General features: G+C 62.0%; 57 protein-coding genes and 1 tRNA gene (2 of these 58 only partly in view). 32 read left to right on the forward strand and 26 right to left on the reverse strand.

Annotated elements, in window-relative coordinates; all coding sequences use genetic code 11:
• On the reverse strand, positions 1–420 hold the 5' portion of the coding sequence (locus I6F37_RS04420) for a hypothetical protein (RefSeq protein WP_036010846.1). It extends 63 nt beyond the left edge of the window; only the first 420 of its 483 coding nucleotides appear in the window; its start codon is at positions 418–420; its stop codon lies off the left edge, out of view.
• A 283-nt stretch (positions 421–703) separates the two neighbouring features.
• Between I6F37_RS04420 and I6F37_RS04425 the strand changes: the two genes are divergently transcribed.
• Together I6F37_RS04425 and I6F37_RS04430 are read left to right on the forward strand one after the other, a co-directional pair.
• Positions 704–1198 carry a hypothetical protein gene (locus tag I6F37_RS04425; protein ID WP_057029593.1) on the forward strand — a complete coding sequence of 165 codons (495 nt, stop codon included), beginning with the start codon at positions 704–706 and terminating at the stop codon, positions 1196–1198.
• A 171-nt stretch (positions 1199–1369) separates the two neighbouring features.
• A tRNA-Thr gene (locus I6F37_RS04430) sits at positions 1370–1444 on the forward strand.
• Here I6F37_RS04430 and I6F37_RS04435 read toward each other — a convergent pair.
• A complete protein-coding gene (locus tag I6F37_RS04435) occupies positions 1432–2151 on the reverse strand; it encodes a class I SAM-dependent methyltransferase (RefSeq protein ID WP_036010559.1) in 720 nt (239 codons plus the stop codon). The genes I6F37_RS04430 and I6F37_RS04435 overlap by 13 nt on opposite strands.
• A 235-nt stretch (positions 2152–2386) precedes the next feature.
• On the opposite strand from I6F37_RS04435, the gene I6F37_RS04440 reads away from it, so the two are divergent.
• The gene (locus I6F37_RS04440; RefSeq protein ID WP_050991987.1) at positions 2387–2590 is read left to right on the forward strand and encodes a hypothetical protein; all 204 of its coding nucleotides are present in this window, start codon (positions 2387–2389) and stop codon (positions 2588–2590) included.
• A gap of 23 nt (positions 2591–2613) precedes the next feature.
• On the opposite strand, the gene I6F37_RS04445 is transcribed toward I6F37_RS04440, so the two are convergent.
• Positions 2614–2778 (reverse strand): hypothetical protein, encoded by a 165-nt coding sequence (locus I6F37_RS04445; RefSeq protein WP_167361680.1) that lies wholly within the window; start codon positions 2776–2778, stop codon positions 2614–2616.
• Between the two features lie 99 nt (positions 2779–2877).
• Between I6F37_RS04445 and I6F37_RS04450 the strand changes: the two genes are divergently transcribed.
• Both I6F37_RS04450 and I6F37_RS04455 read left to right on the forward strand, forming a co-directional pair.
• Entirely contained in the window at positions 2878–3246 is a 369-nt protein-coding gene (locus I6F37_RS04450; RefSeq protein WP_036010583.1) for a hypothetical protein, read from the forward strand.
• A 312-nt stretch (positions 3247–3558) separates the two neighbouring features.
• Positions 3559–3813 carry a hypothetical protein gene (locus I6F37_RS04455; protein WP_036010552.1) on the forward strand — a complete coding sequence of 85 codons (255 nt, stop codon included), beginning with the start codon at positions 3559–3561 and terminating at the stop codon, positions 3811–3813.
• A gap of 27 nt (positions 3814–3840) precedes the next feature.
• Here I6F37_RS04455 and I6F37_RS45750 read toward each other — a convergent pair whose 3' ends face one another.
• From I6F37_RS45750 to I6F37_RS04475, 4 genes are all read right to left on the reverse strand, one after another.
• A complete protein-coding gene (locus I6F37_RS45750; RefSeq protein ID WP_036010549.1) occupies positions 3841–4083 on the reverse strand; it encodes a DUF6719 family protein in 243 nt (80 codons plus the stop codon).
• A gap of 283 nt (positions 4084–4366) precedes the next feature.
• The gene (locus I6F37_RS04465; protein ID WP_036010580.1) at positions 4367–5071 is read right to left on the reverse strand and encodes an outer membrane protein; all 705 of its coding nucleotides are present in this window, start codon (positions 5069–5071) and stop codon (positions 4367–4369) included.
• Positions 5072–5332: 261 nt separating this feature from the next.
• Positions 5333–5728 carry a hypothetical protein gene (locus tag I6F37_RS04470; RefSeq protein ID WP_036010577.1) on the reverse strand — a complete coding sequence of 132 codons (396 nt, stop codon included), beginning with the start codon at positions 5726–5728 and terminating at the stop codon, positions 5333–5335.
• A gap of 230 nt (positions 5729–5958) precedes the next feature.
• The gene (locus tag I6F37_RS04475) at positions 5959–6366 is read right to left on the reverse strand and encodes a hypothetical protein (RefSeq protein WP_225150435.1); all 408 of its coding nucleotides are present in this window, start codon (positions 6364–6366) and stop codon (positions 5959–5961) included.
• 248 nt (positions 6367–6614) lie between these two features.
• Here I6F37_RS04475 and I6F37_RS04480 point away from each other — a divergent pair, with 248 nt between their 5' ends.
• Positions 6615–7157 carry a lipopolysaccharide assembly protein LapB gene (locus I6F37_RS04480; RefSeq protein WP_036010542.1) on the forward strand — a complete coding sequence of 181 codons (543 nt, stop codon included), beginning with the start codon at positions 6615–6617 and terminating at the stop codon, positions 7155–7157.
• 108 nt (positions 7158–7265) lie between these two features.
• Complete coding sequence (locus tag I6F37_RS04485) at positions 7266–8654, forward strand: serine hydrolase (RefSeq protein WP_036010539.1); 1389 nt, start codon at positions 7266–7268, stop codon at positions 8652–8654.
• Here the strand turns inward: I6F37_RS04485 and I6F37_RS04490 are convergent.
• On the reverse strand, positions 8641–10209 hold the full coding sequence (locus I6F37_RS04490; protein ID WP_036010574.1) for a S10 family peptidase: 1569 nt from the start codon (positions 10207–10209) through the stop codon (positions 8641–8643). The genes I6F37_RS04485 and I6F37_RS04490 overlap by 14 nt on opposite strands.
• 253 nt (positions 10210–10462) lie before the next feature.
• Here I6F37_RS04490 and I6F37_RS04495 point away from each other — a divergent pair, with 253 nt between their 5' ends.
• From I6F37_RS04495 to I6F37_RS04505, 3 genes are all read left to right on the forward strand, one after another.
• A complete protein-coding gene (locus tag I6F37_RS04495) occupies positions 10463–11242 on the forward strand; it encodes an NAD kinase (protein ID WP_036010536.1) in 780 nt (259 codons plus the stop codon).
• A 92-nt stretch (positions 11243–11334) separates the two neighbouring features.
• A complete protein-coding gene (locus I6F37_RS04500; RefSeq protein WP_011088265.1) occupies positions 11335–11880 on the forward strand; it encodes a response regulator in 546 nt (181 codons plus the stop codon).
• Positions 11881–11908: 28 nt separating this feature from the next.
• On the forward strand, positions 11909–12487 hold the full coding sequence (locus tag I6F37_RS04505; RefSeq protein ID WP_036010531.1) for an Hpt domain-containing protein: 579 nt from the start codon (positions 11909–11911) through the stop codon (positions 12485–12487).
• 140 nt (positions 12488–12627) lie between these two features.
• Here the strand turns inward: I6F37_RS04505 and I6F37_RS04510 are convergent, their stop codons facing one another.
• The 4 genes from I6F37_RS04510 to folE form a co-directional block, all read right to left on the reverse strand.
• The gene (locus I6F37_RS04510; RefSeq protein WP_036010529.1) at positions 12628–13803 is read right to left on the reverse strand and encodes a DUF2336 domain-containing protein; all 1176 of its coding nucleotides are present in this window, start codon (positions 13801–13803) and stop codon (positions 12628–12630) included.
• Positions 13804–14074: 271 nt separating this feature from the next.
• Positions 14075–15094: a transglycosylase SLT domain-containing protein gene (locus I6F37_RS04515; protein WP_109143316.1), complete on the reverse strand. Its 1020-nt coding sequence runs from the start codon at positions 15092–15094 to the stop codon at positions 14075–14077.
• Between the two features lie 214 nt (positions 15095–15308).
• Complete coding sequence (gene hisI / locus I6F37_RS04520; protein ID WP_036010523.1) at positions 15309–15731, reverse strand: phosphoribosyl-AMP cyclohydrolase; 423 nt, start codon at positions 15729–15731, stop codon at positions 15309–15311.
• 27 nt (positions 15732–15758) lie between these two features.
• Positions 15759–16451: a GTP cyclohydrolase I FolE gene (gene folE / locus I6F37_RS04525; RefSeq protein ID WP_036010520.1), complete on the reverse strand. Its 693-nt coding sequence runs from the start codon at positions 16449–16451 to the stop codon at positions 15759–15761.
• Between the two features lie 253 nt (positions 16452–16704).
• Here folE and I6F37_RS04530 point away from each other — a divergent pair, with 253 nt between their 5' ends.
• Positions 16705–17160 carry an iron-sulfur cluster assembly scaffold protein gene (locus I6F37_RS04530; RefSeq protein WP_036044037.1) on the forward strand — a complete coding sequence of 152 codons (456 nt, stop codon included), beginning with the start codon at positions 16705–16707 and terminating at the stop codon, positions 17158–17160.
• Between the two features lie 105 nt (positions 17161–17265).
• Here the strand turns inward: I6F37_RS04530 and I6F37_RS04535 are convergent, their stop codons facing one another.
• Entirely contained in the window at positions 17266–18162 is an 897-nt protein-coding gene (locus I6F37_RS04535; protein WP_036027720.1) for a hypothetical protein, read from the reverse strand.
• A gap of 255 nt (positions 18163–18417) precedes the next feature.
• On the opposite strand from I6F37_RS04535, the gene yidD reads away from it, so the two are divergent.
• Both yidD and I6F37_RS04545 read left to right on the forward strand, forming a co-directional pair.
• Positions 18418–18756 (forward strand): membrane protein insertion efficiency factor YidD, encoded by a 339-nt coding sequence (yidD, locus tag I6F37_RS04540; protein WP_225132638.1) that lies wholly within the window; start codon positions 18418–18420, stop codon positions 18754–18756.
• An 89-nt stretch (positions 18757–18845) separates the two neighbouring features.
• Positions 18846–19052, forward strand: coding sequence for a hypothetical protein (locus I6F37_RS04545; RefSeq protein WP_036044035.1), 207 nt, complete (start codon positions 18846–18848; stop codon positions 19050–19052).
• On the opposite strand, the gene I6F37_RS04550 is transcribed toward I6F37_RS04545, so the two are convergent.
• On the reverse strand, positions 19053–20267 hold the full coding sequence (locus I6F37_RS04550) for a hypothetical protein (protein ID WP_225139838.1): 1215 nt from the start codon (positions 20265–20267) through the stop codon (positions 19053–19055).
• 2 nt (positions 20268–20269) lie between these two features.
• Positions 20270–21637: an APC family permease gene (locus I6F37_RS04555; protein ID WP_109143312.1), complete on the reverse strand. Its 1368-nt coding sequence runs from the start codon at positions 21635–21637 to the stop codon at positions 20270–20272.
• A gap of 360 nt (positions 21638–21997) precedes the next feature.
• On the opposite strand from I6F37_RS04555, the gene I6F37_RS04560 reads away from it, so the two are divergent.
• Positions 21998–23317 (forward strand): alpha/beta hydrolase, encoded by a 1320-nt coding sequence (locus I6F37_RS04560; protein ID WP_225147499.1) that lies wholly within the window; start codon positions 21998–22000, stop codon positions 23315–23317.
• Between the two features lie 21 nt (positions 23318–23338).
• Here I6F37_RS04560 and I6F37_RS04565 read toward each other — a convergent pair whose 3' ends face one another.
• Positions 23339–23704 carry a hypothetical protein gene (locus tag I6F37_RS04565; protein WP_036044032.1) on the reverse strand — a complete coding sequence of 122 codons (366 nt, stop codon included), beginning with the start codon at positions 23702–23704 and terminating at the stop codon, positions 23339–23341.
• An 89-nt stretch (positions 23705–23793) separates the two neighbouring features.
• Entirely contained in the window at positions 23794–24969 is a 1176-nt protein-coding gene (locus I6F37_RS04570; protein ID WP_225150437.1) for an MFS transporter, read from the reverse strand.
• 187 nt (positions 24970–25156) lie between these two features.
• Here I6F37_RS04570 and thrS point away from each other — a divergent pair, with 187 nt between their 5' ends.
• The 3 genes from thrS to I6F37_RS04585 all read left to right on the forward strand — a co-directional run bounded on the left by thrS (position 25157) and on the right by I6F37_RS04585 (position 29188).
• Positions 25157–27199: a threonine--tRNA ligase gene (gene thrS / locus I6F37_RS04575; RefSeq protein WP_225142712.1), complete on the forward strand. Its 2043-nt coding sequence runs from the start codon at positions 25157–25159 to the stop codon at positions 27197–27199.
• 93 nt (positions 27200–27292) lie between these two features.
• Entirely contained in the window at positions 27293–27856 is a 564-nt protein-coding gene (locus tag I6F37_RS04580) for a nitroreductase (RefSeq protein ID WP_036010490.1), read from the forward strand.
• Between the two features lie 63 nt (positions 27857–27919).
• On the forward strand, positions 27920–29188 hold the full coding sequence (locus tag I6F37_RS04585; RefSeq protein ID WP_036010489.1) for a serine hydrolase: 1269 nt from the start codon (positions 27920–27922) through the stop codon (positions 29186–29188).
• On the opposite strand, the gene I6F37_RS04590 is transcribed toward I6F37_RS04585, so the two are convergent.
• The gene (locus I6F37_RS04590) at positions 29174–31636 is read right to left on the reverse strand and encodes a bifunctional diguanylate cyclase/phosphodiesterase (protein WP_225150439.1); all 2463 of its coding nucleotides are present in this window, start codon (positions 31634–31636) and stop codon (positions 29174–29176) included. The two genes, I6F37_RS04585 and I6F37_RS04590, sit on opposite strands and share 15 nt — an antisense overlap.
• A 706-nt stretch (positions 31637–32342) precedes the next feature.
• Here I6F37_RS04590 and I6F37_RS04595 point away from each other — a divergent pair.
• The 14 genes from I6F37_RS04595 to I6F37_RS04660 all read left to right on the forward strand — a co-directional run bounded on the left by I6F37_RS04595 (position 32343) and on the right by I6F37_RS04660 (position 44400).
• Positions 32343–33590 carry a site-specific integrase gene (locus tag I6F37_RS04595; protein WP_225150441.1) on the forward strand — a complete coding sequence of 416 codons (1248 nt, stop codon included), beginning with the start codon at positions 32343–32345 and terminating at the stop codon, positions 33588–33590.
• A gap of 253 nt (positions 33591–33843) precedes the next feature.
• Positions 33844–34086: a hypothetical protein gene (locus I6F37_RS04600; RefSeq protein WP_225140524.1), complete on the forward strand. Its 243-nt coding sequence runs from the start codon at positions 33844–33846 to the stop codon at positions 34084–34086.
• 113 nt (positions 34087–34199) lie between these two features.
• Positions 34200–34481, forward strand: coding sequence for a hypothetical protein (locus I6F37_RS04605; RefSeq protein ID WP_225150443.1), 282 nt, complete (start codon positions 34200–34202; stop codon positions 34479–34481).
• Positions 34481–36598, forward strand: coding sequence for an AAA family ATPase (locus I6F37_RS04610; RefSeq protein WP_225150444.1), 2118 nt, complete (start codon positions 34481–34483; stop codon positions 36596–36598). The genes I6F37_RS04605 and I6F37_RS04610 overlap by 1 nt, the downstream gene beginning before the upstream one ends.
• Positions 36599–36857: 259 nt before the next feature.
• The gene (locus I6F37_RS04615; RefSeq protein ID WP_225150445.1) at positions 36858–37250 is read left to right on the forward strand and encodes a hypothetical protein; all 393 of its coding nucleotides are present in this window, start codon (positions 36858–36860) and stop codon (positions 37248–37250) included.
• A gap of 752 nt (positions 37251–38002) precedes the next feature.
• The gene (locus I6F37_RS04620; protein ID WP_225150446.1) at positions 38003–38191 is read left to right on the forward strand and encodes a hypothetical protein; all 189 of its coding nucleotides are present in this window, start codon (positions 38003–38005) and stop codon (positions 38189–38191) included.
• Between the two features lie 105 nt (positions 38192–38296).
• The gene (locus I6F37_RS04625; protein WP_225150447.1) at positions 38297–38497 is read left to right on the forward strand and encodes a hypothetical protein; all 201 of its coding nucleotides are present in this window, start codon (positions 38297–38299) and stop codon (positions 38495–38497) included.
• 17 nt (positions 38498–38514) lie between these two features.
• Positions 38515–39228 (forward strand): hypothetical protein, encoded by a 714-nt coding sequence (locus tag I6F37_RS04630; RefSeq protein WP_225150448.1) that lies wholly within the window; start codon positions 38515–38517, stop codon positions 39226–39228.
• A complete protein-coding gene (locus tag I6F37_RS04635) occupies positions 39225–39617 on the forward strand; it encodes a hypothetical protein (RefSeq protein WP_225150449.1) in 393 nt (130 codons plus the stop codon). The genes I6F37_RS04630 and I6F37_RS04635 overlap by 4 nt, the downstream gene beginning before the upstream one ends.
• An 82-nt stretch (positions 39618–39699) precedes the next feature.
• A complete protein-coding gene (locus I6F37_RS04640) occupies positions 39700–39861 on the forward strand; it encodes a hypothetical protein (RefSeq protein ID WP_225150450.1) in 162 nt (53 codons plus the stop codon).
• Positions 39862–40176: 315 nt separating this feature from the next.
• Positions 40177–40470 (forward strand): His-Xaa-Ser repeat protein HxsA2, encoded by a 294-nt coding sequence (gene hxsA2, locus I6F37_RS04645; protein ID WP_225150451.1) that lies wholly within the window; start codon positions 40177–40179, stop codon positions 40468–40470.
• 352 nt (positions 40471–40822) lie between these two features.
• Positions 40823–42271: a His-Xaa-Ser system radical SAM maturase HxsB gene (gene hxsB / locus I6F37_RS04650; protein WP_225150453.1), complete on the forward strand. Its 1449-nt coding sequence runs from the start codon at positions 40823–40825 to the stop codon at positions 42269–42271.
• A complete protein-coding gene (gene hxsC / locus I6F37_RS04655) occupies positions 42268–43443 on the forward strand; it encodes a His-Xaa-Ser system radical SAM maturase HxsC (RefSeq protein WP_225150455.1) in 1176 nt (391 codons plus the stop codon). The genes hxsB and hxsC overlap by 4 nt, the downstream gene beginning before the upstream one ends.
• A 417-nt stretch (positions 43444–43860) precedes the next feature.
• A complete protein-coding gene (locus I6F37_RS04660; protein WP_225150456.1) occupies positions 43861–44400 on the forward strand; it encodes a hypothetical protein in 540 nt (179 codons plus the stop codon).
• A gap of 284 nt (positions 44401–44684) precedes the next feature.
• On the opposite strand, the gene I6F37_RS04665 is transcribed toward I6F37_RS04660, so the two are convergent.
• The 6 genes from I6F37_RS04665 to I6F37_RS04690 all read right to left on the reverse strand — a co-directional run bounded on the left by I6F37_RS04665 (position 44685) and on the right by I6F37_RS04690 (position 53508).
• Positions 44685–45710 carry a hypothetical protein gene (locus I6F37_RS04665; RefSeq protein ID WP_225150458.1) on the reverse strand — a complete coding sequence of 342 codons (1026 nt, stop codon included), beginning with the start codon at positions 45708–45710 and terminating at the stop codon, positions 44685–44687.
• Positions 45710–48019, reverse strand: a complete 2310-nt coding sequence (locus tag I6F37_RS04670; RefSeq protein ID WP_225150460.1) for an AAA family ATPase — start codon at positions 48017–48019, stop codon at positions 45710–45712. The genes I6F37_RS04665 and I6F37_RS04670 overlap by 1 nt, the downstream gene beginning before the upstream one ends.
• Before the next feature lie 229 nt (positions 48020–48248).
• On the reverse strand, positions 48249–50243 hold the full coding sequence (locus I6F37_RS04675) for a DUF262 domain-containing protein (protein WP_225150462.1): 1995 nt from the start codon (positions 50241–50243) through the stop codon (positions 48249–48251).
• Between the two features lie 178 nt (positions 50244–50421).
• Positions 50422–51282: a DUF3800 domain-containing protein gene (locus I6F37_RS04680; RefSeq protein WP_225150464.1), complete on the reverse strand. Its 861-nt coding sequence runs from the start codon at positions 51280–51282 to the stop codon at positions 50422–50424.
• Between the two features lie 595 nt (positions 51283–51877).
• Positions 51878–52099 (reverse strand): hypothetical protein, encoded by a 222-nt coding sequence (locus tag I6F37_RS04685; RefSeq protein ID WP_225150465.1) that lies wholly within the window; start codon positions 52097–52099, stop codon positions 51878–51880.
• A 335-nt stretch (positions 52100–52434) separates the two neighbouring features.
• Entirely contained in the window at positions 52435–53508 is a 1074-nt protein-coding gene (locus I6F37_RS04690; RefSeq protein WP_036015235.1) for a hypothetical protein, read from the reverse strand.
• Positions 53509–53755: 247 nt separating this feature from the next.
• On the opposite strand from I6F37_RS04690, the gene I6F37_RS04695 reads away from it, so the two are divergent.
• Positions 53756–54829: a patatin-like phospholipase family protein gene (locus tag I6F37_RS04695; protein WP_036015237.1), complete on the forward strand. Its 1074-nt coding sequence runs from the start codon at positions 53756–53758 to the stop codon at positions 54827–54829.
• Here I6F37_RS04695 and I6F37_RS04700 read toward each other — a convergent pair whose 3' ends face one another.
• Positions 54830–55258 (reverse strand): CBS domain-containing protein, encoded by a 429-nt coding sequence (locus I6F37_RS04700; protein ID WP_036015240.1) that lies wholly within the window; start codon positions 55256–55258, stop codon positions 54830–54832.
• A gap of 188 nt (positions 55259–55446) precedes the next feature.
• Positions 55447–55860, reverse strand: partial view of a rhomboid family intramembrane serine protease gene (locus tag I6F37_RS04705; RefSeq protein ID WP_036015285.1) — the 3' portion only. The gene runs 405 nt beyond the window's last position; only the last 414 of its 819 coding nucleotides appear in the window; its start codon lies off the right edge, out of view; its stop codon occupies positions 55447–55449.

Here is a 55860-nt window from a genome sequence, read left to right on the forward strand (position 1 = left end):
GTTGATCTCGGGCGCGTAGATCACCGGCGGCGGATCGACGGGCGGATCCATCTGCGCCGGCAGCGGCGCGGACGAGGCACCCCAGCTCTGGTGGTAGCTCTCGGCGGGCTTGGGCAATTTGCGGTTCGCCGGCGGCTCGACCTCGAGCCGGCCGTAGCCCGGCCGCAGGCCCAGCGTCGGATAATAATGGCCGACGTCGTCGGGCTGCCGCTCGGCGATATAGCGTCCGCCATAGATCGTGGGCTGCACCTGCTGGCCCTTGCCGAGACCCCAGGTGCCCTCGACGACGGCATAGGACGCATCGATGTTGTTGATAATGATCGGCACGCCGGGACGGCCGGGAACGACGATCTCGAAGCCGGCTGCAAACGCGGTTGCAGGCAGTCCGATCAGAAAGGCGGCGAGCGCCACGGCACGCATGAGGAGACCCCGGTTATCCGGACGCAACCTAACCGATCGCGACGCAGAGAGAGTTAAGGCCTGCTCACCAAATTCCGGTAAGCCTAACGTGCAAGGATTGCGCGCCGCTCAAATGCTGCACGGCGAGCTAGCGAAGCGTTAACGGCGCGGAACCGCGCGGCTGGAACAACGCATGCTGCTCACATCGGTTTGACGGCTCGCCTCCGAAAAATCCCAAGGTTGCATCGGAACGTCCTGCGCCGTCAGCGTTTAGCTCCTGTCCACAAAATGGGAGCGAACAACCATGACCATCAAGCTTCTCGGGGCCACGGCGATCGCAGCGACCATGCTGGCAGGCTCTGCCATGGCGCAGACCGTCGTCACCAATCAGGGCCGCTGCTCGGCGCAATTCCCGAACGCCAATTGCCAGACCTTCGGACCGGGACAGGCCACCACCGAGAGCGGCTACCGCCACCGCCGCGCGGCCTATCGCCAGACCAACCGCGACTGGAATAACGACTGGAACAGAAGCCCCACTGGCTTCTGGCCGACCGACGTTGCGGCGGGCGCTGTCGGGACGGCGGCCGGCGTCGCGGGCGCCGCGATCGGCACCGCCGGCGCGATTGCCACCGCCCCATTCCGAGGTTGGGACAATTCCTACGCCTATGACAATTCGTGGGACCGCGGCTGGGACAATCGTAGCTGGGACAGGCGCACCTATGCCCAGCGCAACGGCTTCGTCTGTACGCCCGGCACGTACTTCAAGGGCGCAGACGGCCGCCGGCAGCTCTGCCAGTAAGCCGGCTTGAGCCGAACGCGACACATCGGGCGGCCCGCGCGGCCGCCCGATTCACGTCCTGCGACGACGACCTCCCGGTTCTGGCACTTTCCGATCAAGTCTGGTATTGCGGCGCGCACGGGTAGACGGGGCCCGGCGCGAGCCGAGCTCTGCCCTGCCTCTTGAGGCATCGCCGGCTTAGCTCAGCGGTAGAGCAGCGGTTTTGTAAACCGAAGGTCGGGGGTTCAATCCCCTCAGCCGGCACCAGCTTCTGACGCGAAGCTATTCTCCGGCAGCTCATCCAGCCGCCAGAGCCCGAGGCTCTTGTCGCGCCAGCCGCCACCGCCCTCCTCGCAACGCTCGTCGATCAGTGCCTGAGGTGCCGGCCAGCCGAACGGCGCTTTCTCCATGTTGAGCGCGCGCCAGTCGCCATCCTCGCAATCGTGATTGTCGTCCCACTCCGGAAAGGTCGTGACGAGCAGGAAGCGCGCGCCGCTCATCCGAAATTGCGCGAGCGCGCGATAGATGTTCGCAAAGCTCAGATGCACCAGGCAATCCCGGCAGAGAATGACGTCGGCGTGCGGCAGCTCATCGCGCGTGATGTCAGCAACGAGAAACCGACCGGACGAACCGTCAGCTGCGACACGCCGGCGGTTTGCATCGATCAGCGACGGTACGATGTCGATGCCGGTGTAATCGACATCGAGCTTGAGGCGGCCGATCCAACCTGCATCGCCGCAGGGCGCATCGAGCAGCGAGCGCACGCCGAGCCGTAGCAGCAATGGAGGCAGCGCCTGCTGGATCGCGGCTGTGGCGACATCCTCGGAGCCGAGGCCGGACACCGAAGTGGTTGCGCCCCAGAGGTTGGTGCGCTCAATCCGCGCGAACCGTGCGGCGAGATCCAGCCCTGAGAAATTGTCACGGTCGGCAACGAAGCGTTCGTGCGCAAGCACGGGAGGACGACCGACGGTCATTGGGCGAGCCTTTTGCGGCACGCGCGCACTATACAACCCAGGCGAACTGTTCGAAACCGGCGCGATGACGGCCGTCGTCGCGACGGCCATGCTGTTCGTGCTCGCGCTCGGCTTGGTGCTGTCGCACTAGGCGCGATCCAAAGCCCCCCGTTTTCGCATCGAAAATCGCCGGCCCGGAACCGGCTCCCGCGTCAGCCGTTGTCAGCGCATGAGGGTCCGGGAAGAAAACCGAAACATGATTCTGCTGGCGACGGTGACGCTGTGCTGTAGCGCCGTGGCCGGGACGTTGGCGCTGTTCGAGCCGGCGCCGGGGCGGGCGCCCGATAAGCTGGTCGCCGATAGAGCCGTGATCGACCCCACTCCGCGCACGCCAGCTCAGATCCCGGTTCGGGTGGTCGGCGCGCCGTTCGAGCCCAACGTCAATCCGCGCGAGCGGTAGCGCTCACCTCGGCCAGGCCTTGCTCACCTCGGCGAGGCCTTGGCGCCCTCCTCGGGCCGGCCGTGGACACGCGCCAATTCCTCGACAAACGCGATCACCTCCGCCCGCTTGTCGGGCGGCAGCGTCAGGAACGCGCGGATGAGCCTCAGGCCCTCCGCCTCGTTCGGTCTTTCTTTCGATGCATCCATCTGCCCAGTGTCGGGCTACCGGGAAAAATATGCAACCCTTGCAAACAGCCTTGATTCGAAGCAGCCGCTTTGCTGGAATACGCGCGGCTGAGGTGGATCATGAAATGGATCAGGGAGCGCGACGCACTGATCGCGCAGACGCTGGCTTTCGTCCAATCGGTGACCGGCAGGAAGGATGATGTCCTTCAGCCGGAGGCGCCCGCATCTGGCCCGGCCGTCGCGATGGAGATCGTCACCGTGGAGGCGGTCACCGTCGAGATCGAACCGCCGCAAGCCCCCTTTCCGCCGCGGCCCGCGCCTCTGCCGACGCGGACGAGCGGCGAATTCCGTGCCGAGATGCAGGCCCGCATCGCCAATTTCCGCAAGCACCAGGAGCGCTTCGAGCGCGAACGTGAGGAATATTGTGCGGCGACCCTGACCAAATTGCGTGCAGCCATCCGCGACGCCTCAGGTCCGCCGGCCGAATAAGGCCCGGCCAGGGCCCTACAGCCAGGACCCTACAACCACGACCAGACCAGCCAGAGATTGGCCGCGCAGGCGCCGAACAGCGCCAGCGTGAGCGGCAGGAGCATGTGCCCGCAGGATGTGTTCAGGTCGCTGGTCATGGCCGAAAACATCCGCTGATTCCGGCCGAAGAGTCCCAGGGATTCTTTTTTCCGGGATTCAGGACTCGTTAAGGACTCAAGGGCCGTCCACGACGATCACGGGCGCGTGATCGGGCGGGCGGCCGGAACCCTCCCCCCGTAAGCTCGTTAACGGGCATTCCTGGAGTCGGGATGCATGCCCTACGCCCTCTTCTGCAATGACGCCCAAATCAGCAAGTCCTATCCGAGCGAGGCCGACGTCTGGAAGCTCGCCGAGCGGAGTGGTCTCGTCGTGGACGTGACGGCGGACGACGAGCGGCCGGGACCGCGCCGGGTGCTCGACAATGATTACAAGATCGAGCCGTGCCAGGCGGCTCAAGGCGAGGACCCCGCCAAGAACAAGGCGGAGGCCGATCGGCAGTCCAGAATGGAGCTCGAGCTGAATTCCTGAGCTCCGGCACGGAGCCGGAGCGAAAGCTCAGGGGGTGGCCGCCACAAGCGAGGCCTGCTCGCCCGGCATCGTTACGCAGGCCTTGCGGCGGTGCAGCCCGCGGATGGCGCCGGTGACCTTCATGACCTTGCCCGACGGACATGAAGCGTCCTTGACGAAGGCAACTTCGTACGGTGCCAACATCAGAGGCTCGGATCTGAGGATTGTCTGTGCAGAGCACGGCAGGCAGCCGAAGAACGAGAGCACCACTGCCGACACCAAGATACGCATGTCCGTCGTCCCACCTGCCCGGTAATTGTCATATAACGCGTTCCGGAGCGCGAGTTCCGTAAACCGCAAAAATTATTTTTGCTTTACGCCAGCCCCATGACGCGCGTGAGAAGGCGCGCCAGCATCGTTTGCAAGCAAATGACGCGCCAAATGGTTCACGGAATGCAAAGAAAGCAGGCGCCGGAGGCGGCAGGCCGGCAAACGAAAGGCCGGCGGAGCCGGCCTTTGTCAGGTCTTGGATCTTCAGGTCTTGGATCTTCAGATCTTGGGTCGGCGCTGACCGTCAGTACCGCGAGGCGGCCGGGCCGCCCCAGCCGAAGCGATAGTTCACCCCGGCCTTGACGGTATGCTCGTCCTCCCGGCCACGAACGCCGACGATGTCAGCCGGGCCGGAGGTAAAGGTCGTGCTGCCGAAATTGTAATATTGATACTCGGCCTTGGCCGACCAGTTCGGCGCGAACATGTATTCGAGGCCGGCGCCGACCGTATAGCCGTCCTTGTTGTTGCCGGTGGTGGTGAAGGCCTGCGGCACCCCGGCGATGTTCACGCCAAGGCCGTTATTCCGCCAGGCATAACCGCCCTTGGCGTAAAGCAGCGTCGGTCCCCAGGTGTAACCGATGCGACCGGTCACCGACCCGATCTGGTCGGTGTTGGATGTCACCTGCGTGCCCAGCGGGAAGATGGCGCCATTGTTGTTGGTCGGCAGCCAGGAATACTGGGCCTCGATACCCACCACCCAGTTGGGCGCGAACTGGTAGTCGAAGCCGCCCTGCACGCCGCCCAGGAAACGCGCGTCGCTCGACTGGAAGCTGTTGTCGCCGGCAAACGCGCCGCCGAGATGGCCACCGATATAGAAACCGGTCCAGTTATAGATCACCTGCGGCGGCGTGACCGGAGCCTTGGTATAGGCGCGCGGCTGCATGTCGGCCGCTGCGGCCGGCGCAACCAGCGCCAGCAGAGCTGCTGCACCCAGCAAGATCGACTTCATGATCATCCCCGTTCTTTCATTACGACACTCGGGAAACAACGTGGCGTGAATTGGGTTGCTTCGCGGCAATGCCGGAACGTTGATCGTTCGTGACTGTGACGGCGTGGCAACAACACGAATTTGTTCCGTCAATTCGGCTGCGCAAGGCCGCCGCCACGATTTGTCGCAAGACGAAACCACCCCGTTCAAAGCTCGCCGAAATGTGATCCAGCGGCTCCGGCTCCTTCTGTCTAACACCGGGCGATAAAGGCTGCCTTTGCGCTACCGCGTCATCTTTTCCAGTTCCGGAAACGGTGCGTAAACCGCACCGGCGCAGAGATCGCTGGTCTGGTCGACCACGCGGTCCGCCCGGCCGTTGACGAAGATCACGGCCCGCTCGCGCATGCCCTTGTAGCTCCCATCCGTCTCGCGCGGGGTGAAGTGCAGGCAGCTCACATAGAACTGCCGGCCGCCGACCTCGCGCTGCACCGGCTCGGCCATGGCGGCATTGCGCACGCCGACCGGATTGTTGAGGTAGGCCCGCATCAACGCCACCGTGTCGTTCCGGAAATTGTCGGGAAACGGCTGCGGCCCGCCGGCCTGGGTCCCGCCCATGAAAGTCGGACGGTCACTGTCGCTGCCGAAACATGCCGCAAGCGCCAGCGGCAACGCCAGGATCACCGCACATCTCGCCAATCGCCCCACAGGCCCCGCTCTCCGCTCGAACAGATCAGGAGACGTTCTAGCCCCAAGCCGGGATGAAGGGAATTCGCTTGCAGCGGCGCAAACAGCGCACCGGCCAGCCGCCGACATCTCGGGCTTCCGCCCGAGGCGTGGCAACGGGCCAGGCCTGACGTCCGCGCGCGGCGGCGGGCAATGCCAGGGATGCCGCCGCGCGCGATCAGTCGTCAGTTGCGCTTGTCAGACGTCGCGGGCTTGGTCACATCCGGCTGCGCCTTCTGCGACTCCTTGGCCGTGACCTGCTTGTCGTGATGGCGATGCTTGCTCACGCTCTTGTGCTGGTCGGTGGTGACCGCGGCATTGGCGTCCATTGCCTTCGACTTGCCATCCACCTTGGCGTCCGTCTTGACATCGGAAGCCTTCGCGTCCGTCGTCTTGGCGTCGGTCTTGGCGTCGGCCTTGGCGTCGGCCTTGACGCCGGCTTCCGGTTTTGCGGCAGTGGTCGCCGCCTTGGTCTGGCTCTGGTCGGCCTTGATCACCGGCGCGGCTGTGGTGGTCTTGCCGGCCTCGGCGGCGAACGCCGGGGCTGCGATCACGGAGGTTGCGAGCAAGGCTGCAGAAATGGTCTTCAACATGGTGGTCTCCTCTTGGAAGGATCATCAGGCGGCGCCCTCTCGCCCCCATCGATCGTGGGAAGGAACATAAGCGGGGTGCACTGAACCCAATCTGAAGCCCCTTGCAGGCTTCCGTTCATCTCGATGACACGTTTGTCATCCACGGCCGGGCGAATAGATCGTGCGACGCGGGAATGTTTTTGCCCGAGAGGTGTTCCGGTCTTCGGGCAATCGTGTAGGATCGCCACGTTCCATACCGGAGAACTTAGATGCGCAAACTCTCAATGCTCGTTGTGCCGGGACTCGTCGCCATGACACTGGCGGCCGCGCCGGTGCTGTCCAGCGCGTATGCCGCCGCCGGCGACGACCCTTCGTCGCCGCCGAAATCGGACACCTCGACCAAGAAGGGCAAGAAGAAGAGCTCTTCCGTCAGCGACCCCAAATTCCTCGCGGCCTACCGCACTGCCTACGCCGCGATCTACGACAAGCACGATTACAGGGGCGCGATCGACCAGCTGAAGTCGCTCAAGCGCAACGACGTCGCCGACGTCGCCAACCTAATCGGCTACTCCTATCGCAAGCTCGGCGACTACCAGTCGTCGAAGGCCTATTATGAGCTGGCGCTGAAGGACGATCCGAATCACGTCCGCACCTGGCAATATTACGGCCTCTGGCAGCTCGAGCAGGGCAACCGCGAGCAGGCGCAATACCACCTCGACAAGATCGCCTCGCTCGCCGGCACCGGCAGCTCGGAATATCGCTCGCTGGCCGAAGCGCTCGACAAGCCGACCGGCGCGACGCTCGTCTACTGAAGGCATCGCATCTTCGAACGACGCGAACGGGCACAACCTTTCAGGTTGTGCCCGTTCTGCTTTCTCGGCTAGCTTTCGCACCGACCTCCCTCGCAAACCGGTAGCGCAATGGACACGTGGCTGCGATCCGCGATCGACTACATCGGCTCCTGGATCGAATACCAGCTGACGACGATCCAGCAGCCGGGCGTCATCGTGGCTTTCGCCCATCGCGGCGAGGTCGTCGCCGAGCATGCGTTCGGCCTCGCCAATCTCGACACCGGCGAGAAGCTCACCCCGCGCCATCGCTTCCGCATCGCCTCGCACTCCAAGAGCTTTACCTCGGCTGGCATCATGAAGCTGCGCGAGCAGGGCAAGCTCCGGCTCGACGACCATGTCGGCCGATATGTCGGCGGCCTCGATCCGTGCGTCGCCGAGACCACGATCGCGCAAGTGCTGTCGCACAGCGCGGGGCTGACGCGCGACGGCGCCGATTCCGGCCAGTTCATCGACAGCCGTCCCTATCTCGATGCCAAGGAGCTGCTTGCAGAATTGAAGCTGCCGACCGCGATTGACCCCGGCACACGCTTCAAATATTCCAATCACGGCTTTGGCCTGCTCGGCCTCGTGATCGAAGCTGTTGCGAAGGAGCCCTACTCCGTCTGGATCAAGCGCGAGATCATTGCGCCCGCCGGCCTGCGCGAGACGGAGCCTGACGCACCGTTTCCCAAGGGCGCAGCGTTCGCGCGCGGCCACACGCGCAGGGTGCCCTTTGGCGAGCGTTGCGTGATCCCGGGCGACAATCCCGCCCATGCAATGGCATCTGCCGCAGGCTTCGTCGCCACCGCCGCCGACACCGCCCGCTTCTTCGCGCAGCTGGCGCCCAACGCGAAGAAGAGCGTGCTGTCGGTCGCCAGCCGCCGCGAGATGACGCGAAACCATTGGCGCATCCCGCAGAGCTTCGAGGCCTATTACGGCTTGGGCGTCAATGCCGGCAAGACCGATGGCTGGGACTGGTTCGGCCATGGCGGCGGCTTCCAGGGCTATATCTCGCGGACCTGCTCCATTCCCGCTTGCGAGCTTGCAATCAGCATCCTCAGCAACTCGATCGACGGCGCGGCGCCGTTCTGGATGGACGGCGCGATGCAGATCCTGCGCGTCTTCCAGACCCGCGGCGCCCCCGACCGGCGCGTGCGCGACTGGACCGGGCGCTGGTGGACGATCTGGGGCGCGACCGATCTCGTCCCCGCCGGCAACCGCGTGCTCGTCGCCAACCCGCAGTTCAACAACCCGTTCATGGATGCCGCCGAAATCGAAGTGACCGGCCGCGACACCGGCAAGCTCGCCTGGGCTGCCGGCTATTCCAGCCACGGCGAGCCGGTGCGCCGGGTCCGTGACAAGCGCGGCAAGATCAGCGACATCTGGATTGCCGGCGCGAACGTGAAGCCAAAAAAAGTCGTCGCACGCGAGATCGCGCGCCGGTATCCGCCGCGCAAGCGCCGGCCTACTCCCGAATGAGCGCCTCGACCTCGCTTCGGAACGCCTGCCGCGATCCGTCGCGCGAATAGAACATGTGGCCGCCGGGATAGACCACGAACTTCACGCGCTGCGTCACGAAGGCCGGCAACTGGTCGAGCACCCGCCTCGTTGCGAAATAGGGCGTGGCGAGATCGAACAGGCCGTGCGTGACCAGCACGTTCAGCTTCGCATCGGTGGCGAGGATCTGGCGCAGCTCGGAGACCGATTGCGGCGGGTTGATGCCGCGGCCGAAATCCCATTGACCTTCGACGGCGCCGTTCAGGACTTCATATGAGCCGCCGGGCCGCCAGTTGAGCTTGCGCGAGAGCACGTCGACCGCGGCGCTCGTCAGCGGTGCCTGGAGCGCATCGCCGGAGGGATCGCCGAAGCGCGAGCTGCTCGAATCCGGATAGGGATCGAAGCCGCGCACCGAGGCATCGTAGCGTCCGGTCACCTTGCCGTTCTTGCGGTCGAATTCGCGGCGGAATTCACCGACGTCGAAGCGGCCGGCGAGGCGGCGGCTCACCGCCTGGTCGATGCCGGTGAGTTCGGCGACCTTGTCGGCCAGACGCGTCGTTGCCTCCTTGTCCGCCTCGCCCCTGACGAGATCGGTCAGGAATTCGCCGCGCGCGTAAGCCTCGACGTCGGCGAGGTCGGCGCGCTTGACCGGACGTTTGGCTTCGCGCGCCACCGCGACATAGCTCGGCAAGGTCGCGACATATTGCAGGAGGCTCGTGCCGGTGAACTCGCGGAAATCCAGGAGCGGCGAGACCAGGATCAAGCCCCTGACGCCGACGCCGTGCTGGAGCTGCAACTGGCGCAAGACCTTGGGGCCGCGAATGCCGCCATAGCTTTCGCCGACGACGTATTTCGGCGAAGTCAGCCGCTCGTGCTTTTCGAGCCAGCGGCGGATCACGAGCGCGATCGAGTTGGCGTCGCCATCGACAGAGTAGAACGATTTGCGGGCATCCTCGCCGCTCGCCACGAAGCGGCTGTAGCCGGTGCTGACGGGGTCGATGAAGACGAGATCGGTGAAGTCGAGCCAGGTCTCCGCGTTCGGCTTCACCTCGGGCGAGGCCGACGGCGACAGGGCCTCGCCATCGAGCGGCAACCGCCACGGCCCGGCCGCGCCGAACTGAAGCCAGGCCGAGGACGCACCGGGCCCGCCGTTGAACAGGAACGTCACCGGACGCGTGGCGCGCTCGGCACCGTCGAGCTGGTAGGACGTATAGGCGATGTCGGCCAACGGCTCGCCTTTGCCATCGAACACGCGGATCGACCCGGCGGTGGCCGTGAAGTTGAGGGTCCGGCCGGGCAGATCGAGCGTCTGCTTCGTGGTCGAATCCGGCGGCAGACGGTGCGGCTCGGCCGCGGACGACGACGTCTGCGGCGCGCCTTGCGCGCCACCGCCGCGCCCACCCTTCTGTCCGGCCGGCGCGGCCGCCTCGGAGCGCGGCTGCGGCGCATCATCTGCGTGTGCAAGGCCGACGAACGCGAAAGCCGACACCGCCAACACCAGGCCCGCGCGGCGGAGCGCCGGCAAAGTCGTGACCATGATCATCCTCCGTGTCCGGCCGTGACCGCCGGGGAGTCAGAAAGGTAGCGCCAAATTACGACGGTTTGGGGAATCATTGGCGGTGCGGGCCCTGAAGCGGCCGGCCGGGTTCAAATTGCCCGGTTCTGTGCTTAAGTCCGGTTGGACCGTCCCCATTAGCTTTGGTGGGCGGTCATCCTCGACAATACGGGCCTACCTCGTATAGACGAGCCCGGCGGAACCTTCCTCGACCCAGCGGCCCTGCCGAGAAGCCATGACCAAGCCTGCGCGATACGACCGGATCGCCTTCGTCGCCAGCCCGAGCAACGAGGCGCAAGCCGCCTTTGGCCAGCTGACCAGGGACTATGGCAATTGCGATCCCGATGAGGCCGACGTGGTCGTCGCACTCGGCGGCGATGGGCTGATGCTGCAGACGCTGCACCACCATATGCGTACGGGAAAGCCGATTTACGGCATGCACCGCGGCACGGTCGGCTTCCTGATGAACGAGTACTCGACGCATGATCTGCGCCAACGGCTCGAGACGGCGCATGAATCCGAGATCAATCCGCTCCTGATGCGCGCGACCGACGTCAACGACCGCGTTCACCTGCACCACGCCATCAACGAGGTCTACTTATTCCGCCAGACCTCCCAGGCGGCGCGCTTGCGGATACTTATCGACGAGCGCGAACGCATGCCGGAGCTGATCGCCGATGGCATTATCGTCGCGACGCCGGCAGGCTCGACGGCCTATAACCTCTCCGCCCAAGGACCCATCCTCCCAATCAACGCCGCCCTGCTGGCGCTGACGCCAATCAGCGCCTTCCGGCCGCGGCGCTGGCGCGGCGCCCTCCTGCCCAATACCGCCTATGTCGTGATCGAGGTGCTGGAAGACGACAAGCGCCCCGTCGCAGCGGTCGCCGACCACGAGGAGGTGCGCAGGGTCCGGCGCGTCGAAGTGCTTTCGGACAAGAGCATCTCGATGCGGATGCTGTTCGACCCTGGCCACAGCCTGGAAGAGCGTATCCTGCGGGAGCAGTTCGGCTACTGAGTGTCCTGCCGGCCCACCCCTGGCCGCAACCCTTCGTTAACTCCCGGCACGATATGGTTAACGAAGGTTGACCCGCTTTTGGCCCGGGCGTCATGTTCCGTATCGACTTCAACAAGCTGCGCTTCCTCGTCTGCGACGACAATCCGCATATGCGCCGCATCCTGCGGACGCTGCTGCATTCGTTCGGCGCGCGCGAGGTTTATGAGGCCGAGGACGGCGCCACGGCGCTCGAAATGTACAGCCATTACGTGCCCGACATCGTCATCACCGACTGGGCCATGCCGATCTTCGACGGGCTCGAGCTCGCGCAGATGATCCGGCAGCCGGAATCCAAGGGCAATCCCTATGCACCGATCATCATGCTGACCGGACATTCGGAGAAACGTCGCGTCACGGTCGCGCGCGATGCCGGCGTCACCGAGTTTCTGGCCAAGCCGATCTCGGCCAAGGGGCTCTATCAGCGCATCCTCAACGTCGTCGCCAATCCCCGCCCCTTCATCAAGACCAAGACCTATTTCGGCCCCGACCGGCGCCGCAACACCAACTCCGCCTATATGGGCCCGGAGCGCCGCGTCGGCGAAAAGCACGAGGTGCTGCAGCAGCCCTCGCTGCTCGACAAGGCCCGCTCCACCATCTAGCGCAACCGCTTCAGACGAGGCAGGCATCATGGCGAAGAACAGCGCAAAGGACATCGAGGTCAAGGCCTTCGCCACGCACCAAGTCATCACGCAGCCCAATCCGCTGCGCAAGGTCCTGCGCCGCGTCGAAGAAAAAGACCTCGACGACCCGGTCGCCCGCGCCGAGCAGGCGCTCGCGAGCCTCTCCGGCGAGTTCAAGGACTGGATGGCGATCGAGGCCCAGCGACTGTACGCCGCCTGGACGGCCGTGCAGAACGACGGCTTCACGAAGAAACTGCGCGACGAGCTGTTTCACGCCGCGCATGACATCAAGGGGGATGCGGCGACATTCGGCTTTCCTTCAGCCGCAGGCATCGCCGAAAGCCTGTGCCGCGTCATCGAGCACGCGCCTGACCTGGAAAAGGTGCCGGCCGAGCTGTTCACGCACCACATCAACGCCATTCTCGCCATCGTGCACGAGAACACCAGGCTGGACAGGATCAGCGTCTCGGCCGAGCTCAGCCGCCGCCTGCGCAAGGTCGCCGATGATTATCTTGCCTACGTCAACCGCGACCGCCCCGAGCATCTCGAGGTGATCCTGGCGCCGAGCATCGCGCCGGCGGAATAAGGCCGAACTCTCTCCTCTCGTCATTGCGAACGCAGCGAAGCAATCCAGACTGTCCCCGCGGAGGGATTCTCGATTGCTTCGCTGCGCTCGCAATGACGGAGCCTGTCTCTCTTCCGGCCCGCCTTGTCGCGAGCTTCGAACTACGCCGCAATCAGATCGTCATAGAGCGGATCGACCACATCATCCGCGACAATCTCGTCGCAGAACAGCCGTGCCTCTTCGCGCGCGGACTCGGTGGCGAAGCGGCGCAGCAGGACCATGAGCGGCTCGGTGGCGCCGCGATCGGATTCGCAATGGGTGAGCACGCGTTCGACCATGCGCCGGCGCAGCCGCACCGCGCCGTCGTCGCTATCGACGAAGCCCTGCTCGTGGCAGGCATCGAGCGCGACCTGGAACGCCGCAAATGTCGCCTCCGGAAGCCCGGCGCGACGGAGCAGCGCGTGCACGCTGTTGCCGCCGCGCTCGTGCAGCAGCGCCGAGACGCGCGCGAGCGGCAGATCGGCGAGCTCGGCGAGTGCCGCATCGAACAAGCCCAGATTGCCGGACAGTAGTGCGCGCAGGATCAGGCCCGCGGTCAGCTGGCCGGTGATGCGCAAATGCCGGACCAGGCCCTGCATGTCATCGCCGCGCGAGCGCGCCGCGATGTTCATGGTGGAGCGATCGCGCGCCTCGATGGTGATGCGGTCGGCGCGGTCGGCGCTCAGCCAGTTCCGCGCCACGACGAATTGCGCCAGCGTCTCGGAGAGCTTTGCCACCAGCGCAGCACGCGTTGCAGCCGGCAGATCCTCCAGCACCAGCATCGCCTCGCGGATCGCGGCTAGATGGCCATGACGCTCGACGATCCGGTCCCAGGAGAACGGGGCGAGCTCGGCATGGGGATTCTCGATCAGCTCCAGCGCGGCAGCCGCGCAGCCGACTTCGGCGATCGCGGCGCACACCGACACCGGCAATGCGATGCGGCGCGCGACTGCGCATTGCACCTCCTCGCCGCCGGTCGCGACGATGTCGACGAGATCGGCGTCGATCAAGAGCGGGGAATGTTCGAGCACCGGCAGCGCGACCGTCGGCTGATCGGCCGACAGCGCCCGCACGATTGCGGCCGGCGCATCGAGGCTGCGGGCAAAAGCTTCAGCCATCGCCTGCCGCACCAGCGGCGAGGCATCGTCAAGCAGCATCAGAAGCGCGCCTTCGGCGGCGATGCGATCGTCTGCAGAAAGGTCCGAGATCAGCCAGGCCCGGGCCAGCGCCCGTGTTGCCTCGGCCCGCTCGCCTGCGGGTGCCGTCCTGATCCAATGAATGAACTGCCGAACAATCATGCTGCTTCCGGCTTACACAACAAACGAAAAACGATGACGCTCGTCACCTGCAACACAAAATAAACCACGACGCTTAACAAAGCGTTCACCATAACTGGCTGGTTTTATTGATGATTTGTTAAGGGAACAAAGCCGCCTGGCAGGAGTGCCCCCGGACGCAGCGCAGCACGCAAGTGATGCGCTGCTGAGCCGGGGCCCAGATGATCGAGAGCAGTTTTGTTGCATGGGTCCTGGCTCTGCGCCGCAGCGCGTCCGGGACACGAGATCTCGGCTAGCTCGAGAACGTGCCGCTGCGATCACTGAAGAGATCGAGCGGTTGCGGCGGCCGCACGTCCGGCGTCGCCGCTGCGACCGAGGTGAGCGAGGCATTGTTGCCCCATAGTTTCTGCACCGTGGTCGAGACCGGCTGCGTGGCATCGCCGGGTTGATAGATCGAACGAAACACCGGCGTGCCCGTCGGATTGTCCGCGACATGTGTCGACGACGTCGCGCTGACGGGCGTCACTGTGCGGGCATTCGGGAAGGTCTGGAGATAGGCGGCGTTGTCCACGACAGGCGCAGTGGGCACCACTGCATTGGCACTCGCGACCTGCGTGGTCGAAGGCGTGGCGCCATACATCGCCATCGCGCTGCGGGTTACCTTTGAATTGGCCGCGCTGGCATAGCGGCTGTCCAGGACCGAATAGACCTCGGAGACGCTGCGGGCGCGGCCGTCCTTGGCGTAGAAGATCGGGCGGTTGGCGGCCGCCGCGTTGGGAAACAGCCGCGCGCCGACGGCTTGCGGATTGTCCTCGGCATTGGCGATCAATTTCGCCGCGCCGCGGACGCCCATGAAATGGGCCATGTAGAGTTCGCTGTCGCTCGGCCTGCGCCCGAGCAGGCCGGTGAGCTTGAAGCTGTTCGACTGCGTCAGCGCCGCGGCCATGGCGGAAGCGGCTTCGGGATCGTCGCGCAGCTTCATGATCGACCGCTTCTTGACGGGATCGTCGACGGTGTAGGTCCCCGATGACGTCCTGGTGATGGCGTCGGCGTAGCTGCCATAGCCGAGCTGGGCACCCGCTTCCTTCACCGTGCCGAGCCAGGTCTGGTCGATGAACTGGTAGAGCCCCTGCGCGGACGAGGTGGTGGCGGCGGCCGTCGGATTGAAGTCCGATTCCATCTTGGCCGTGGTCAGCATGTACTGGAAGCTGACGCCTGTGACGTTCGAGGCCTGCTTGATCGCACCGGCGACACGCGCGCGCGACGGATCAAGGCCGGCCGTCTGCGTGGCACTGAAACTGTCGATCGACATGGTGGAGGGCCCGCCCCGCGCGGCGCTGAGCGACGCCGGCAATTCGGCGCCCGTCGTCTCACCGTGGGACAGCTATGGTTAATGCGGGGTTAATTGATGCTACGCGTCATTCCGGGGCATCGCGAAGCGATGAGCCCGGAATCCATTGAGCTGCGCGTGATACCTTGCGATGGATTCCGGGTTCGCGCTCCGCGCGCCCCGGAATGACAGCGAGCTATTTCTTGTAGACCGCGTCTGGATCGAACAGCCGGTCAGCCTCAGTGAAGACCAATCTTGCTCCCCCACCCTCGGCCTCGACCTTGCGGTAGAAGCACGACCGCCGGCCGGTATGGCAGGCCGCGCCGATCTGCTCGATGCGGATCCAGACCGCATCCTGATCGCAATCGGTGCGCATCTCGACCACGCGCTGAGTCTGACCCGACGTCTCACCTTTTCGCCACAACGCATTGCGCGAGCGGCTGAAATACCAGGCTTCGCCGGTCGCAATGGTCTTGCGCAGCGCCTCCTCGTTCATGTGCGCGACCATCAGCACGTCGCCGGTGGCGACGTCGGTGGCGACGACCGTCACGAGGCCAGCGGCATCAAATCTGGGCAGGAAGGCGAGGCCCTCCTCGATCTCATGGGAATGAGCGGACACAGCAACTCTCGCCGGTTTGTCGCGAGGTCAGCGCGTCGTGCCTCGCACCAGGGACAGGAAACGGGCCTGCTCCGCCGGATTGTCGCGGAACATGCCGGTGAAGCGGCTGGTGAAAGTAGAGGCGCCATGCTTGGCGACGCCGCGCACCGACATGCAGGTATGCTCGGCCTCGATCAGCACGGCAACGCCGCGAGGCTTGAGGACCTCGTCGATCGCGGCGGCGATCTGCGCGGTCAGGTGCTCCTGGGTCTGGAGCCGGCGGGCGAAGATGTCGGTCAAGCGGGCCAGCTTGGACAGGCCGACGACGCGCTCCACCGGCGTATAGGCGATGTGCGCCTTGCCGTAGAACGGCATCATGTGATGCTCGCATTGCGAGGTGAACTCGATGTCGCGAACCAGCACGAAATCGTCATAGCCCGCCGTCTCGCCGAAGGTGCGGTCGAGGACCTCGGCCGGGCACTGGTGATAACCCTGATAGAGCTCGTCGAAAGCCTCGACGACGCGGCGCGGCGTGTCGAGCAGGCCCTCGCGCTCGGTGTTCTCGCCGATATAGGCGAGCAGCGTCTTCACCGCCGCTTCCGCCTCGGCGCGCGCGGGGCGCGGCTGGTCGGCGCGGACGGCGGCCGCGAGGAATTCGGCAGGATCAAGCTCGGCCGGGCGGCTCTCGGGCTGCCGGTCGGAGGGCTTGCCCGGGCGGATGGATTTGATTGCAGCGTCCATATCTTCTCCGTTCGACGGCCTAACGGCCGGAGTGTCACCGGCAGACGGGGCGGCCAAGCCGCCGGACGCCTGAACAGAACAGTTTCGGAGCAAAAGTCCCGAGGTCACAACGCCGGCAGCCTAGATCTGGATCACCGCCACCGCATCCCTGGACTGTTTTTCCACCAGTTCCGCCCCTATATAGGACCGTGGGCGGCGCCCGCCAAGGCCGATCCGGCCTGGAAGCGGGTGTGGACGCGTTGGACTCCATCACATGCTGAACGACATCTACAACAAGCGGATCATCGAGCTGGCCGGGAATATTCCGCGGCTCGGACGGTTGGCGGACCCCGATGCCTCCGCCACCGCCCATTCCAAGCTGTGCGGCTCGACCGTGAAGGTCGATCTCAAGATGAACGGGGATACCGTCACCGACTTCGCCCATGACGTGAAGGCCTGCGCTTTGGGCCAGGCCTCTTCATCCATCATGGCAAGTCACGTGGTCGGCTCGACTGCGAGCGAACTCCGTGAGTTACGCGAAACCGTTCGCAAGATGCTGAAGGAGAATGGTGCGCCTCCTCAAGGAAAATGGGAGGAGATCAAGTTCCTCGAGCCGGTCCGCGACTACAAGGCGCGCCATGCCTCGACGCTTCTCACCTTCGATGCCGTGGTTGATGCCATCGGCCAGATCGAGGCCAGAACCAAGCAGCCGGCCGCAGCGCAAGGCTGACCCCCTCTCCGTCATTCCGGGCGAACTTGCGCACCCCAGGTACGCACTTGCTCACCAAGGTTCGCGCTGACGCGCGCCCCGGGATGACTACCGAGATTTAAGAGCTTACTTCGGCGCCGCCGCAGCAGCCGGTGTGGCAACACTACCGGTCGGCACCAGGGCTTCCGCCGTCTTGGTCGACTTGGAAGCCTGCTCCGGTTCCGCGCCGAACCTCGCCTGCGTCTTCGGTGCAAGCTCCGCCATTGCCGGCGCCGAGATATCCACGTGCGGGAGCACGTCAGCCACGAGATCGGTCGTAACCAGATTGGTGAGCTTGAGCTCGCCGGCATCGAGCTCGTGCAGGTCCTCCCAAGGCGGGACGCTGAGCGCAAGCGACAACAGATCCCCGGCGCCACCCATATCGAAGGTGTATTTGGCGAGGCGCCCGATGTCGCGCTCCACGATCATCAGGTCCTGCGCGCTATAGCTCGCCGCCTTGGCATCATCGGCGCGGTCGCCCATCCAGATCTGGTGAACCCGAACATGAGCGGCTTCCGGCACGTAACGCTTCTTGCCGGCCAGCAGCAGGAAGGCGCACATGGATTCGCAATACGCTTCCGGCGCGACGGCCGGCCGTGTCGACGGCCCGCCGCGGAGGCTCACGCCGACCGTGGTCAAAAGCCCGAGATTGCGGAAGCGCCGGCCGAGCGTGATCGCGTCATTGACGGAGCCGCCGCTGGAATCGAGCACTACGGTGGCGCCGCCGAGCTGGCGGCCGCGCGAAAACTCTTCGAATTCTTTGGGCGTATCGGCGGTGATGATGCCGACCGCGCTGATCCAGCCGCGGCAGTTCGGCTCGCAGGCGACCCAGCTGAACTTCATCGGCAGCTTGCGCTCTTCGAGGGCAGCGCCGGCGCGGGCCGACGATCCGAATGTTGCGACAGCGCCAGCCAGCGCGACTCCGCAGACGGCGGTTCCCACCAGCAACCAGCCGCGAAGTTTAAGGGAGTTCAGAAGTCTCAATCTGGTTCCTTCCCCAAGCCCCAAAGCCCCAAGGTCCCCAAACAATCCCCGGTGGCGCTACCTGAGTCCATCATACAGGCGTATGTTTCTACACACGACCGTCATAAAAATGGTATCCGGGCGAATACAGATCGTCCACAGATACTTGCTGCACTGCTCCCAAAAAACACGCAAAATATGGCGTGGAAACAACAACTTATGGTTCCCTGCACCGGAACCGGGCAAAGCTTCGCTCAACATCGCAGCACAACGCACATGAAGCATTCAGCCTGCCAGCGCTGTTCCAGTTCCGTCGATGGTGTGCTCCGGCTGCCGCGCAGATTCGGCCGTGCACTGATCTGGCTGTATCGCCACACGCTGTCACCTCTGGTCGGTTACAATTGCCGGCACCTGCCGACCTGCTCCGTCTATGGCGATGAGGCAATCGAACGGTTCGGGCTGTGGGCCGGCGGCTGGATGACGCTCGCGCGCCTGCTCCGTTGCCATCCCTTCGGCACGTCCGGCATCGACAACGTGCCTCTCACGGCGCCCAAAGGCGCACGCTGGTATCTGCCCTGGCGCTATGGCCGCTGGCGCGGAGTTAACGCGTACTGACCTGCGGTGCTCTGAACAGCGCCGCCCTGACCGGAACCTTAGACTTTCCGCCCGCGTTGTCTTGATGCTCCCCACGGGAGGAAACAACAATGCGCTGGAAAATCAGCCCGCATTTTCACGTCAAGCCCGGTCCGAATCTCGATCACAGGGCACACGATCCAAGAACCATCGACCTGCTCGCCATCATCGCTTTGCTTGCGCTCGTCCTCGGCTCAGGCTGGTATCTTGAGAGGAGCCTTGCAACACAGCCGAGCACGACGACGTTCATCGTGCCGAGCCAGAGCGTGCATTGGTAGTCACCGGAACCAGTAGAACCGTCCCTGTGACGGAGGGATCGACTCCGGCGGTCGTAGCCGCTTCGGGCGCGGCGGCTTTGGCGCCGGCTCGGCGGCCGAAGTGGTCTCTGCAGCCGGTGCGGTCTCGCTGCCCGGCACCTTCACCGCCAGCAGCAAATTCGATTCACGCATGCGCCAGCGATAGCCGACGCCGAAATCGATTGGCTGGGCGCGCGTGAACAGCTCGGCGTAGCGCTCCTGGTAGCGGCCGGGGAATTCGTCGATGGGGCCGAGATAGCGGCCGAACGGGAAGAACCGCCATTGCCGCGCATTGTAGTTCGCAAGCGGAATGCCGGAATCGTCCTGGATGATGGTGGCGCTGTTGGCGAGCAACCAGTCGCGTGCGACGGTGAAATTGCCGGAGTGCAACAAGTAGGACGCACTCTTGAGCAGGCTGTTGCCGGGCCCGAGCGTCTCGCAGAATTTCAGGAAGCCCGCGGCACGTGCGCCGGAATTGGAGAGGTCGGTTGCGAAATAATACAGCGTACGCGCTTCCCCGTCGCTGCCGGCAAAGCTGATGCGGACGCCGCGCGTCGCGTTCCGTCCGGGATTGTCGCCGCCGACATGTAGCCCGCCCTTGTCGTCGAGCGCGATCATCTCGACGTTGCGGATGGTCTTGCCGGAGCGGGCGAGGAAGACATAGAGGATCGGCAAGGTGCCGTTGACCTGGTTGGCGCTCAGGTCGACCTTCATCTGCTTGGTGATGAAGAACGAGAAGCTCAGGATCGAGCCGAGCGAGCGTTCGACGTTGTAGAGCGCAGCGCCGACCGAACCACGCGGCAGCCGCGTCAAATCGGGCACCGCACCGACCGGCTCCAGCGCGCCGAGCACGTAGGTGCTGGCTTTGGGATAGAAGGTGTTGGCGTAGAGGAAATCGGGGCCGCTGAACAAATAGAACATGGTCGGTCGGGGCGCGGCCAGATTGAGGTCGGCCCAGCTGCGGATCTTCGAGAGCTGACGCTGCTCGAGCTGAGCGAAGGCGCCGTCGAAGAATTTGGCGTGACGCTGCCAGGCCGGGTCCCTGGTGAGCGGCACCAGCGGCGAGTCCGCCGAAGGCTGCATGCCCGCAAGGAAGCGCGCCGTGTCATCGAAGGTGACGTCTGCGGCACGCGCGGACGAGACGGCCGCAGCCAGGAGGACGAAAGCAACGGCCGCAATTCTCAGGGGGCGGAGCATGTCTATTCGCGATGCGGTGATGCGGCAGCGACGACGGGCCGCCTGCGGAAAACAGCGTAAATCAAAAGGCCGGAGAGCATGACGAGCATTCCCGACAGCGACTGAAGCGGCCGCTCCGTCAGAAGGTAGTACATCATGAACGCGGTCACGAGCAGAAACACGAGCGGCGTGAACGGGTATCCCCAGGCGCGATAGGGCCGCGGCAGATCGGGATCGGTGATCCGCAGCTTGATGACGCCGGCGACCGTGAAGAACGAGCAGAACAACAGCGCGAACTGGATGAAATCGAGCACCGCCTCGAAGCTGCGCGTGAACAACAGAAGATTGGCGATGGCCAGTTGGAACAGGATGGCATAGGCCGGCGCGCCGCTCACGGACCGCTTGGAGAAAACGCGCAAGGCGGGAATGTCCTCCCCCATCGTCATCATCACGCGCGGGCCGATCCACATCATCGCGCTGATCGAAGAGATCAGACCGAAGCAAATCATGGCGCCGACGATCCGACCGCCGAGGGTGCCGAAGATCGCCGTGCCGGCGACACTGGCGACGTCGAGCTGGCCGGCGAGCGCGCTGACCGGCGCCGAATGGAGAAATACCGCGTTCAGCGCGACATACAGCACGAGCACGATCAGCGTGCCCGCGAGCAGCGCGCGCGGCAGGTTCCGTTGCGGCGTCTTCATCTCGCCGATGATGTAGGTGGCGGCATTCCAGCCCGAGAACGAATACATCACGAAGACGAGCCCGATGGCGAACGGCGCGCTGACGATGTGAGCGATATCGCCGGGCTGCGGCGTGAAGCTGATCGGCTGCGGCACGGCGATGACGAAGCCGGCGACCAGGAAGCCGACGATCAGCACGACCTTGAGGACGGTCGAGATCAACTGGAACGTGGATGAGTGCCTGACGCCGGTCAGTTGCACCAGCGAAACCAGCCACACCACGCCGATGGCGAGCGGAATCGCCGGCAGATCGGGTACAACCGACTTGGCATATTCCCCGAACGCCATCGCGGCGAGCGCGACCGGCGCCGCGAAGCCGACCGTGGCCGACACCCAGCCGGCGAGGAAGCCGAAGGCCGGGTGATAGGCACGGCCGAGGAAATTGTACTCGCCGCTCGAGCGCGGAAACATCGCGCCCAACTCGCTGTACGCGAACACACCGCACAGCGCGACGACGCCGCCGACCGTCCAGAGCAGCAGGATCGAGAAGCCGGACGGGATGTCCTTGACCTGGAAGCCGAGGCTGGTGAAGACGCCGACCCCGATCATGTCGGCGACGACGATGGCGGTGGCGACCGGAACGGAGACCCCGGCCCCCCTCCCGGTCAGCCGGTCCGTCCAGGGCGGGGTACCCGCATCTGATGCCGTCATCGGGGTCCTTAACCTCAGGCGCTTCGCCTAATGGGCCGATCGTGCACTTTGGCCCAGTCAATTCAAGCAGGGTTAACAAGGGTTAAATGAGGCAACGGAGGTAGGTACCTGACCACCGCCTAGGCGCTTCTTTGGACGATGTCTCTGGATGCACCCGGGATTGTCCGTTCCGCTCCCCCACAATCAGGACACGATTGCATGGTCCTTTCGAGCGTTCCGGATGTGGGGAAGTTTCTCCGGACGCTTAACGTCGCCTAAACGCCAGTCGGCTCAATTGTTTCAAGTTTGCCGATGGACGTGTGACTTGGACGTGTGACCTGGGACGTAAGACTTGGGTCGTGACTTTGGGGTCATGGGTGGATGGCCGGGGCCGCTCCTAAACTGAGAGCTGATGATCGTGCCGATCGGACAATGTCCGGTCGGCATGATCGTGCGCTCCGGGCCGCTCTAATCTCAGTCATGGTGCCGTTGTCGCTGACGCTGGTTCAATGCGGCAAGGCGCCGGATCCGGCGGCGCTGGCGGCGAACTCCCAGGCGAATGTCCAGGTGGTCGCCAAGACCAATTCGCAGAGCTCGAACGCGCACCTGGCAAGCGGCGACACGTTCGAGGACCGCTTCCCTGCCCCGCAGTTCAGGGAGCGCTTTCCCTCGGCGAGTGAGAGCTTCCTGCAGCGGCAGATGTCGGACTTCTCGCCCAAGCGCGCCGTGCAGTCTCAGCCGGAGCAGGCGTCCTACAAGGTGGCCTCGCTCGAGCCGCAAGTGCCGTACAAGCGCCCCGCCCGCGAGGATCTGACGACACTCGTCAGCATGAAGTCGTCGGCCTTTCCCTATTTCGGCAACAACCCCGCCTCCGACGCGCCCTTCCTCAACATCTCCAAGGGCGACCGCCGCGGCCACCGCAGCTATTCCGGCCGCGTCTACTGGCAGGACGAGACCTACAGCGACAGCCGCGTGCTGGTGCACGTGCCCGAGCATTTCGACCTGCGCAAGCCGGGCGTGATCGTGGTGTTCTTCCACGGCAATGGCGCAACGCTCGAGCGCGACGTCCGCGACCGGCAGATGGTGCCGAAACAGGTCACCGATTCCGGCGCCAACGCGATCCTGCTCGCGCCGCAGATGGCGGTCGACGCCGCCGATTCCAGCGCCGGAAAATTCTGGCAGCCGGGCGGCTTCAAGCGCTTCATGGCGGAATCGGCCGACCATCTTGCGCGCCTCACCGGCGATCCCAACAGCGCGCGCGCCTTCGCCAACATGCCGATCGTGATCGTCGGCTATAGCGGCGGCTTCCTGCCGACGGCCTGGAGCCTCGAGGTCGGCGGCATCAGCGACCGCGTGCGCGGCGTGGTGCTGCTCGATGCCGTCTATGGCGAGATGGACAAATTCGCGTCCTGGATCGAGAACCACCGTTCCGGCTTCTTCGTCAGCGCCTACACCCGCCACACCGCGCGGCGCGACCGCGAGCTGATGAGCATGCTCCGCCAGAAGGGCATCAGCGTCGCCGAGGACATGGACGGGCCGCTACGACCCGGCAGCGTGGTGTTCGTGGAGACCGGCGAGGGCATCACCCATCGCGACTACGTCACGCGCGCTTGGACGCGCGATCCGCTCAAGGACGTGCTGGTGAAGATGGCGGCGACGCCGTCGCTCGCGCTGACGCGCGTCGCCTCCACAAATCCCTAGCCGGGATATCAGTTCCCAATATCAGTTCCTGGGCAGCTTCGGAATGCTCTCGGCAAAGCCGTTGAAGCAGGCCAGCCGCTCGTCCTCTTCCTTGAAGAAGCGGCAGTCGGCATAGCCCTTGGCCTTGGCCGGCTTCGGCTTCGGCGCCGGCGGGATCACGGCGTCGTAGCAATTGAGGCGATCCTTGGTGCCATCGTCGATGTCGAGGCAGGCTTGGAGGCGGACCGCGATCGATTGCGGCTTGCCCTTTGGAGCAGCGACAGCCTCCTTGGCGCCTTTCGGCTTGACCTGCACCAGCGGCTTGTCCCCCACCATGGGTGGCTTCTCGGTCTGCGCAAATGCGGAGGCTGAATAGAGCACCGCGGCAACCGCCAGAATCATCCTCATCTCAGTCAACTCTCTTTGATCCCCACGCCGGCCTTCTACCGCTCCCGCGCGAGGTTTGCCAAGCGCCTTGCGCGCACGACCTGCTGCGTTCAGGCGGTGGCGGCAGCCGCCCGCCTGGGCCGGGTCACGACCACCAGGATCAGTGCCAGCACGACGAAACCGACCGCGACGAAGCCGAGCGTGTGCAGGAGCTCGCGGGCGAACAGCAAGCCGCCGAGCGCGGAGCCGACCGCCTGGCCGATATAGAGGACGGATGTGTTGAGCGCGACGGTGGCCGATGCCAGCGGCGGCGCAGCCGCGACCAGCCGCACCTGCTGCATCGAGTTGGTCGAGGCGAAGCCAAGGCCCCAGATCGTCACCGCGCCCGCCATCATGACGAGCGAGCCGGCGCCGAGGGCCCACCCGCTCATCCCGGCAAGCAGCAGGCAGGTGAACAGCAACGAGGTGCGATAGGGCCCTGCAGTGTCGACGATGCGGGTGGCGACGACGACGCCGAGGAAGCCGCAGATCCCGTACAGCGCGAAGACCGAGCCGATCGCATCGGGACCGGCGCCGGTGAGCTTGTTGAGCAGCGGGCCCATATAGGTGAACACGACGAACTGCCCCGACATTTGCAGCATCGTGATCGCGAGCAGCAGCAGGATCGTCCTGCTTCGGCCGACGGCGGCCCATGTCTTCAGATCGACCGGTGCGCCCTGCAGGCCCGCCGGCAGGCGCAGCAGCAACAGCAGCAAGCTGACGCAGCCGAGCGCGCCGACCCCGCCATAAGCCGCGCGCCAGCCGTAACGGCTGGCGATAAAGGTGATCAGCGGCAGGCCGACGGCGGCTGCGAGCGACCAGCCGAGGAAGAGGTACGCAATGGTGCTGCCGCGCCGTTCCGCCGGCACGATCAGCGCAGCCGTGCCGGCGGCCTGCGGCGTATAGAGCGAGCCGACTGCGAGCATCGCGAGCCGAATGATCAGCAGGCTGGTGTAATCGGGCGCAAGCGCGGAGGCGAGATTGCCGAGTGCGAGCACCGCCAGCGTCGTGGCGAGCAGGGTCCGCCGTTCGATGCGGCTGGTCAGCCACGCCGTGAGCGGCGAGCCGATGCACAGCGTCACCGCGCCGAAGGTGATCAGGAGCCCGGCCGCATGGATGCTGACCCCGAGCCCCGCCGACAATTCCGGCAGCATGCCCGCCGGCGCCAAGACCGAGCAGCCGGTCACGAGATTGCCGAGCATCAGGGCGGTTGGCGCGAAACGGCCGGCGGCTGGGGCGCTTTTCATGCAAACGCATGTAGCGGCGGCCTGCGACCGGTTAAAGGGTACAACGTCAAATAGTTGCGGGCTCCGCCCCGGGTTTTGCGCGCCACTTTCTTGGAAATGCCGGATTGCGCAGGCCGAATCGCCTGATATATCGCTCGTTCCCGCTTACCTGCGCTCGTTCGCAGGAGTGAGCCCCAGGAGAAAAGCAATGTCCGACCAGCCCAAATCCGAGTCCGGCTTCCAGTACAGCCTCTCCAATTTGAAGCCCGTGACCCCCGCCGCCAAAGTCACCCTCACCTTCCCCGACGGCGCCAAGCGCCAGTTCGACAAGGGCATCACCGGCCTCGATATCGCCAAGGGCATCTCGCCGTCGCTGGCCAAGCGCACGGTCGCCATGGCGCTCGACGGCACGCTTGCCGATCTCAACGATCCGATCGAGGCCGACGCTGGAATCGAGCTCGTCAATCGCGATGACCCGCGCGCGCTCGAATTGATCCGGCACGACTGCGCACACGTGCTGGCGGAAGCGGTGCAGACGCTGTGGCCGGGAACCCAGGTCACGATCGGCCCCGTGATCGAGAACGGCTTCTATTACGACTTCTTCCGCAACGAGCCGTTCACGCCGGAAGACTTTGCCGCGATCGAGAAGAAGATGCGCGAGATCATCGCGCGCGACAAGCCTTTCACCAAGGAAGTCTGGGACCGCGAAAAGACCAAGCAGGTGTTCCGCGACAAGGGCGAGGCCTTCAAGGTCGAGCTGGTCGACGCCATTCCCGGCACCGAGCCGATCAAGATCTACTACCAGGGCGACTGGTTCGACCTCTGCCGCGGTCCGCACATGACCTCGACCGGCAAGGTCGGAGGCGCCTTCAAGCTGATGAAGGTGGCCGGCGCTTATTGGCGCGGCGATTCCAACAACCCGATGCTGACGCGCATTTACGGCACAGCCTTCGCCAAGCAGGAGGACCTCGACGCTTACCTGAAGCAGATCGAGGAAGCCGAGAAGCGCGACCATCGCAAGCTCGGGCGCGAGCTCGACCTCTTCCACTTCCAGGAGGAAGGTCCGGGCGTCGTGTTCTGGCATCCGAAAGGCTGGACCATCTTCCAGCAGCTGATCGCCTATATGCGCCGGCGCCTCTCCGGCGACTACAACGAGGTCAACGCGCCGCAGATCCTCGACAAGGTGCTGTGGGAGACCTCGGGCCATTGGGGCTGGTATCGCGAGAACATGTTCGCGGCGCAATCGGCCGGCGACGAGGCCGAGGACAAGCGCTGGTTTGCGCTCAAGCCGATGAACTGCCCCGGTCACGTCCAGATCTTCAAGCACGGCCTGAAGAGCTATCGGGACCTGCCCTTGCGCCTCGCCGAGTTCGGCGTGGTGCACCGCTACGAGCCCTCCGGCGCCATGCACGGCCTGATGCGCGTGCGCGGCTTCACCCAGGACGACGCGCACATCTTCTGCACCGAGGATCAGCTCGCCGAGGAGTGCCTGAAGATCAACGATTTGATCCTGTCGACCTATGCCGATTTCGGCTTCACCGGCGACCTCACGGTGAAGCTCTCGACCCGGCCGGAGAAACGCGTCGGCACCGATGCGATGTGGGATCACGCCGAGCGCGTAATGGCGACGGTGCTGCGCGAGATCCAGTCGCAGAACAATCACATCAAGACCGAGATCAATCCGGGCGAAGGCGCGTTCTATGGGCCGAAGTTCGAATACGTTCTGCGCGATGCCATCGGTCGCGACTGGCAGTGCGGCACCACGCAGGTCGACTTCAACCTGCCGGAGCGGTTCGGCGCCTTCTACATCGACCATGACGGCGGCAAGAAACCGCCGGTGATGGTGCACCGCGCGATCTGCGGCTCGATGGAGCGCTATATCGGCATCCTGATCGAGCACTATGCCGGCAACTTCCCGCTCTGGCTCTCGCCGGTGCAGGCGGTTGTCACCACCATCACCTCGGAAGGCGACGAATACGCCAAGGTGGTGCTGGAGCAGGCGCGGCGCGCCGGGCTTCGGGTCGAGATCGACCTGCGCAACGAAAAGATCAACTACAAGGTCCGTGAGCACTCGCTGGCCAAGATCCCGGCCCTGCTCGTGGTCGGCAAGAAAGAGGCCGAGACGCACTCCGTCTCGGTCCGCCGGCTCGGCAGCGACGGCCAGAAAGTGATGACCACGGCCGAGGCGATCGCCGCCCTGGTCGACGAGGCGACGCCGCCGGACGTGAAGCGGGCGCGCGGCGCCGTCTGAGCCCTGAAATCGATCTAAATTCGCTTCCGGTTGCGGGCGTGCATGCTTATCTCGGCATGGCACGCCCGCCGACCATTTGAAGAGGATATCGCAGTGCCCGATGCCATCGAACTCCTGAAGACCCGCCGCTCGGTCAAGCCGCGCGAGATGACGGGGCCCGGCCCGTCGGCGGCCGAGCTCGAGACCATCCTCACCATCGGGGCGCGCGTGCCCGATCACGGCAAGCTCGCGCCCTGGCGCTTCATCATCTTCGAGGGCGAGGCCCGGCTACGTGCCGGCGAGGTGATCGCGCGGGTCTTCGCCAGGAAGAATCCGGGGGCGCCGGCGGCCGACGTCGAGACCGAACGCAAGCGCCTAATGGACGCACCCCTGGTGATCGGCATCGTCAGCTTCACCAAGCCGCATCCGAAGGTGCCGGCGTTCGAGCAGGAATTGTCGGCGGGCGCCAGCGCCATGAACATCGTCACCGCCGCCACCGCACTCGGCTACGGCGCCTGCTGGCTGACCGGCTGGTTCTCTTTCGACCGCGACGTGCTCGACGGCCTCGGCCTCAAGCCGGATGAGAAGCTCGCCGGCTTCATTCATATCGGCACGCCGACCAAGCCGAACGAAGACCGTCCGCGCCCGTCACTTTCGGACATCGTGACGCGATTTTAATCGATGTTGTGTTGACGCATCGAGCCTCTTGCGGCTTTGATCCCGCCGGGGAGGAAGGTGCGGATGAGACGCCGTGAATTTCTGGTCGGGGCCGCGATGCTCGCCGGCACGATGGCGCGAAGCCGGGCCGCGGACATCCCCGCCCCCTCGCCCGACGGGCTCGACCGCATCACGGCGTTCTTCGACAACGAGGTGGCAAGCGGCCGCCTGCCGGGCGCGGTGATCCTCGTTCAGCAACACGGCAAGCCGGTCTATCTGAAGTGCTTCGGCGTGCGCGACACCAGGAGCGGCGTCGCGATGACGCCGGACACGATCTTTGCCATCCACTCCATGACCAAGCCGATCACGTGCCTCGCCGCGATGATGCTGATCGACGAGGGCAAGCTCGCGCTGACCGACCCCGTGTCGAAATACGTCCCGCTGTTCGCCGAGACCAAGGTGGGCCGCGAGGTGACCCTACCAGGCGGCACGGTCGAGCTGGACCTCGACCCACCGGACCGCCCCGTCAACATCGAGGATCTGCTGCGGCATACTTCGGGCATCAGCTACGATTACATCGGCAGCGAATGGGTCGAGCACGCCTACAAGATGGCCAACATTTTCGCGGGCCATTTCGACAACAGGGAATTCGCCGATCGCATCGCCAAGCTGCCGCTGGCGCGGCAGCCCGGAACGCTGTGGCGCTACGGCCATTCCACCGACGTGCTCGGCAGCGTCATCGAGATCATCTCGGGCCAGACGCTGTACGACTTCCTGAAGGCCCGCATCTTCGATCCACTCGGCATGAACAGCACCAAATTTACGCTCGCGACCGAGGACGAGCTGGCGCGGATGGCGCGGCCGCTGCCGAGCGACTCAATCCTGCTCGCCGGCGAGCGCGACCGCCTGGACCATCCAGAATGGCAGTCGGGCGGCGGCGGCCTGCTCTCGACCATCACCGACTATCAGCGCTTCTCGCAGATGCTGCTCAACGGCGGCGAGCTCGAGGGCAGGCGCTATCTCAGCCCCGCCGCGTTCAAGGCCATGACGACCGATCAGATCGGGCCGGGCTCCGGCGTCGGACGCGACTATTTCTATTTTCCAGGCGACGGCTTCGGCTACGGCTACGGCCTTGCGGTGCGCACCGATCCCGGCAATGCAAAACCGCCGCCGCCGGGCTCGCTCGGCGAATTGAAATGGGACTCGGGGAGCGGCACCTATTTCGGCGTCGATCCCAAGCTCGACATGGTCTACGTCATGATGCAGCAGACCCAGAACGAGCGCGGGCGCATCACCCCCGCGTTCAAGGCGCTGGTCTACGATTGCTATCCGCCCGCATTACGCCGCCCGTGAGGTGCGCTGGCCGAAATCGGCGAGAAGCTTTCCGATCTCGGCCGCCGGCCGCGCGGCGCTGAACAGAAATCCCTGCACCTCGTTGCAGCCTTCCGCGCGCAGCCAGTCGAGCTGATCCTCAGTCTCGACGCCTTCCGCGGTCGTGGTGATGTTGAGGCTGCGCCCCAAACCCGAGATCGCGCGCACGATCGCACCGCAGTCGGGCCGCTCAGCCAGATCCTTGACGAAGGAGCGGTCGATCTTGATCTTGTCGAACGGAAAGCTGCGGAGATAGCTCAGGCTGGAATAGCCGGTGCCGAAATCGTCCATGGAAATGCCGACGCCGAGCTCGCGCAACTGGTGCAAGGTGGCGACATTGGCGTCGGTCTCGGCCAGGAAAATCGACTCGGTAATCTCGAGCTCGAGCCGCTTCGGCGACAGGCCGGACTGCGCCAGGGCCGAGATCACGACCTGGACCAGGTTGCGGCTGCGGAATTGTGCCGGCGACAGGTTGACGGCGACCTTGACGTCGACGGGCCATTTCACCGCCTCGGTGCAGGCTTCGCGCAGCACCCATTCGCCGAGCTGGGTGATCAGGCCGATGTCTTCGGCGACGGGTATGAACTCCGCGGGCGAGATCATGCCCTTATCCGGATGACGCCAGCGCAGCAGCGACTCGAAGCCGGAGATGCGGTCGGAGGCGATCGACACCAGCGGTTGATAGTGCAGCTCGAACTCGCCGTTGGCGAATGCCCGGCGCAGATCCAGCTCCATGTCGCGGCGCCTCTGCGCCTGGAGGTCCATCTCACGCTCGAAGAAGTGGTGCACGCCGCCGCCGTCGGCCTTGGCCCGGTACAGCGCCATGTCGGCATTGCGCATCAACTCTTCCGGCGTGGTGCCATCGCCCGGCGACAGCGCGATGCCGACGCTGGCGCCGATCACCATCTCTTGTCCGTCGACGTCGTAAGGCGCCTTGAGCATGTCGATCAGCAGGGAGGCACAGGCGCTGGCCTCGTTCGGCGAGACGTCGGCAGCCAAGATGACGGCGAACTCATCGCCGCCGAGCCGCGCGGCGAGATTGGTGCCGCGGACCGCTATGGTCAGGCGCTCGGCGACCTGCTTCAACAGGCGATCGCCCACCGGATGACCGAAGGAATCGTTGATGTTCTTGAACAGGTCGAGGTCGATGTAGAGCACGCCGACCCGTTTTCCCGCGGCCTGGTCCAGCGCCTGCTTCAGGCGCTCCTGGAAGTGCTCGCGGTTCGGCAGGTCGGTGAGCCCGTCATGATGCGCCATATAGGCGATGCGCGCTTCGGCCTTGCGCCGTTCGGTGATGTCGACCACCGCCACCAGATAGCCGTCGCGCTCGTCGAAGGCGACGCGACGGCCGAAGGTGAGCACCTCGATCTCGCTGCCGTCGGCGCGCAAGTGTCGCCAATTGCGCGAGGAGTGGTAGGCGTCGCCGAGGCGCTCCAGCGCCGCGGCGTGGCTGTCCCACTCGTCCTCCGGCCATATCTCGTGCAGCTTCATGCGCAGGAAGGCCGCGCGGCTGTAGCCGTAATGCTGGACCGCGGCGTCGTTGACGCTGAGGAACTCCTTGGTCTCTGCGTCGAACACCCACATCGGCATTGGATTGTTGTCGAACAGGAGGCGGAACGAGGCATCGCGCCGCTTCAGGACGGTGACATCGGAGATGGTCAGCGAGACCACGTCGGCAAAGGCCGTGGCGCTGAGCCTGAGGTAGCGTCCCTCGCTCTCCAGCTCGAGCTGCTCGCAGCGGCTGCCCGAAACGGCCTTGAGCAGGAATTCCATCACCTCGGGGAAAGCCAGCAGCGTGCCGCCTTCGCCGATCCGCCGCCACAACAGGCTTGCGCCTGCAACCTTCAGCAGCTCACCCGCGCTCTTGTTGTGGTGCACGACCTGAAGGTCGAACGGCTTGCCGGCGGCATCGCGCAGCGTCGCCAGCGAGACCACGGCGTCGTCGGTCGCGGAAAAGATGGCGTCGAGGAGATTGTATTGCGCGCCGCGCTCGTTGACATAGGCGCCGATCAGCGTCGCGCCCCAGCGCGAGGACGTCGGCAGCGCCAGCACGTCGTAGGTCCTGACCATGCCGTCGCGCACGCAATGCGCGCTCGCCCGGTGCGGCCGTCCGGCCGCCAGCGCGCTCGCCGCCGCTTCCGACAGCGCCGTGGCGCAATCGGGCGACAGCTCGGCTAGGGGAATGTCCCAGCGCTCCTCGCCGAGCCATTTCTGCACGTAGCGTCCGCTGCGCGACAGTTCGAGCACGCCATCGTTCTTCAAGAGCGCGATGTGGTCGGCGAGCCGTCCGAGACTGCCGAGCATGACGTCCTCGTAACGCGGCAACCGCTCGCCCGGCTTCAACGCCGCACGCCATTTGCGCTGAAGCACCGGGATGTCGTCGAACATTTCGGCGGCCGGTTTTCCCGGCATCTTCTTCGCGGCAGTCATTGCAGTCCCCAACGCACTTTCCCGCCGCATCCAATGCAGGCGCGCTTAACGACGTGTAAAAAGCGCGCAGGCGCGGGTTCCATTCAGTGATTATGACAGTTTTAAGTCAGGTGTTGGTTAGTGGGCGTTAGAGACTGTGACGGTTGCGCGAAGCTGCTCTCGTGTCCCGGACACAGCGCGGCGCGCAAGCGATGCGGCGCAGAGCCGGGCCGGAGAGCGGAGCTTTGGCGCGCACCTGCCTCAACACCGTGAGCGCAGCGAAGCAATCCAGAATCTTCCGCGGATGCATTCCTGGATTGCTTCGCTGCGCTCGCAATGACGGAGTGTGTGGTGGGCAGCGCCGTTCTTCAATTCGCATTTCGCTCGCGGACACGCTTCCGCATCCTCGCGGCTCATTTCGCCCGAGCTTTGCCTGTCGTCCGACCCTCAATTGAAAGAGGGCGCAGGGAAGACCGGGTGCCGGCCGGGCACCCACGGTCCACTGTGCGAAAGGTGGCAACGAAGAATTTGCACAGCGGCATACAGGTGAAGCCAAACATCCGGCCTTCCCTGCGCAGGGGAAAATAAATAGCCGCATGAAGTACAGTGAAGCTACGTGGAGTCCTCAACCTATTGATCAAGCGCGCAATATACCCATAACGTCTCAAGTGTCTTCACGACGCTTCACAGACACGATCGCGACACTTCGCGAGAACGGGGACGCATCATGGCACGCAAGGTCAGCTTCAGCGCGCTGGAAAGTCGCAGCGCGCGTCTGCGACTGAAAGTTCGCCGCAGACCGTACAGCGGCCCTTCGCTCGCGCGTGGCATTTCACTCATGTACCGGCGCAACAAGACCAACGGCACATGGGTGTTGAAAGCGTCCGACGGGAGCGGAGCATATTGGACAAAGGGCTTCGCGCTTGCTGACGATTTTGAGGATAGTGACAGCAAGGGTGTGTTGACGTTCTTCGAGGCGCAGGATGCAGCGAAGAAGCTGGCACGCGGCGACGACGGCAACGCCGCCTCCGCACCGCTCACCGTGGATATCGCGCTGACGGCCTACAAAGCAGACCTGATCGCGCGCAACGCTAACCCCTACAATGCCGATCACCCGCGCCTGCACCTCACCAGCTTTCTGCTAACGAAGCCTGTGGTCCTACTGACGTCGAAAGAGTTGAAGGCTTGGCGAGACAGCCTGCTCGGCACGATGAAGCCGTCGACAATCAACCGGCTTTGCCGTTGTGTATCCGCTGCGCTTGCACTGGCCGCGCAGCATGACGACCGCATCAAGAACGGTGACGCTTGGGAAATCGGACTCGCCGGCCTGCCGGACGCGACTGAAGCGCGCAACGTCATCCTATCGGACGACAAGGTACGCGAGTTCGTGAGCACTGCATACGGACTCGATCCTCATTTTGGCCTGCTGATGGATACGCTGGCGGTGACGGGCGCGCGTCCATCCCAGCCGGTACGGCTGCGCGTCGAGGATTTTCACGACCATCCCGTTCGGCCCAAGCTCATGATGCCAAAATCGGCAAAGGGCGGCGGACGCAACCGCGCACAGAAGAGAGTCGAACGTTATTCAGTGCCGATCACCGTGCAGCTTGCGGCGAGACTGAGGGCCGCGGCAAACGGCCGTGCTGACGACGCGCCGCTGCTACTGCAAGCTGATGGGACTGCTTGGAACAAAAATCCGGGGCAAAATTATCATCGTCAAGTCGACAGGGTGGTCACCTCCATCGGCTGCGATCCCGCTGAGGTGACGGCATATTCCCTGAGACACAGCAGCATCGTCAGAATGCTCCTGGCAAATGTTCCGATCCGTCTGGTCGCGGGCCTACACAACACGTCGGTGGCGATGATTGAAAAGCATTACAGCCGGTACATCACTGAGTTTGCCGACGAGCACGCCCGCGCGGCCCTGCTCCAACCCGAGACCCCGTCGTTCGACAACGTCGTCGCCCTGAAGTGAGTCGCGAAAAACAGCTTTTCTCTGTCAATCCCAGGTCGCGCCGCCACTAAATCTCGCGCAGATCGAGTGCGGCGGGAATGTGTCGCTGGCGGTTGGCCATTCCGAAATCCCTAGATGGGCGAAGCATTTAGCCAGCGCCATAGGGTGCGGTACTTTCAAAATTATTTTGAAAAATCAAATACTTGACGTCCCAACGGTCGCCTCCCACCCTTCGTGAGGTCCTATGTAGATCTATGAAGGAAGGGTTCCACCAATGCCTCGTGAAGAAGCGACAGAGAAAAACGAGAACTTCCTAATCCCGACGCTGGCGATGTCGATTCCTCAGTTCTGCATCGCACATAACATCAGCCAAGGGTTCTACTATAAGCTGAAGAGAAACCGTCTTGCTCCTCATGAGCTTAGGCTCGGCAAACGCACTCTCATTACGTTTGAAGCCGCCGCCGATTGGCGCCGGAAGCGTGAGGCCAAGCCTGCGACAACGTTTGCTCGTGACTAAAACCGAAGACCGCCCGGCAGCACCGAACCGTCAGGGATTGAGCGTCTGAGGAATATAACACGCTTACCCCAAGTTCCCGGTCCCGCCGCGCATCCTAATGAGGGGCTTGCGTGATGTCCGACGATGAGGCGCGTCCGCTCGTGGTTGTAATCCACCAGATTGCCAACGACCGCCGCGGCCGCCGGAAGTTCATGGCAACGATGAGCGGCCGCGTCCTGTGCGACGCCACTCCGAACCCCATCCCCTGCGCAGCGGCCTGCTTGTTGAGGCGTGGTTTTGATCCGACGCAGCTCATCGTTTTCCAGGATGCAATGACCGACTTTGAAGAGAGTTTGTCGATTGCTGAAGCGATTGCGCTCGACCATACCGTGGTTTCGTTGCGTGGGAGGCGGTAATGTTGGATTTCAACAGCGCGCGGCCCCAGGAAGAGCCGCCGCGGCGCGGTGGCGGCAATGGAGTTCGGATCAATGCTGCCGACATCCGCCAGCGGCTTGCAGCCTCCGCTCGGGGATTCGTCCAGTGGCTGTTCGGTGGCCGCGCCTATCTTACGAAACACGAAGCTCGCATCGGCAGCGTGCACGGCGAAGCCGGTGAAAGCCTCAACATCGAGCTGACGGGTTCGAAGGCCGGCGTCTGGTACGACCACGCCACCGACCAGGGTGGCGACCTGATCAAATTGTACCGCCTGTTCATGGGCTATGTCGGCACCCAGGACTTCCAGCAATCGTTGACCGAGATCGCGGCGGACTTCTTCAACGATCCGGTCAAGGTCGAGCGTCGGTCGTGGCGGCCGACACCGTCCGAGAAGATCGCGGAGGCCAAGAAGGACTTCGGCGACAAGCCGCACAAAGACACGCTCGAACTCGGCGCGTCGGTCGCGAGATTCCGCTACCACGATGTCAAGGGTAAAATCATCGCCATTGTTTATCGCTACGAACCCGACGGCACTCGTGCGAGTAAAACCTTCCGCCCGCATTGTTATAAGATCGTCGACGGTGTCGAGACATGGTGCGCCGGCATGCCGGATCCACGACCGTTGTATCGGCTGCACGAGATCGTCAAGGTCGCGGTCGTTGTTCTGACTGAAGGCGAAGCCAAAGCCGACGCCCTGGTCGGGCTCGGGATCGCGGCGACTTCGATCATGGGCGGTGCCAACGCTGTGTCAAAGACCGATTGGGCGCCACTGGCCGGCAAGCTGGTGATAGTTTGGCCGGACAACGATAACCCCGGCCAGGGCTTCGCTTGCGCCGCCACCGCGTTGCTGCTTTCGCTCGGCTGTAAGGTCAAGGTTGTTCAGATCCCGCCCGGCATGATTGAGGGCTGGGACGCGGTCGACTGCATCGCGGACGGAGGTGACGCCGCTGCGCTGATCACCAAAGCGGTGACGGCGGAAGGTTCACCGCCGGACGATGATGGATCACCCGCGGAAGAACCAAAGCCGGAGGGGCCACCACCACCGCCGCCACCACCACCCGGCATCCCGCTCGACTACTACGAAAACTTCGGTAACGCCGTTCCGAAGACCTGGATCTTCAAGGGCGCGCTCGCCATCGGCGAAACATCCAGCTTTGTTGGCCCGCCGGGCAGCGGCAAGTCAGCGCTGCTCGCGAGTGTCGCCTTGCATGCCGCTACCGGCACAGATTGGCGCGGCTACCGCTCGAAGCAGCTCGTCGGCGTGGTCTATTTCGCGCTGGAGCGGGGGCAGCTTGCCAAGCGTCGCATGATGGCGATGGCCGGGCCGCCCAACCTGCCAATCGCGGTTGCCAGCCAGGTGATCGATCTGATGCGCCCCGGCTGCGTGCAGATCGTGGTCGACACCATCCGTTCCGCGGAGGCGCATTTCGGCCACCCAGTCGGCTTGATTATTATCGACACCTTTAACAAGGGCATCGCAGCCGGCGGGGGCGATGAGAACAAGGCGATGGATCAGAACATTGCCGCGGCCAACCTGCGTCGTTTGCATGAACAGGCTGTTATTCACATTGCACTGGTCGGTCACACCGGCAAAAACGAAGAGAAGGGCGCCCGCGGCTCCAACGCTCATTTGGGCGACGTCGACTTGATGGTGCAGATCGCTGTGCAGGGCGAGATCCGCACCGCGACCATCACCAAGAACAATGACGGCCAGCAGGGTGTGCTAACACGATTCACGGTGCAAGCCGTGACGCTCGGGCAAGACGAGGACGGCGACGACATCACCGTTGGAATTGTCGCCGACGACTTACCGCCAGCCGGCAAGGCGAAAATGACTCCGACACAGCAAAAGGCGCTGGAGCTGCTGCGTCGCGCCATTTTGGACGACGGCAAACCCGCACCGGCAACGAGCGATTATCCGAGAGGGGTCACTACGGTGACCTTGAAGCAATGGCGCGAGGCGTGCCGCAGAGGCGGCCTGTCGGCCGCAGGCACAGAGGAAAGCTTCAAGAAGGCGTTCCAGCGCGCGGTTCAGCAGCTAGACGCTACGCACCGGATCGGCATCTGGGATGGGTTGGTCTGGATCGCTTATGAGTAGGGTTCCAGAGGGACATGGGACATTCAGGGGACATGACGGGACATTGTCCCCGGTCAAAAAGGGGACAGACAGGGACACCCCCTTGTAAGGGTGTCCCGTGTCCCTCTGACCCAACTTCGACTGAATGGTGAGATGCGCCACGCGCAGCCGACAACAAGGTTGGGCTGGACCGGAGCTGCGGGGACTATAGTTTAGACGTGTGTTGCATTGGTCGGGAAACCGAGGCCAACACGGTTCTGTCTATTGAAGGCAACATGGCATGCCATCATCGCTCGCCAGCGCCGATCAGCGGCTCAAGAATCTGAGGTCTGGACGCGGTCGACAATGGGGCTCGCGAAACCGCATCACGCGCGACCTTAAACAGGCCGTCATCGACGCTGCGATTGCCCATGGCAGTGATGGTCACGGCCGCGGCGGCCTGACTGGTTACGGTTTCTTTCTCGCATCGCGCCATCCGAAGGCATTCGCCGGCTTGCTCGCCAAGTTGTTGCCGCTCCAAATCGACGGCCACATCGCCAGCAGTCTCACCCAGATCAACATCGTTTCAATTCCGTCCGATCATTATCTTGGCAGCGACGGCGTTGCGAAGGTGTTACAGACCGCTGAGCCCGGTCATTCCCTCAGCAATGAGGTGACTCGGCCGGAAAACTAAACAATATCAATTCCCCCATCGTCCCGTGCTCATCGGAGTGTCGCGAAACGTGTCGCAGCCTGCCTCAACGCTGCATCGATTGCGCAGAGCTGCCGCTGGGGGGGATGGGTTTACCTCCAGCGGCCGAGGGACCTGGGTCGGCTCCCTCCCTACGTTTTTCCCTCAACCCAATTTTCGGATTAACAAAAGTCGCAACCTGCTACCTCCGTTCCGGAACAGTGGCCGCCCGCCGGTCCCTCGCGGTCGCCCGCTGCAACCTCGTGGTCGGACCCATGAGCCTGACCCGCGCCCCGCCGCTTAGCAGCCGCTGCTTTCGGCCACCTCCCGTCCCAGGATCGCGCAAAACCGACGGGCGGCTACTGCCGGCGCGAGGACTCCGTCTTGCTGGTTCCGAGACCGGAAAGCTTCGGCTCGATGGGAGTAGGAGCGCGCGCTCCCAGTCTTTGCAGTCCGTTTTTCAACTGGCAACTTATTGCCAGTTGCCTTGTGCTGGTGCGCTTCGCAACTGGCGAATTTGCGCCAGTTAGACGCCAGGACATCGTGACGGCGTGTTTTTTGACAACTGTCCATCTCTGGACAGTTGCTTGTGCTGGCTGCCGTCCTTGCTGGTGCGCTTGGCAACTGCGACATTATCCGCAGTTGATTTGCGCCCACGTGACGGACGGGTGACGGCGTGCCGTGACGCCCTTGACGTCTCGGCCGGTCCGGCAGGATGGTTCGCGCGACCGAGTCTCCCGTCCAGGACGAAGCCAATGCCGAAGGATAGCCGGGATAAGCCGCCATTGCACAGGCAGTTCGAGCAATTCGACGACGTCATTCGAGCTGCCGGGCCGCAACCGACCTCTCGCGAGCTTGCCCGCTACTGGACCGAACGCGCCGACCATGAAGAGCGCATGGCGGAGCTGAAGCGGCGCAACGGTCAACCCTCGCGGCGGAGGTGATCCAGACAGCCGCAATCGCGCCGTGCCGGTCACCGTGCTAATCTGCACTGGTGTTTCGCAGGCCGCGTGTCCAAGCATCGCGCGTCCAGCAGTGGAGGCTTGACCATGCAGGACCGATCCCAAATCCGAAAAGGCATTTTCCTCAAAGGCGCAAATCATCCGGCCTCGCACGTCACGACGCTGTCGCTCGACTCGGATCCGTCATCCGCTGAACGCGTCGCAGAACTTGCCGCCGAACGCGACGCCCTGGCAGAACGACTGGCGGAGATTCGGCGGAAGGTCGCTGCCCTGAGGGGCGCGAAGTGAGCGGCGAAGCGCTCCGGATGCAGCTCGAACTGAAGCACCTCGCGCGCAAGCATCGGATCGCGCCTCCGCCATGCGTGCCAACCGCGCCGCTGCCGCCAGTCGACGGCGATTGGATCTTTGAAGGTCTTGCAGCGCCGGCCACGATTGATAGCGAGCGCACGAAGTTTGCGGCCGAATGCTGGATGCCAGTTCGGCAAAACATCCCATTGCTGTATCGCCACGGCCGGCCGGCCGGCGAAGTCCTCGAAGTCCGCACGACTGACAAGGGCTTGCATGTGCGCGCGCTGGTCCGCGACAATGAAGCGAAGCGCTGCGCTCACTTCAGTGTCGCCGCGACGATCCACGGTTTTCAGCTCCGCGACGTCGAGGACCGCGAGCGCTTTCACGCGCTGGTCACCTGCGCCACGTTGAACGAAATCACGCTGACCGACAGGCCGGCCAATCCTGCCGCGATCCTGCGGCATCGTTACCGGCAGTCAGCCGCGGTGGAGCAATGGGACATCATCAAGCGCGGCATCGTGTGTGCGCAAGGCATTGTCGCGGCCTTGCGTGTCATTAACGCCGCTCAAGCTGTGCCTCCCCAAACCGTCGCGGGTCCCGTCAAACGGTCCGTGTGCGACTTGCCGCGCTCTAGGCCAACACCGGTAAATGCGCCGACAAGGCCACGACCGAAAACTGAGTTCAGAACCTTGGTCGATGCGATCAATGCAACGTCAGGAGAGGTACAATGACTGAAATCACCGGCACGGAGCTTCTTCGCCAAGTCGCGGCGGCTCGCGTCAAAAAAATCGACTACGCGCGTCTGGCAAAAAGCGTCGGGATTGCGCCGGATGACCTGCTCGATTTCTCACGGGGGCGCAAAAACTTGCCGGCCGACACGCTCTGCCGGCTTGCGACCGAAATGATGCAAGGTACGAGGTACTATCCCGAGCAGGATATGTTGGGTCCTCTGGAGCAGGTCGAACCGAGGCCAATGGGCATCAGGCCCGATCCGTTCGTGCCGACACCGCGGACGTGGGCGGTCGGAATGGCGCAAGGGCCGGGACCGCAGCCGCTGACCACGCAGCCGGCGCAGCAGGTAAGGGACAGGCGGGCGGGCTGGATTACCCGCTGGTTTTAAGAACGAGGACAGGTCAGCCTCTTTACTGTTCCCGCTAAGGTAGTTTGTGCTAAATTGCGCCAATCAGTTGAGGGAGGGCAAGATGGCCAACCATCAGCATATTTTCACCGCTGCCTACATCACGCTCGCGATCCTGAATGCGGCACTTGCAGCGATGGCCATCTTTTCATTTTGGTCGTCCCCGCGACGGCCGGTTGGAATGGCGCGGGCCGCGCTCACGATTTGGTGCCCACCCCGTTGGTGAGTTGCGGAGTATCGACTTCAATCATCCGTCGAAGAGATCATGGTCATACTAAAGTACAATAAGCGGCCGACCGCTTGATGGCGAAGGACTAGTGTTGCGATGTCCGACGCGCGCCGCCGCCTCTCCCCGCAGCGTGAGCTGGCAGTATTTTACCGGATTGAGGGTCGGCAATACCTGTGTTGATTGATCATCAACCCAAGGATTTGAGGGCTAGGCACGAACCGTCGCCCATTTGTTGAGCAACCCTCTAGACTCACCACTATTGTAAGTTGTAAGTAGGGTGCATTTCCAGATTCTTGGATTGGGGGATAAAAAGTGGCTGAAAAATCCAAAATACTGTTCTCGCTTGGCGCGGCGCTTGCGTCACTTACCGGTCTCTCGGTGCAGGGCGCTGAAGCGAAATCGGCGGTCCTGGGTGATGAGGTGACGTTGCCAGTGAAGCAAGATTTGCATGCGAAGCCCGCGCCGAACGCTCACTTTCAGGTGGGCGAGGATCTTCTCGGGTTTGTCATGATGAAACAAGCTGACGGGACGATTGTCGCAGGGCACTCATCGCACGCCTCCCATGCCTCACATGCGTCACATGCATCGCATGCCTCTAGCCGCTAAGGATCTTGCGGCGTCTCCGGTCGAAGTAGTTGTTGATTTCGATTCAAACGTCCAAAGCCTCGCGGCTTTGGACGGGGCGATCTATCGTCTGATCGGAACGGCGACTTGCCGGGTTGACCGGGTGGGCGGGCGCTATGTTTGCCGTCTCGCGCCCGCTGCCAATCTACAAAAAGGCGCGCTATTGAGTCCGGCTGACCTGAGGGATCGGTTTCTAAGCTTGGTCGCCGACGAGAATTTGCGGATTCGGGTGGCTGAGAAGACCGAAGGCGTCCGGAATGTTATTCTTGCGCTTGCCTTCGGGTCTTTGGCTGCTACCCAGAAATAACACCAGATAAAGTCCAGCCGGAGCACCATGGCGCGTTTCTTACCTCCTGACGCCTTCGGTTCGGCGACGGAAGATCTTTCGTTGCTACCGTTCAATCTGGAGCGCATCGGAACAAGCCACTATCTCGTGGCGAACCTGGTCGGTGATTTCATCCGGCTGACAGAGAACGAACTGCACAGACTGGTTGACCTTCAGGTCCGCCCCGGTGACGGTCTCTACGAGAAGGCCTATGCCGCTCATCTGATCACCGGAACGAACCAGAAAGCACAACGGCAGCTTTTGGCAGCGCGGCTGAGGAGCCGAATGTCGTTCCTGCAGCAAACAACCCCGTTACATATTTTCGTTGTAACGCTGCGATGCGAACACTCTTGCCCTTATTGCCAAGTCTCGCGTCAAAGTACCGACCGCTCACGTTTCGACATGAGCGAAGAAACCGCGATGCGTGCACTCGACATAGCGTTCGCCAGCCCGACGGCACGAATCAAGATAGAGTTTCAGGGTGGAGAGCCGCTTCTCAATTTTCCGCTGATCAAAAAGATTGTTGCCGCTGCGCAGCAACGGTCCGGCAAGAAGCTCGATTTCGTCATCGCCTCAAATTTGGCCTTGTTGGATGACGCCGTTCTCGCTTTTTGTAAAGAGAACAATGTCCTGCTTTCAACTTCCCTCGACGGTCCAGCCGATCTGCACAACAAGAACCGTCCCCGCTCAGGTGCAAATAGTCATGAACTAGCTGTTGCTGGAATCCGACGAGCCCGAGAGATTTTAGGTCCGGACCGGATCGGGGCCTTGATGACTACCACGGAGGCGAGCCTCGACCGGGTCGACGAGATCATCGACGAATATCTCCGATTGGGGCTGGACGGCATCTTTCTGCGCCCGCTTTCTCCATTTGGATTTGCGATTAAAACGAAGCAATTCGCTAAGTACGACGCGCAGAAATGGCTTGCTTTCTACGAGCGAGGATTGCGCCGGGTTCTTGAGATCAACCGACAGGGCACCCCTTTCCGGGAGTTTTATGCGGCATTGCTTCTCACCCGGATGCTGTCAGATCGCCCGATTGGTTACGTAGATTTGCGTAGCCCCGCCGGTGCTGGCCTTGGCGCGCTGGTCTACAATTATGACGGCAGCGTCTTCGCGTCGGATGAAGGTAGGATGCTCGCTGAGACGGGTGACGACGCTTTCCGGCTCGGTCACGTCGAACACGACAACTACAATTCTCTAATCCTGTCGGACAAGCTAATTGGCGCGATTTCGTCTTCACTGACCCAGTGCGCTCCCGAATGTTCGACGTGCGTGTATGAAAGCCACTGCGGCGCGGATCCTGTCTATCATCACGCCACGCAGGGTGATGCGCTGGGAATTAAGCCCTTGTCGGCGTTTTGCGCTCGGCAAAAGGGTATCATGAGCCTGTTGTTGAATATTCTGGAGAACGCGCCGGAAGATGCTGCCATATTGCGACGGTGGGCAGCTGCATGACCCTTCCTCTGTATGGCGTAGCCTGCCGAAGCTCTGGATTTTCCTCTGACAAGGTGCGATCAGTCCTTAGGCTCCGATCAATCGACAATGCCGCCGAACGTCATGTGGCGGATTTCGCGCTCGCTAGAACGCCGGCCGAAATCCGACGTGCGATAGAAGCCGATTGCCAGGGTATCTTTGTCGTCTCGGACGGTGCTATCGACCTACCCGGCACGTTCAAAGGGCGGTTGCTGGCGGTGTCGCCCAAATACGACTATCTCGCGGATGGCGACGTCATTGGCGTTGATCATGCATCGCGGAAATTCCGTACGTTGTATCGTCGGAATTCCGCGCACAACTCGTTCTTAGTGACGGAACGGTGCAACAACTACTGCCTGATGTGCTCGCAGCCGCCGAAAGATGTCGATGACCGGTGGATTCTCGACGAAATCAAAGAAAGCTTGCCTCTGGTTGATCCGGCAACCCATGCCCTGACATTCACCGGAGGAGAGACGCTGTCGGATTGGGAGAGCTTCATTGCTGTCCTGAAGGAATGCCGCGACAAGCTCCCGGCGACTGCCCTCCAGGTGCTCACGAACGGCCGCGCATTCGCGAACTCGCAAGTCGTGGATGCGTGGAGGGAGATTAGCCATCCGAATCTGATGGCGGCAATCCCGGTTTATGCATCGGTCGATCATATTCATGATCACGTCGTGCAAGCCAAAGGCGCATTCGATGAAACGATCCTTGGCATTCTGAAGCTTAAAGATCGATGTCAACGGGTTGAAATTCGGATAGTGCTTCACGCATTGACGGTGCCGATGATCTCGGAGACATGCCGCTGGATCGCTCGCAATCTCCCGTTTGTCGATCATGTCGCGTTAATGGGGTTGGAAAACACAGGATTTGCTATCGCAAATGATGGCTTACTCTGGGTCGACCCAATGGATTATCGGGATAGTTTGGCGGAGGGCGTGGACTGCCTCAATGCCGCAGGCGTCAAGGTGTCAGTTTACAATTTGCCGCGCTGCGTGCTGAGGCGGTCGGTATGGCCCCACGCTGTTCAATCCATATCTGATTGGAAGAATGGCTATGTCGAGCAATGTAATCTTTGCACGGAGAAGCCTCGCTGTAGCGGATTCTTCACTTCAGGCCGCCCTCGGCACAGTCGTGGAATTGTGGCGATACATTGAACGACGTCCGATTAGAACCTTATCTTGCCTGGTTCTCTCTCAAATCTTCTTTGCATTCGCGATCGTGCCCTTGCGTGCAGAAGAGACGAGCACATTCCAGTGCGCCAAACAGGATAGATCGAACTCGAAGGTTTATCGAATTATTCAATACGTTGAGAGCGACCAAAACCTTAAGGCAAGTTGGGGCGAGGAATTTGCAAAAGGGCAATATGCATCGTGCGGCTTTAGCGAGGGTCGCAAATTTCTACTGACTGACATGAATTTGTATATCGATAGATCGGGCGTAGTCGGTAAAAATATCACGATCTATCGAGGCATAGGAAGCCATTGCTCGGAAGGAAAATTGCTGATGTTCAACGACCGCACAAATGCGGTGCTGATCTTGAATGTTCATGACTTTACTGCAGAAAAATATCAATGTTCAAATCGGCAATAAGTGTTTCTTTGGCTCCTATTGTTCTTTTCGCCGTAACGTCACAGCCTGCAGGAGCCGCTTTCAGTTGCAAGGGTGAAAAGAGCCTGACGGTTTGCCAGCCTCAAGATGATCTGGCCACGGATGGCCCGAAGGACAGGGTAAGACAGTCACGAGTATTGTTCGAAGAGAACAGCTGTTCGGCTGGAGAGATACTCGCGTCAGGCCCGTCCGATTGGACCGCGCCACCCTACGCCGACGAAATCCACGTCGTCGTTACGTACGAATGTCAAATCCGCTCCATGGGAGCGCGTTCGGACAACAGCACGAAGCAACGGACGAAAGAGAGCGCTATTGCCAGGTACGACTTTGCATGCGCGCATAAACAGTACAAATATTTTGCCAGCGGGTTCGATTTCTTCAGTGATGGCAGCCGCAGTCATTGGGATAGCCAAGGCTCCTCAAGACCCATCCCGTGGCAGAAGCTAGATTTCGGCGGCGGCGGTGCACGTTTACGCGCGCTGTTCAAGGTCTGGTGCGAGTAATGGCAACGGTACTCATCCCATATTCCGCGGATAGACAGCCGCGATCAAATGCAATCCTTTTAGAGCAGCGCCTAGAAACTGTTAAGTCATCTGCCCGATGACGATGTGAACGCGCCCTTCAGGATTGTAGTCGTTAGTCGGTGTGGCCTTCTTCTTTGATTAAAATGGTGGATCCCCAGAGCAGCGGCTCGCCAGCGCCGTCGCTTGTTCAAGCGCACGCTGTGAACGCGGCTTGTCTTTGGTAGCATGTGGCACCGAGGCACTAGTTTACCGGATTGTGCTTGCTACCGAAACAGCTCGCGCATTTCCCGGTCCACGGTCCGCCAAGGAGCGGAGAGATCTAGCGTGCAGATCGAAATCTTTCGTCCTAAGATATGATACTCCTCCCGAAGGCCCTCGCCAACTTTTGGATAGATTATAACTCCCTCAGGCTGCACACCAGAACGCTGCTGGGCGTTCATGACATACGCTAGCATTTGATAGAGATTATCGCTGTGAAGCTTGGGCACACCGAAGTTGCGGCTTAGCGTTTCACTGTAGAACTTTGCATCGATAATTCGATATTCTCCAGGGCGCCAAACCGAGATGTCAGTTACCATTCGCGGCAGCAGGTTCAATCTCCCATGCGCGCCGCCAGTCGCTTGCCAAGTGATTTCTTCAGATTTGATCGCCCACTGCTTGCATTCACGCCGAATAAAGTTCTGTAGGAATGATTGGAAAAGACGCCACATTTTCTTGTCGTCACGGGTGAAATCTCGAAATTTAAGTGAGCCCGTTGGCTCGACAAGGGACGAATCGTTGATTAGCTCGCAGACATTCAGGAGAAAGCGATAAAAACGGCGGTTGGACGTGACAGAGACCGACTTAAAAACGTTGTTTGATAGGTGTAGGGTGGCGACATCAGGCAGTTGACGGATGACTCCGTGCGCCTGATCTCTCAAGCGACTGTCCAACTCCGAATGTCTCTCTAGGTTGACGAGCGTGGTCTTTATAATCCGATTTGCAAGTGTGTTGGCGGTCACTTCGTCGTAAGTGCAGTGGGCACGGCCAGCTATGAAAGAAGCCCGCCGTAGGCTCGCAGCGGTATTCAGCCTTCCACGTAGTCCGGAAATCTCTTCACTTGTTTCTTGATAGCCTTGCTCGAGGCCCATACGAACCAAGTGTCGCAAGCCGCTGAGCAGGACGTGAGCAAACAGGTCCACTAGCTTTGTGCTCGGCACTTTTGAAACGTCAACCAACGCACCCTGATCCAGGGCGTCCCAGGCATAGCAAAGTAAATAGTAGATGTTTTGAATCGGTATTGCAGGCATTACGATTTGAGCAACTTAGTGCGCCACTCATCCGCCTTACCTCCATCGTACCAATACTCTCGAAGCAAAGGCAGGATTTGGTACTGAACAATGTGATTGTAAGCCTCCTCGGCGGCTTCGTCGGCAGGGAGCGAGCAGAAGAAGCTGTGTCCAATCATAAAGCCAGATCCTAAATCAGGATCAGCAGCAATGACTGCATTTAGTTCAGTCATGCAATGGTTGACGTGAGCGACCAAGGGCTCAGGAACACCCGCGGCAAGCAAATGCGCTGACAATTGCGGTCTGTCGAAAGCGGGCTTCAGGTCAAAAAACTCGAAGCGGCGCCTGAGAGCGTAGTCCACGAGAGCCAGTGACCGGTCAGCCGTATTCATAAGACCAATGATGTATACGTTATCCGGCACGAAAAAGCGTTTGTCGTCTCCCGTCGAATAGGCGAGATCCACCGCGAAGGCCTCATCCCGCTTGTCACTTTCGATCAACATCAGCAGCTCCCCAAATACCTTGCTGAGGTTTGCTCGGTTGATTTCATCGATAATGAAAACATACTTGTTTGCTAGGTCAGCCTCTGCCCGCTTGCAGAACCTCAGGAACACTCCATCCTTTCTTTCGAACCCACCCTTGCCATCGGGCCGATAGCCCTGAACAAAGTCTTCATATGCGTAAGAAGCATGAAATTGCACCGTTCGAATTCGTTCTGATGAAATGTGGCCCAGGAATGCTTGAGCTAGCAATTGTGCGAAGAACGTTTTTCCAACTCCCGGCGGCCCCTGCAATATGAGGTTCTTGCTGGTCTCGAGGCGGGAAAGCAAAACGCCTAGCTCCTCCGCCGTCGTGAAAAGTTGCTCAAGCGCCTCCTCCTTACTAAAAGAGGGTTCGGCTTGTGGTGTAGTATCCTTCTCTTTAGTAGTTCCGCTCCTCAGCTGCTGCAAATAGAGCGCGATCAGCGCATCCAGACGGGAGGTGAGCCTTTCCAGATCGAGGTCATCAGGCAGCAGGAAACAAGTGTCGATGAGCGAGTCACCGTACCGCTCAGGTTCTCGATTGAAGTGCCGCCGTTGATATTCAGCGATGCTCTCAGCCTCTAAATTCTTCCATTCCCGCCCCGGTTGTTTAGTCTCGCTTACACCATAAGCCAGAATTAGAGCCTTGGCCTCCCTGTAATACAAGAGTACAGGGTAAATACCTTCGCTTACCTTCTCACCCGGAGCAAGAAATGCGATCCAAGGCACGCGAGAGGCGACCCCTTGACCAAAACTCACTCTGATCTGAAGGCCGCGGTACTCCTGAGGGTATGAGCTTGTGCGCAGGTCCTTTCCAGCATCTGCCTGAGCTAAAAAGGCCAGCACCAGCTCTCTCAGCTGGTCTTTAGGCACGATAGAAAAGCCAAGTCGCCTCAAAACTCTAAAGGCGGTGCTCTCCTGTCCTCCTGAAAACTCGGAGCGAGGCAATTCGGTCCCAGTGGAATACCTGAAGGCTAGAGAGTAGACGAGTTTCGGCGGGTAACGTTTGCCTGCTTCCACTAGGTCGTATGTCGTCGATTGCGCGTCTTCCGGGACGCCTTTCTCATCGATTTCGAGAAGCGCACGTCGCACATCATCCGAAGTGATCTTATCGGTCGATTGCGGCGAATCCAATTGCCACTTCTCTCTAAGTGGAGACCGATAGAAGTCTAACTCTGTAGTGCTAAACTCCGTTTCCAGCCGATGCCGTGTTTGACGAAGGAGCTTGTCAAGCTCGACCGCAAGCATCTTGTTGGTTTTCGCCTTAGGAAGTTCGGCGAAATGCTGCAGAATTGCCTTCCTGTCTCCGGATGAGAACGCCCGCTCGAAATCATCAGGGAATAGCAAGTACAATAGCATATGCCTGAATTGCCGAGTTTGGGCGTCGGGAACCTCCTGAAGCCAGTCCGCAAACTCCCACTCGGAAACTAGCAGGCTCCGCTGGCGCTCGGCATCCAGAGCTTTGAACGATGAAAGTGCATTAATTGCGAATGCGAATTCCTTCGGAATCAATATGTAGTACGCGGGGCCCGCGCTTCCGATGCCGCTCAGTACCTCATCTTGGAGGAAAGGGGCGTCAGGGGGAAATGGAGAGCCAGACCAACTCCAAATCTCTAGTATCGTATCTCTCTTTTTTTCAGGACCACTGTTGCTAGGGCAAAGAGACATCAGCCAAAACAGCTCAGCGGATAGCCGTTTGACCTCAGAGCTTCCGTCTTTGAGTTGATCGCGCAGCTTGTCGACAAAGGAACGGTCTGTCTCATCTGGAGCATCGATAAACCGAGCCTTTAGCTCTTCTAGAACAGGCAAGGTCCAGATCTCATCGCTCTGGAAAATGGATTTTGAGCCGATGAGTGATCGATCTCTCCACGTCTCCGCTGCCTTAAGGATGGGTTCAACCTTAAGCTCACCGCAAAATCGACTCATAGGAAATTCGCCCAGGTGCGTTGTCTAGGCCTACAGAGTAGACCGGAGAAGGATTGGTTTATCTCGTCAAGACAGGCCACGGTTTGACGAGAGGAGCGATTGCTCCAGCACCTCAAGCCAGGGACCATAGGCCTTTTCCCTTGTCGGAATTTCGAAACAACCTATGTCGCTGCCGGTGGGCGTCTGAGTCCTCGCTGTTCTCTTCTAGAGTTCTTCGAACGATGGCTTGATAGTTGGTTGGTAGGCTTCTTTTTGTTTCGCCTCTTAATCGCGCGATCTGCTTGTATAGATCAGACAGTGAAGCCTGGCCGCCCAACTCTTTTAGCGCAAGAACGGTATCGTCGAGCCATGTGCCTTCCTCAATCCCGTTTGGCTTTGGCGGCGTGAGCGACTTACCCTTAAACTCGTCTGCTCTCGCCAGGAGAGTCGCGTCCAGTCTCCAAAGTTTCGCGAGCGCTTGGATCAGCATGATTTGTCGATCCTTCAGGAACTGCGAATTCCAAACGGACGTTTGCAAGACTCCCTGCGTCAAAGGGAATGGTGAGGAGCCGTCGTCGGACGCGAAATAGTGCGTCTTTTTGCGCGAAAAGTCCCAATTAGAGGCCTTGGTATTTATGCGTCGCGTCAAAAGAACAAGATTGGCGAGGCGATGAGTCCAATCTTTCCTATCTTGCTCCGCGGGGAAAAGGTGTGCCCATTCGGATCCTTCCTCCACTGTTTGGGGCAGCACGTGTTCGATGGATACAACATCGTCGTAAGTTGCGCCCCCACTAGATAAAGCTTCATCTAGGCGGAGAAGGACAGGCTTGCAAACCCGTGTCTTCGTGTAGAGCGGTCCGGAGAGGGCTTCTAAGAATTGGAACTGTTCTGCCTCACTCAACTGGAGACCAATCTTAGGCACCGGTCTATCTGGCAGAGGATCGATTAGATCGATAACTTCCACATAGCGGCCAATCCGCACATTCACTTCCGCTCTAACGCAGAACAGAAAATAGGTGAGCCGCTCTAGTTCAATTAGGAAATTGGCGACCTTGCTGCGATCCTGCACCTTCCAAAAGCATAGAAGAGCGGCAGGAACCCAATCCTTGTTGTCTACTCTATTGAGGGATTGTACAGCCCGGTGCGCATCAAGCCCAAATCTGTCCCGAACCAGTTGCTGATTAGAAAGGAACGAACTGGCCTCGGCCAATGGCTCCAAGAAGTCGGTCATAAATACGTCTGCATCACCTTTGAAGGGCTTGACGAATTTTGGAAATCCATCTTCTAGCGCAATTCGTGGTTTATCCCTCTCGAAGATCATTCTGATGTGGCCGAACAATTCAACCATCTTTTCCCTGCCAAGCCGTTGCTCGATTGCCTCCCAGCGGCTCGCCAAATCCGTTTCGAGCGCCTGGCCCGCGCGATCAAGGAAATCGGCCTTCAGTATGTCAGTCGGGGTGAGGTCAAGCCCTCTTGCATTCAGCACTCTAAAGATGCGCCGCGCAGATTCCGGTGTGGGCACAGCAACGGCAACGACATAACAGCGCTGTATTATGAATGCGACCAGCTTGTTTCGACGTTCCTCATCCATTCGAGCAAGCTGCTGCCTGAAATAGATGGCGTTCTCCGAAATTCGCTGTTGGCTGCCCTGCAAGTTAGCCGGATCTGGCAGTTCGTTCGTTGCTCCCGGAACTTGAACGAACTTCGAGAAGAAGGAGCGATCTTGAGGTCGAAGTAGCAGCCGGTATCTGTCAACTGTTCCGCTGTCGGGGTTCGCCTTCTGAAAGACGAAGCTTCGACGATTAATGCGAATCTCTTCGTTGGATGTGAGGTCTCGGAGGACGCTAATGAGGATCGTTAAGGTGGTGAGCCTTTGCTGTCCATCAACTACTAATGATTTTGGGTCGGCCGGGGACTTAATCAGCACTACGCTGCCGAGGAAATAAACGCCGCCGCTGACTTCAGTGTTGTCCATCGCTTCTAAAAGGTCGGTCAGCAGTTCGGTGGCCTGCTCTTTTTCCCATGCATACGGCCGTTGATAGGGAGGAATTTCAAACGCGTAGGAGTCGCTAAAGATTTTCCCGATAGTTTGCTCGTGTGCTTCGATGAGCCCCAGTTGAATGGTCACGTTCGCCAGCCCCGTATAATTGGCTTACGCGCCATCCTAGAGCGCAACAGCCAGCCTCGAATAAATCTCAATTTGCTAAAAGAGAAGATGTGTTTCCATACTACCTTTGATCCGTGTGCTCTCATCAATAGGCAAAGCCTCCGCCCACTGAAAAGAATTGTAGTGGTACTTCTCCCCCTTAAGGCCAGAAACTGTATCCATAGAACTCGAAGATCTGCCTTTGCCTATCATCCAGCCTAGCTTTCCACGTAGGCGCCGGCTGGAGAGCCACACCGTAATCCATACAGGAGCCGTTCTCCTTGGCCATGATCGGCTCCAGCAGCTTCGCGAATTCGTTATTCCACTTCGTCGGCGGAAGCGTGTCAGCGGCTTGGTAGAAGGCGCTGGTAACAAGATCGGCAAGCTGCGCACCGGGGCTGTCGATATGCGATACTGGTTGTGCGAGCCGCCAGTCGAGTACTTCCCACATGATCCGGCGCTTCGGAAGCACGAGAGCCCCAGCTTTCGCCTGCATCTTCAGTAGCTCGTGATAGGCAGCCGTTTGCGGGTAGGAATGGACGCTACGTTCGCTGTAAAGGATCTTTAAGAAACGATCCTTTGCGCGATCCTTGATTGCATGCCGATAGCAGAAGTCCGTCACCCGCTCCAAAAGCAGGCGTAGACAGTAATTGTAGAACCACTGCTGGGCTCCAGCGCGCTCCGCTCGTTCGTTGCGATGGCGACGCATGTTCTTCTTGTTCGATGCAAGAACAAAGCCGCGCAACGGGAGCGTCGCTATCTCCTGCAAGGCGATCCGCTTCTGAGCGGCCGACAAATGCCTGTAATGAAGATCGGTTCGGCTAGATCCGCACTTAGACAAGATCGCCCTAACCCAAGAGGTTACTTCGGGCTCACGCTTCGCGGTAATCAGCACCGCGCCGAGACATAGCCATTCCGTGGCGCCCACAGGATCAACTGGACGCACATTTTTCAGTCCTGGGTCGCCCGCCTCATCAATGAAGGCGATATAATAGGGGGTGGGAACGGTCTGAGTCGGCATGACGCGCAACTATGGCGTGTTCCCGAGTTTGAGATCAATCCGTGTAGGTCCGGCTCATTAACGACTATAAACAGGAAAATCCAACTCCGCCGGATTGGGACACAACGGCGGACACCGCGAGAATATCGCTGTGATTTTACTAATGTTTTTAGCCCAAAGCCTTCCCTGCGCAGTGGCTTTACGGCTTATGTCGTGCTCTCCCCGGGGAGCGATGCACTATTGCCCCCGTCGCCTTGCGGATGGCTGATGCGCTTGCCCGGTTGGGCCGCAACATCACCGCAAGACTTGACGCACAGACCCCGGGCGTCAGGACCACACGATTTTGCCGCACGCCGATGACACCGGTCGTATGCGCGAGGTCTTTGCTCACGGCTCTCCGCCCTGCAAACCCTTTCGCGCCAACGCCATCAGCGTCCACCGCCCCCCGGCCCGCGTTCGTGACGATCGCGATACGCCCCTCTTCCTTGGGCCAGGTTGCGCGACACATACGCGATTTCCGAATTTCGGTAAAGCGGAATATTTTGGGTCGCGTGCGTTGACCTAGCACTCGCGTGTTTTGCCCGTCGGGCAACGCAAGGGATGGTGGCCTACCCCGCTAATCCTCGCTGGAGGCCGCCGAGCGGTTGCGCAAATAGGCCTGGGACAGCAGGAAGAACAACGCGCGTTCGCCCTGATATTTGGCGGACGGGCGCGTGCGCTCGAAGCCGTCGGCAAATATCTTGCCGGACTGGTCGCACACCTGCCACCGCCAGCCGAACCGCTTGCGCCTGGTGAGGATCACTTCGAACATGTCGACAAGCCTGGTCCCCTGCTCCATGCCGGTCCTGCAAGGTATGAGCCTGCTCCGGCTTCCCCCGTTGGACGGACGCCAGACATATAGCGCAGCAGGATGGAAAGAGAATAAAATTGATTATCGGAAATACGTACCGTCCACGATCGTAAGCAAGACGCGCTGCTGCTGGAATAAGCCGATGCCGCCGGTGTTTGCTGGCCCCTGCACGTAATGATGACGCTACCAGTGTTCACAACAGAACACAGAGAGGGGTCCGAGGTTACCTGGCAGAAACCCACTGACGGTGACGGTAACAGAAGATGCACATCCGTGCGCGCGATGAGAATCGTCGTGCCGGAGCCTCTCGCCGCCGGCTGCCCTTAGCGCGCGATGACCTCGACTTCGCCGTCGACGCCGTTGACGACGTTGAATCCGCGCTCGTAGACCTTGCCCTCGTTCTTGGCGATGGCGCGGTACTCGCCTTCGGACAGCACGACGCGCGGGAACGCGCCGATCGATTCCTTGATGACGTCGCCGCCGGGGGTCAGCACCGACCAGGCGGTGTTGGCGAGCGCCTCGCCGCCCCTGTCGCTGACCAGCTTGAGCGTGATGACGGCGGCGCGGTGGGTGATGGTGACGTCGGTGAGCTTGCCGGCCTGGACGCGGATGTCCGAGCGCACCACCGAATTGGCATCGCCGTAGTTGGAGACGATGTAATAGGTGCCCTCCGGGATCAGCACGACGTCGCCGGCGGCGACGTTCGGCACCAGGGAAGCGCGCTCGCCGGATTCGAACTGGCTGCCCTTGTAGATCGCGAATGAGATCTGGTTCTGCGGAATGCGGCTGGTGCCGACGCGGCCCTCGATGCGCAGGCCGCCGGCCGGCAGCACGAAGGATTCGCGATTGGTCTCGGACTTCAGGCTGACGGTGCGCACCGCGCTGACGAGGCCGAAGGCGACGTGGACGACATAATTGCCGGGCGGCAGCACGATGTTCGGCGTCCCGCTGCGGTCCTCGCGGATCAGCTTGAAGGTGCCGTTCTCGTCGGGCCGGTCGGCAAACACGCGCCAGACCAGGCCGCTGGTGATCGGGGCCGAGTCCTTGCCGTACTTCGCCGTCAGCGACAGCACGCCCTGTCCGGGCACGGCCGCATTCAGCGGGGCGGCGGGCGGCACGGTCGAGACAGCGGGCGGTGGCATGCTCGGGGTCGCCGGCTGCATCAGGGTCGGCGGCAGGCTTGGCGGTCCCGCGCCCAGCCCGGAGGGCGGCGCCAGGCTGACAGCGTTGCCTGGGTCGGGCACCGAGGCCGGCGGTACCGGCGGCGGACGATCCGAGAAAAGCTGCGCCTGGGCGGCATTTCGGCCGGAAGTCAAGAGGCATACGGCAAGGACGAGCGCCGGCAGCAGCCTGCTGCTGCGCCGCCATCCGCCGATGCCGTCACCCCCGCGTGTCATGCTTCCTGCTTTTCACCGAAAACGCGGCAAATTCAAGCCTCTGAAACCCCAGGAAATACGGCCCTGGACCTTCGGTGGAACCGGCTTGACGGCTGCGTGATTAGTCCCGTGGCAACCGGCCCTCGCCATATTCCTGCCCCGTGCCCTTTCCAAAGCGGCATAAACCATGCTTCGCGCCTGATCTGGCGGAGCGCAAGTGCGATGCCTAGTCTGACGATGCGGGCTGGCCCGGCGTAGGAGAGTTTCGGTGCTGGACAGATTGAAAGGCCGGGGCGCGAACGGCTCGAACGGCGAGAAAGTGGGCGAAAAAGTCGGCGAAAAAGTTGGCCTGGGCAGCATCCGCCGGCCGGTGATCGGCCTTGCCCTCGGCGGCGGCGCGGCACGCGGCTTTGCCCATATCGGAATCCTGAGGACCCTGATTGCCAATGGAATCGTGCCCGATGTCGTGGTCGGCACGTCAATCGGCGCCGTGGTCGGCGGCCTCCACGCGGCCGGCCGGCTCGATACGTTCGAGGAATGGGGGCGCAGCCTGCAAGGGATGCGCAACATTCTCGGCTATCTCGATATCCGTCTCAACGGCTCCGGCCTGCTCGGTGGCGAGAAGCTCGCGACCCGGCTCGAGGAGGCGATCGGGCAGATCCTGATCGAGGACCTGCCCATCAAGTTCGCGAGCGTCGCGACCGAGGTTCGCACCGGCCACGAGATCTGGCTGACGCGCGGCCGCGTGGTCGATGCCATGCGCGCCTCATACGCCCTGCCCGGCATCTTCGCGCCCGTGCTGATCGGCGACCGCTGGCTGGTCGACGGCGCGCTGGTGAACCCGGTGCCGGTCTCGGCCGCCCGCGCGCTCGGCGCCGAAATCGTCATCGCCGCAAATCTTTCCAGCGACATCTTCACCCATTCCACCACGATCTATTCGCACGGCGCAGTGCCCGCCCCGGTCGTACCGGTGGCCGAGGAGCCGACGGCGAAGCGGCGCTTCCCGCGCCTGTTCTCGCCCGAGAAGACGATGAAGCGCGAGTTCTTCGGCGGTAACGGCCGGCCCGGCATCTCCTCGGTGATGGTGGACGCCTTCAACATCATGCAGGACCGCATCACCCGCGCCCGTCTCGCCGGCGATCCGCCCGACATGCTGATCACGCCGCGGGTCGGCCAGTTCGGCTGGTTCGACTTCCACCGCTCCGAAGACCTGATCGCACATGGCACGCGCGCTGCGGAGCGTGCACTGGAGTCCATCCAGGAGGCGATCCACGTGCTGGCGCCGGCGCCCGCGGGCATCGCGCCGAAAGCGGACGAGCCGAAAGCGGGAGACTTGGCCTGATCAGGCAGTCTTGATGTAGTCGCGCAGGGCTTCCTGCTCGCTCTCGTATTCCTGGACGCGGCGCTTGACGATGTCGCCGATCGAGATCAGGCCGACCACCTTGCCGTTGTCGATGACGGGCAGATGACGGAACTTGCCGGTCGTCATCATCTCCATGAGCTCGGCGACGGTGTCGGTCTCCTTGCAGGTCACGACCTTGCGGGTCATCACCTCCGAGACCGGCGCCTCCAGCACGCCGGCGCCGCGCTCGCCGAGCACGCGCACAATGTCGCGCTCCGACAGGATGCCCTCGAGCCGGCTCTGACTCATCACCAGCACCGCGCCGATCTTCTTCTCGCCGAGCAGCTTGATCGCGTCCGCCAGCTTGGCATCGGGCTCGACGCTCATGATCTGGTGGCCCTTGGTGTTCAGAATGGAACGTACCGTCATCGTCGCCTCCCTGAATCCGAGCCGTCCGCCTTTGGCGGTTCGGACTTGTTCGCGAGTCTTCAACTAACAGTTACAGCGCCGGTTTCACGCTCGTGCGCTTTGCGAAGCATCGTCGCTAAGGACGTGTCGCTTCGGAACATTCTTCGCGGGAATGATGGATGAATTCGGGCCGCGTCGCAAGCGCCGCTTCAGATACGGTCTGAAACGTCCCGTGATGACGCATCCGCAGCATCGCTTCGCACGCGCGGCACGGGATCGAACAGCGCGAACAGCAACAGGCCGGCGAAGAAGCCGCCGATATGCGCCTGCCAGGCCACGCTCGTGGTTTCCGCATCGACCCCGATCGCGCCCACGCCGAAGATGATGTTGATGCCGAACCAGACGGCGAGGAAGCCGACCACCCGCCCGTCGCGGAGCGCGCGGGACAGCGGCAGCGCCGGAACTTTCGCGGCGGTATCGGCATCCGATCGGCTGAACGACAGGAAGCTGCCGCGGACGAAGGCAAAGCGGATTGCGGCCGCCATCGCGCCCGACACCGAGGCCGAGGCGCCGATCATCGGCGCCACCGCATGCTCATGGGTGATGAGATGGGCGAGCGCGCC

The sequence above is a fragment of the Bradyrhizobium sp. NBAIM08 genome, from assembly GCF_020193935.1.
Taxonomy (GTDB): domain Bacteria; phylum Pseudomonadota; class Alphaproteobacteria; order Rhizobiales; family Xanthobacteraceae; genus Bradyrhizobium; species Bradyrhizobium yuanmingense.

Excerpts from the sequence above, each read along its gene's own strand:
- I6F37_RS04555 (WP_109143312.1), bottom strand. The coding sequence starts at position 21,637 with ATGACGGCATCAGATGCGGGTACCCCGCCCTGGACGGACCGGCTGACC.
- folE (WP_036010520.1), bottom strand. The coding sequence starts at position 16,451 with ATGGACGCTGCAATCAAATCCATCCGCCCGGGCAAGCCCTCCGACCGG.
- I6F37_RS04610 (WP_225150444.1), top strand. The coding sequence starts at position 34,481 with ATGTTGGATTTCAACAGCGCGCGGCCCCAGGAAGAGCCGCCGCGGCGC.
- I6F37_RS04600 (WP_225140524.1), top strand. The coding sequence starts at position 33,844 with ATGCCTCGTGAAGAAGCGACAGAGAAAAACGAGAACTTCCTAATCCCG.
- I6F37_RS04450 (WP_036010583.1), top strand. The coding sequence starts at position 2,878 with ATGAAATGGATCAGGGAGCGCGACGCACTGATCGCGCAGACGCTGGCT.
- yidD (WP_225132638.1), top strand. The coding sequence starts at position 18,418 with ATGAAGCATTCAGCCTGCCAGCGCTGTTCCAGTTCCGTCGATGGTGTG.
- I6F37_RS04550 (WP_225139838.1), bottom strand. The coding sequence starts at position 20,267 with ATGCTCCGCCCCCTGAGAATTGCGGCCGTTGCTTTCGTCCTCCTGGCT.
- I6F37_RS04560 (WP_225147499.1), top strand. The coding sequence starts at position 21,998 with ATGGCCGGGGCCGCTCCTAAACTGAGAGCTGATGATCGTGCCGATCGG.
- I6F37_RS04485 (WP_036010539.1), top strand. The coding sequence starts at position 7,266 with ATGGACACGTGGCTGCGATCCGCGATCGACTACATCGGCTCCTGGATC.
- I6F37_RS04605 (WP_225150443.1), top strand. The coding sequence starts at position 34,200 with ATGTCCGACGATGAGGCGCGTCCGCTCGTGGTTGTAATCCACCAGATT.
- I6F37_RS04590 (WP_225150439.1), bottom strand. The coding sequence starts at position 31,636 with ATGACTGCCGCGAAGAAGATGCCGGGAAAACCGGCCGCCGAAATGTTC.
- I6F37_RS04425 (WP_057029593.1), top strand. The coding sequence starts at position 704 with ATGACCATCAAGCTTCTCGGGGCCACGGCGATCGCAGCGACCATGCTG.
- I6F37_RS04515 (WP_109143316.1), bottom strand. The coding sequence starts at position 15,094 with ATGTCGATCGACAGTTTCAGTGCCACGCAGACGGCCGGCCTTGATCCG.
- I6F37_RS04510 (WP_036010529.1), bottom strand. The coding sequence starts at position 13,803 with ATGATTGTTCGGCAGTTCATTCATTGGATCAGGACGGCACCCGCAGGC.
- I6F37_RS04465 (WP_036010580.1), bottom strand. The coding sequence starts at position 5,071 with ATGAAGTCGATCTTGCTGGGTGCAGCAGCTCTGCTGGCGCTGGTTGCG.
- I6F37_RS04685 (WP_225150465.1), bottom strand. The coding sequence starts at position 52,099 with ATGGAGCAGGGGACCAGGCTTGTCGACATGTTCGAAGTGATCCTCACC.
- I6F37_RS04490 (WP_036010574.1), bottom strand. The coding sequence starts at position 10,209 with ATGGTCACGACTTTGCCGGCGCTCCGCCGCGCGGGCCTGGTGTTGGCG.
- I6F37_RS04660 (WP_225150456.1), top strand. The coding sequence starts at position 43,861 with ATGTTCAAATCGGCAATAAGTGTTTCTTTGGCTCCTATTGTTCTTTTC.
- I6F37_RS04435 (WP_036010559.1), bottom strand. The coding sequence starts at position 2,151 with ATGACCGTCGGTCGTCCTCCCGTGCTTGCGCACGAACGCTTCGTTGCC.
- I6F37_RS04500 (WP_011088265.1), top strand. The coding sequence starts at position 11,335 with ATGTTCCGTATCGACTTCAACAAGCTGCGCTTCCTCGTCTGCGACGAC.
- I6F37_RS04635 (WP_225150449.1), top strand. The coding sequence starts at position 39,225 with ATGACTGAAATCACCGGCACGGAGCTTCTTCGCCAAGTCGCGGCGGCT.
- I6F37_RS04665 (WP_225150458.1), bottom strand. The coding sequence starts at position 45,710 with ATGCCTGCAATACCGATTCAAAACATCTACTATTTACTTTGCTATGCC.
- I6F37_RS04475 (WP_225150435.1), bottom strand. The coding sequence starts at position 6,366 with ATGTTGAAGACCATTTCTGCAGCCTTGCTCGCAACCTCCGTGATCGCA.
- I6F37_RS04445 (WP_167361680.1), bottom strand. The coding sequence starts at position 2,778 with ATGGATGCATCGAAAGAAAGACCGAACGAGGCGGAGGGCCTGAGGCTC.
- I6F37_RS04570 (WP_225150437.1), bottom strand. The coding sequence starts at position 24,969 with ATGAAAAGCGCCCCAGCCGCCGGCCGTTTCGCGCCAACCGCCCTGATG.
- I6F37_RS04595 (WP_225150441.1), top strand. The coding sequence starts at position 32,343 with ATGGCACGCAAGGTCAGCTTCAGCGCGCTGGAAAGTCGCAGCGCGCGT.
- I6F37_RS04690 (WP_036015235.1), bottom strand. The coding sequence starts at position 53,508 with ATGACACGCGGGGGTGACGGCATCGGCGGATGGCGGCGCAGCAGCAGG.
- I6F37_RS45750 (WP_036010549.1), bottom strand. The coding sequence starts at position 4,083 with ATGCGTATCTTGGTGTCGGCAGTGGTGCTCTCGTTCTTCGGCTGCCTG.
- I6F37_RS04455 (WP_036010552.1), top strand. The coding sequence starts at position 3,559 with ATGCCCTACGCCCTCTTCTGCAATGACGCCCAAATCAGCAAGTCCTAT.
- thrS (WP_225142712.1), top strand. The coding sequence starts at position 25,157 with ATGTCCGACCAGCCCAAATCCGAGTCCGGCTTCCAGTACAGCCTCTCC.
- I6F37_RS04640 (WP_225150450.1), top strand. The coding sequence starts at position 39,700 with ATGGCCAACCATCAGCATATTTTCACCGCTGCCTACATCACGCTCGCG.
- I6F37_RS04625 (WP_225150447.1), top strand. The coding sequence starts at position 38,297 with ATGCAGGACCGATCCCAAATCCGAAAAGGCATTTTCCTCAAAGGCGCA.
- I6F37_RS04495 (WP_036010536.1), top strand. The coding sequence starts at position 10,463 with ATGACCAAGCCTGCGCGATACGACCGGATCGCCTTCGTCGCCAGCCCG.
- I6F37_RS04630 (WP_225150448.1), top strand. The coding sequence starts at position 38,515 with ATGCAGCTCGAACTGAAGCACCTCGCGCGCAAGCATCGGATCGCGCCT.
- I6F37_RS04585 (WP_036010489.1), top strand. The coding sequence starts at position 27,920 with ATGAGACGCCGTGAATTTCTGGTCGGGGCCGCGATGCTCGCCGGCACG.
- I6F37_RS04505 (WP_036010531.1), top strand. The coding sequence starts at position 11,909 with ATGGCGAAGAACAGCGCAAAGGACATCGAGGTCAAGGCCTTCGCCACG.
- I6F37_RS04530 (WP_036044037.1), top strand. The coding sequence starts at position 16,705 with ATGCTGAACGACATCTACAACAAGCGGATCATCGAGCTGGCCGGGAAT.
- I6F37_RS04700 (WP_036015240.1), bottom strand. The coding sequence starts at position 55,258 with ATGACGGTACGTTCCATTCTGAACACCAAGGGCCACCAGATCATGAGC.
- I6F37_RS04440 (WP_050991987.1), top strand. The coding sequence starts at position 2,387 with ATGATTCTGCTGGCGACGGTGACGCTGTGCTGTAGCGCCGTGGCCGGG.
- I6F37_RS04615 (WP_225150445.1), top strand. The coding sequence starts at position 36,858 with ATGCCATCATCGCTCGCCAGCGCCGATCAGCGGCTCAAGAATCTGAGG.
- I6F37_RS04680 (WP_225150464.1), bottom strand. The coding sequence starts at position 51,282 with ATGCCGACTCAGACCGTTCCCACCCCCTATTATATCGCCTTCATTGAT.
- I6F37_RS04545 (WP_036044035.1), top strand. The coding sequence starts at position 18,846 with ATGCGCTGGAAAATCAGCCCGCATTTTCACGTCAAGCCCGGTCCGAAT.
- hxsC (WP_225150455.1), top strand. The coding sequence starts at position 42,268 with ATGACCCTTCCTCTGTATGGCGTAGCCTGCCGAAGCTCTGGATTTTCC.
- I6F37_RS04620 (WP_225150446.1), top strand. The coding sequence starts at position 38,003 with ATGCCGAAGGATAGCCGGGATAAGCCGCCATTGCACAGGCAGTTCGAG.
- hxsB (WP_225150453.1), top strand. The coding sequence starts at position 40,823 with ATGGCGCGTTTCTTACCTCCTGACGCCTTCGGTTCGGCGACGGAAGAT.
- I6F37_RS04480 (WP_036010542.1), top strand. The coding sequence starts at position 6,615 with ATGCGCAAACTCTCAATGCTCGTTGTGCCGGGACTCGTCGCCATGACA.
- I6F37_RS04565 (WP_036044032.1), bottom strand. The coding sequence starts at position 23,704 with ATGAGGATGATTCTGGCGGTTGCCGCGGTGCTCTATTCAGCCTCCGCA.